Source organism: Pseudomonas arsenicoxydans, assembly GCF_006438915.1.
In the GTDB taxonomy this organism is placed as follows: Bacteria; Pseudomonadota; Gammaproteobacteria; order Pseudomonadales; family Pseudomonadaceae; genus Aquipseudomonas; species Aquipseudomonas arsenicoxydans_A.
The window spans coordinates 115,344-173,014 of the sequence record NZ_RCZE01000008.1 but is presented as its reverse complement, the minus strand read 5'-3'; the positions used below and the strand labels follow the sequence as shown (position 1 = coordinate 173,014).

50 protein-coding genes and 1 pseudogene (1 of these 51 only partly in view) are annotated in these 57,671 nt (G+C 55.7%); 18 read left to right on the top strand and 33 right to left on the bottom strand.

Translation table 11 applies throughout. The features are described 5' to 3' along the window. Positions 1-480 precede the first annotated feature (480 nt). A complete protein-coding gene (locus tag EAH78_RS18175) occupies positions 481-1,428 on the bottom strand; it encodes a DUF4760 domain-containing protein (RefSeq protein WP_140668733.1) in 948 nt (315 codons plus the stop codon). A 418-nt stretch (positions 1,429-1,846) separates the two neighbouring features. Beyond that, positions 1,847-2,257: a hypothetical protein gene (locus EAH78_RS18170; protein ID WP_140668732.1), complete on the bottom strand. Its 411-nt coding sequence runs from the start codon at positions 2,255-2,257 to the stop codon at positions 1,847-1,849. 706 nt (positions 2,258-2,963) lie between these two features. Here EAH78_RS18170 and EAH78_RS18160 point away from each other — a divergent pair. The 3 genes from EAH78_RS18160 (at position 2,964) to EAH78_RS18150 (ending at position 4,633) form a co-directional block, all read left to right on the top strand. Beyond that, positions 2,964-3,164 carry a hypothetical protein gene (locus tag EAH78_RS18160; protein WP_140668730.1) on the top strand — a complete coding sequence of 67 codons (201 nt, stop codon included), beginning with the start codon at positions 2,964-2,966 and terminating at the stop codon, positions 3,162-3,164. A gap of 2 nt (positions 3,165-3,166) precedes the next feature. Further along, positions 3,167-3,655 (top strand): type II toxin-antitoxin system YhaV family toxin, encoded by a 489-nt coding sequence (locus EAH78_RS18155; RefSeq protein WP_140668729.1) that lies wholly within the window; start codon positions 3,167-3,169, stop codon positions 3,653-3,655. A gap of 222 nt (positions 3,656-3,877) precedes the next feature. After that, positions 3,878-4,633, top strand: a complete 756-nt coding sequence (locus EAH78_RS18150; RefSeq protein WP_140668728.1) for a TerC family protein — start codon at positions 3,878-3,880, stop codon at positions 4,631-4,633. A gap of 518 nt (positions 4,634-5,151) precedes the next feature. Here the strand turns inward: EAH78_RS18150 and EAH78_RS18145 are convergent. The 5 genes from EAH78_RS18145 to EAH78_RS18125 all read right to left on the bottom strand — a co-directional run bounded on the left by EAH78_RS18145 (position 5,152) and on the right by EAH78_RS18125 (position 10,303). Then, positions 5,152-5,952: a transporter gene (locus EAH78_RS18145; protein ID WP_430539943.1), complete on the bottom strand. Its 801-nt coding sequence runs from the start codon at positions 5,950-5,952 to the stop codon at positions 5,152-5,154. A gap of 87 nt (positions 5,953-6,039) precedes the next feature. After that, a complete protein-coding gene (locus EAH78_RS18140) occupies positions 6,040-7,662 on the bottom strand; it encodes a DUF1254 domain-containing protein (RefSeq protein ID WP_140668726.1) in 1,623 nt (540 codons plus the stop codon). Between the two features lie 422 nt (positions 7,663-8,084). Continuing rightward, positions 8,085-8,783, bottom strand: coding sequence for a CatB-related O-acetyltransferase (locus EAH78_RS18135; protein ID WP_153269294.1), 699 nt, complete (start codon positions 8,781-8,783; stop codon positions 8,085-8,087). Positions 8,784-9,320: 537 nt separating this feature from the next. After that, positions 9,321-9,533, bottom strand: coding sequence for a carbon storage regulator CsrA (gene csrA / locus EAH78_RS18130; RefSeq protein ID WP_140668725.1), 213 nt, complete (start codon positions 9,531-9,533; stop codon positions 9,321-9,323). A gap of 167 nt (positions 9,534-9,700) precedes the next feature. Then, positions 9,701-10,303 carry a phage antirepressor N-terminal domain-containing protein gene (locus EAH78_RS18125; RefSeq protein WP_140668724.1) on the bottom strand — a complete coding sequence of 201 codons (603 nt, stop codon included), beginning with the start codon at positions 10,301-10,303 and terminating at the stop codon, positions 9,701-9,703. 550 nt (positions 10,304-10,853) lie between these two features. Here EAH78_RS18125 and EAH78_RS18120 point away from each other — a divergent pair. After that, the gene (locus EAH78_RS18120) at positions 10,854-12,962 is read left to right on the top strand and encodes a flavin monoamine oxidase family protein (RefSeq protein WP_140668723.1); all 2,109 of its coding nucleotides are present in this window, start codon (positions 10,854-10,856) and stop codon (positions 12,960-12,962) included. A 163-nt stretch (positions 12,963-13,125) separates the two neighbouring features. Here EAH78_RS18120 and EAH78_RS18115 read toward each other — a convergent pair whose 3' ends face one another. Further along, positions 13,126-13,587: a hypothetical protein gene (locus EAH78_RS18115; RefSeq protein ID WP_140668722.1), complete on the bottom strand. Its 462-nt coding sequence runs from the start codon at positions 13,585-13,587 to the stop codon at positions 13,126-13,128. A gap of 549 nt (positions 13,588-14,136) precedes the next feature. Here EAH78_RS18115 and lpxO point away from each other — a divergent pair. After that, positions 14,137-15,036, top strand: a complete 900-nt coding sequence (gene lpxO / locus EAH78_RS18110) for a lipid A hydroxylase LpxO (protein ID WP_140668721.1) — start codon at positions 14,137-14,139, stop codon at positions 15,034-15,036. Between the two features lie 131 nt (positions 15,037-15,167). Here the strand turns inward: lpxO and EAH78_RS18105 are convergent, their stop codons facing one another. Beyond that, positions 15,168-16,016, bottom strand: a complete 849-nt coding sequence (locus tag EAH78_RS18105) for a Ku protein (RefSeq protein WP_140668720.1) — start codon at positions 16,014-16,016, stop codon at positions 15,168-15,170. A 189-nt stretch (positions 16,017-16,205) separates the two neighbouring features. On the opposite strand from EAH78_RS18105, the gene EAH78_RS18100 reads away from it, so the two are divergent. Together EAH78_RS18100 and EAH78_RS18095 are read left to right on the top strand one after the other, a co-directional pair. After that, positions 16,206-16,544 carry a hypothetical protein gene (locus tag EAH78_RS18100; protein WP_140668719.1) on the top strand — a complete coding sequence of 113 codons (339 nt, stop codon included), beginning with the start codon at positions 16,206-16,208 and terminating at the stop codon, positions 16,542-16,544. Positions 16,545-16,569: 25 nt separating this feature from the next. Further along, complete coding sequence (locus EAH78_RS18095; RefSeq protein ID WP_140668718.1) at positions 16,570-17,718, top strand: PQQ-dependent sugar dehydrogenase; 1,149 nt, start codon at positions 16,570-16,572, stop codon at positions 17,716-17,718. 175 nt (positions 17,719-17,893) lie between these two features. On the opposite strand, the gene rimI is transcribed toward EAH78_RS18095, so the two are convergent. Further along, positions 17,894-18,994 carry a ribosomal protein S18-alanine N-acetyltransferase gene (rimI, locus tag EAH78_RS18090; protein WP_140668717.1) on the bottom strand — a complete coding sequence of 367 codons (1,101 nt, stop codon included), beginning with the start codon at positions 18,992-18,994 and terminating at the stop codon, positions 17,894-17,896. Positions 18,995-19,086: 92 nt separating this feature from the next. Here rimI and EAH78_RS18085 point away from each other — a divergent pair, with 92 nt between their 5' ends. Both EAH78_RS18085 and EAH78_RS18080 read left to right on the top strand, forming a co-directional pair. Further along, positions 19,087-20,661 (top strand): RimK family protein, encoded by a 1,575-nt coding sequence (locus EAH78_RS18085; protein ID WP_140668716.1) that lies wholly within the window; start codon positions 19,087-19,089, stop codon positions 20,659-20,661. Positions 20,662-20,668: 7 nt separating this feature from the next. Next, entirely contained in the window at positions 20,669-21,592 is a 924-nt protein-coding gene (locus EAH78_RS18080; protein WP_140668715.1) for a magnesium transporter CorA family protein, read from the top strand. 112 nt (positions 21,593-21,704) lie between these two features. Here EAH78_RS18080 and EAH78_RS18075 read toward each other — a convergent pair whose 3' ends face one another. Next, positions 21,705-22,022: a DUF2834 domain-containing protein gene (locus tag EAH78_RS18075; protein WP_140668714.1), complete on the bottom strand. Its 318-nt coding sequence runs from the start codon at positions 22,020-22,022 to the stop codon at positions 21,705-21,707. Positions 22,023-22,269: 247 nt separating this feature from the next. Here EAH78_RS18075 and ilvA point away from each other — a divergent pair. Next, positions 22,270-23,265 (top strand): annotated as a pseudogene (gene ilvA / locus EAH78_RS18070) (threonine ammonia-lyase, biosynthetic); the annotation flags it as partial. 30 nt (positions 23,266-23,295) lie between these two features. Here ilvA and eco read toward each other — a convergent pair. Then, on the bottom strand, positions 23,296-23,778 hold the full coding sequence (gene eco / locus EAH78_RS18065) for a serine protease inhibitor ecotin (RefSeq protein ID WP_140668712.1): 483 nt from the start codon (positions 23,776-23,778) through the stop codon (positions 23,296-23,298). Between the two features lie 284 nt (positions 23,779-24,062). On the opposite strand from eco, the gene EAH78_RS18060 reads away from it, so the two are divergent. Beyond that, positions 24,063-24,323: a DUF1652 domain-containing protein gene (locus EAH78_RS18060; protein ID WP_140668711.1), complete on the top strand. Its 261-nt coding sequence runs from the start codon at positions 24,063-24,065 to the stop codon at positions 24,321-24,323. On the opposite strand, the gene EAH78_RS18055 is transcribed toward EAH78_RS18060, so the two are convergent. Further along, positions 24,320-24,715 (bottom strand): hypothetical protein, encoded by a 396-nt coding sequence (locus EAH78_RS18055; RefSeq protein WP_140668710.1) that lies wholly within the window; start codon positions 24,713-24,715, stop codon positions 24,320-24,322. The two genes, EAH78_RS18060 and EAH78_RS18055, sit on opposite strands and share 4 nt — an antisense overlap. Before the next feature lie 90 nt (positions 24,716-24,805). Further along, complete coding sequence (locus EAH78_RS18050; protein ID WP_140668709.1) at positions 24,806-25,072, bottom strand: DUF2790 domain-containing protein; 267 nt, start codon at positions 25,070-25,072, stop codon at positions 24,806-24,808. Positions 25,073-25,576: 504 nt separating this feature from the next. On the opposite strand from EAH78_RS18050, the gene EAH78_RS18045 reads away from it, so the two are divergent. Beyond that, positions 25,577-25,873: a hypothetical protein gene (locus EAH78_RS18045; protein ID WP_140668708.1), complete on the top strand. Its 297-nt coding sequence runs from the start codon at positions 25,577-25,579 to the stop codon at positions 25,871-25,873. A 61-nt stretch (positions 25,874-25,934) separates the two neighbouring features. On the opposite strand, the gene EAH78_RS18040 is transcribed toward EAH78_RS18045, so the two are convergent. The 16 genes from EAH78_RS18040 to EAH78_RS17965 all read right to left on the bottom strand — a co-directional run bounded on the left by EAH78_RS18040 (position 25,935) and on the right by EAH78_RS17965 (position 45,334). Continuing rightward, the gene (locus tag EAH78_RS18040) at positions 25,935-26,585 is read right to left on the bottom strand and encodes a DUF2931 family protein (protein ID WP_140668707.1); all 651 of its coding nucleotides are present in this window, start codon (positions 26,583-26,585) and stop codon (positions 25,935-25,937) included. Positions 26,586-26,606: 21 nt separating this feature from the next. Then, positions 26,607-27,257, bottom strand: coding sequence for a DUF2931 family protein (locus EAH78_RS18035; protein WP_140668706.1), 651 nt, complete (start codon positions 27,255-27,257; stop codon positions 26,607-26,609). An 18-nt stretch (positions 27,258-27,275) separates the two neighbouring features. Then, positions 27,276-27,929: a DUF2931 family protein gene (locus EAH78_RS18030; protein WP_140668705.1), complete on the bottom strand. Its 654-nt coding sequence runs from the start codon at positions 27,927-27,929 to the stop codon at positions 27,276-27,278. Then, positions 27,922-31,416, bottom strand: coding sequence for a type VI secretion system tip protein TssI/VgrG (gene tssI, locus EAH78_RS18025; RefSeq protein ID WP_140668704.1), 3,495 nt, complete (start codon positions 31,414-31,416; stop codon positions 27,922-27,924). The genes EAH78_RS18030 and tssI overlap by 8 nt, the downstream gene beginning before the upstream one ends. Before the next feature lie 319 nt (positions 31,417-31,735). Continuing rightward, positions 31,736-32,680, bottom strand: a complete 945-nt coding sequence (locus EAH78_RS18020) for a carbohydrate kinase family protein (protein WP_140668703.1) — start codon at positions 32,678-32,680, stop codon at positions 31,736-31,738. A gap of 13 nt (positions 32,681-32,693) precedes the next feature. Beyond that, positions 32,694-34,190, bottom strand: a complete 1,497-nt coding sequence (xylB, locus tag EAH78_RS18015; protein WP_140668702.1) for a xylulokinase — start codon at positions 34,188-34,190, stop codon at positions 32,694-32,696. A 158-nt stretch (positions 34,191-34,348) separates the two neighbouring features. Continuing rightward, on the bottom strand, positions 34,349-35,821 hold the full coding sequence (locus tag EAH78_RS18010) for a mannitol dehydrogenase family protein (protein WP_140668701.1): 1,473 nt from the start codon (positions 35,819-35,821) through the stop codon (positions 34,349-34,351). Between the two features lie 15 nt (positions 35,822-35,836). Further along, on the bottom strand, positions 35,837-36,940 hold the full coding sequence (locus EAH78_RS18005; RefSeq protein ID WP_140668700.1) for an ABC transporter ATP-binding protein: 1,104 nt from the start codon (positions 36,938-36,940) through the stop codon (positions 35,837-35,839). A 166-nt stretch (positions 36,941-37,106) separates the two neighbouring features. Beyond that, positions 37,107-37,937, bottom strand: coding sequence for a carbohydrate ABC transporter permease (locus EAH78_RS18000; protein ID WP_140668699.1), 831 nt, complete (start codon positions 37,935-37,937; stop codon positions 37,107-37,109). Positions 37,938-37,947: 10 nt separating this feature from the next. Further along, entirely contained in the window at positions 37,948-38,874 is a 927-nt protein-coding gene (locus EAH78_RS17995; RefSeq protein WP_140668698.1) for a carbohydrate ABC transporter permease, read from the bottom strand. Positions 38,875-39,053: 179 nt separating this feature from the next. Then, positions 39,054-40,364 carry an ABC transporter substrate-binding protein gene (locus EAH78_RS17990; RefSeq protein ID WP_140668697.1) on the bottom strand — a complete coding sequence of 437 codons (1,311 nt, stop codon included), beginning with the start codon at positions 40,362-40,364 and terminating at the stop codon, positions 39,054-39,056. 248 nt (positions 40,365-40,612) lie between these two features. Next, positions 40,613-41,518: an AraC family transcriptional regulator gene (locus tag EAH78_RS17985; RefSeq protein ID WP_140668696.1), complete on the bottom strand. Its 906-nt coding sequence runs from the start codon at positions 41,516-41,518 to the stop codon at positions 40,613-40,615. Positions 41,519-41,597: 79 nt separating this feature from the next. After that, positions 41,598-42,479 (bottom strand): phospholipase, encoded by an 882-nt coding sequence (locus tag EAH78_RS17980; protein WP_140668695.1) that lies wholly within the window; start codon positions 42,477-42,479, stop codon positions 41,598-41,600. 127 nt (positions 42,480-42,606) lie between these two features. Beyond that, a complete protein-coding gene (locus EAH78_RS17975; protein WP_140668694.1) occupies positions 42,607-43,473 on the bottom strand; it encodes a phospholipase in 867 nt (288 codons plus the stop codon). 146 nt (positions 43,474-43,619) lie between these two features. After that, positions 43,620-44,915: a glycosyltransferase gene (locus EAH78_RS17970; RefSeq protein ID WP_140668693.1), complete on the bottom strand. Its 1,296-nt coding sequence runs from the start codon at positions 44,913-44,915 to the stop codon at positions 43,620-43,622. Positions 44,916-44,965: 50 nt separating this feature from the next. After that, positions 44,966-45,334, bottom strand: coding sequence for a response regulator (locus EAH78_RS17965; protein ID WP_140668692.1), 369 nt, complete (start codon positions 45,332-45,334; stop codon positions 44,966-44,968). Positions 45,335-45,591: 257 nt separating this feature from the next. Between EAH78_RS17965 and EAH78_RS17960 the strand changes: the two genes are divergently transcribed. The 5 genes from EAH78_RS17960 to EAH78_RS17940 all read left to right on the top strand — a co-directional run bounded on the left by EAH78_RS17960 (position 45,592) and on the right by EAH78_RS17940 (position 52,136). Next, a complete protein-coding gene (locus EAH78_RS17960; RefSeq protein WP_140668691.1) occupies positions 45,592-49,083 on the top strand; it encodes a response regulator in 3,492 nt (1,163 codons plus the stop codon). Then, positions 49,083-49,916, top strand: a complete 834-nt coding sequence (locus tag EAH78_RS17955) for a CheR family methyltransferase (RefSeq protein WP_140668690.1) — start codon at positions 49,083-49,085, stop codon at positions 49,914-49,916. The genes EAH78_RS17960 and EAH78_RS17955 overlap by 1 nt, the downstream gene beginning before the upstream one ends. Beyond that, the gene (locus tag EAH78_RS17950; protein ID WP_140668689.1) at positions 49,913-50,506 is read left to right on the top strand and encodes a chemotaxis protein CheB; all 594 of its coding nucleotides are present in this window, start codon (positions 49,913-49,915) and stop codon (positions 50,504-50,506) included. The genes EAH78_RS17955 and EAH78_RS17950 overlap by 4 nt, the downstream gene beginning before the upstream one ends. Then, on the top strand, positions 50,500-51,681 hold the full coding sequence (locus EAH78_RS17945) for a hybrid sensor histidine kinase/response regulator (protein ID WP_140668688.1): 1,182 nt from the start codon (positions 50,500-50,502) through the stop codon (positions 51,679-51,681). Before EAH78_RS17950 ends, EAH78_RS17945 begins: the two co-directional genes overlap by 7 nt. 77 nt (positions 51,682-51,758) lie before the next feature. Then, positions 51,759-52,136, top strand: coding sequence for a response regulator (locus EAH78_RS17940; protein WP_140668687.1), 378 nt, complete (start codon positions 51,759-51,761; stop codon positions 52,134-52,136). 27 nt (positions 52,137-52,163) lie between these two features. On the opposite strand, the gene EAH78_RS17935 is transcribed toward EAH78_RS17940, so the two are convergent. The 3 genes from EAH78_RS17935 to EAH78_RS17925 form a co-directional block, all read right to left on the bottom strand. Next, positions 52,164-53,819, bottom strand: a complete 1,656-nt coding sequence (locus EAH78_RS17935) for an ATP-binding protein (protein ID WP_430539942.1) — start codon at positions 53,817-53,819, stop codon at positions 52,164-52,166. Positions 53,820-53,833: 14 nt separating this feature from the next. After that, complete coding sequence (locus EAH78_RS17930; RefSeq protein WP_140668685.1) at positions 53,834-55,336, bottom strand: ATPase domain-containing protein; 1,503 nt, start codon at positions 55,334-55,336, stop codon at positions 53,834-53,836. A gap of 114 nt (positions 55,337-55,450) precedes the next feature. After that, entirely contained in the window at positions 55,451-56,506 is a 1,056-nt protein-coding gene (locus EAH78_RS17925; protein ID WP_140668684.1) for a HEAT repeat domain-containing protein, read from the bottom strand. A gap of 184 nt (positions 56,507-56,690) precedes the next feature. Here EAH78_RS17925 and EAH78_RS17920 point away from each other — a divergent pair, with 184 nt between their 5' ends. Then, on the top strand, positions 56,691-57,671 hold the 5' portion of the coding sequence (locus tag EAH78_RS17920; protein ID WP_140668683.1) for an FUSC family protein. The gene runs 1,155 nt beyond the window's last position; only the first 981 of its 2,136 coding nucleotides appear in the window; it begins with the start codon at positions 56,691-56,693; its stop codon lies off the right edge, out of view.

Genomic DNA, 57,671 nt, shown 5'->3' with positions numbered 1-57,671 from the left:
ATCGTGCCGCCCAGGCGCCCACGGTCAGATCTGGCTTTCGACCTGGTTGTGGTCGATAGGCACAAGTCCGTAGTCTAGGTAGCGCGCCAGCTCGGCTTTGGGGAAGTCGTAAACCACGGATTTGAGCGACGAAAACGGCGTGGTGTTTTAGGCCCAGACATATGCTCGGTGGATTCGCCTCTCACTCGAAGCAAGCATTTTCAGGTGACTCCGCCGTGCAGGCCGAATTTCAGCGCCAAGCATCATCACAGGTGTTCAACTTCATTTGTGATGAGGAGAGGGAGTTGTTCGACCTGCACCAGGCCAAGGTGCAAGCGTTCCTTGGTTCGCCTGATGGGGCGGACGTGTGGGGATTTGTGGTTGAGGCATTCCGAGCTTTTCTGGAGCCGCCAGCCGTGTCAGGAGTGGCGGAGTAGATAGAAGAAGAGTAGGCCATAGAGTCATCACATCGCAGATCGCGATATCACTTTATCTCCGATGCTATGGTGGTGCGCTCCCTACAGGAACGCCGTCCGCGGTTGCCAGGGATGGGCCACTCGCATCCGCAGGTTGATCAGTCGTCTGCGGCTTTTTTGCAAACAAAATATTCTGTAGTTCCTCACCAGCAGGGTATCTTGTTCCCAGCGCTGAATTATCAGGGTTAGTCCTATACCGCTCTACCGTTGATTCACCATTCCACTCTTTGTTTAGGGCTATCAGGCCCTCATAGTTTCGCTGGTCGGATTTCTGAGCCTCAATAATAAGGTGGAAGCCACGGCGTTCAAGTCCAGCCAGAATCCCCGAAAAACATTCTCGTAGCAGACAAGCATCCAGATCCCTGTACTTGATACCTTGGGCTAGAAATTCGAAGTAGTTTAGGACGTAAACCGTTCCGTTCATCGCATCGATGATATCTGTCGGGACGTCCGTGTACCTGTATTCATCTTTTTGTGGACAGGTACGCCACTCAGCCAATTCAGGTGGAATTACCTGAGTTAAATAGAGCTTTGAGCTAGCACGAGTCTGCTGCTGGTACTCAGTGCTCGTTCGAGAGGCCATGATAATGTTCAAGGTGTGAGATCGTCTTGAATTGGCAGCTGTATTGATGGCTTGAATCCACCATCCCATGCCAATGAAAACCCCAGTTGAAAGAATAGAAAGTGAGGTTTGATACGCAGGCAGATAGCGCAGGATGAGGTAGCTGGATACGATCACCGTCCAGATCACAGCGCTGAACATCGGAAGCAATTCAGCTGTGTCGCGGTAACGTACCAAGATGAATTCGTAAGCTGAAAAAACAGCAACCATCGCACCGGTCAGCACGATGAACGCATCGACGATGTCAATCGGAAATGGTAGCGGAGGAGGAATGAGGTAGGTAAAAATCAAGCGTGCGGTGATGCCTAAAATGAATGCTGCAGCTGCAGCGCCGATTCTGAAGTTATTCATGTCGTCCTCATTATTATAGGTATTAAAAAAGGCCCCTAAGGGCCTTTTTTGGGTTGGCGGTTAGCCTGCCCCGGTTCCAATTTTCATCATCATGGTCGCCCCTCGCTCTCCGTTTTTGGATCCGTGCCAGCTAGTTTTTCGCTTGGCTTGGAAGGCTAAACATCATCCTAGCCTCACCCTTAAGACTGCTTTTAACCAGTATGGTTCTGGTTTGGCCTTCACCTGACGTTAGGATTAGGTCAGTGGAGGATAATCGTCAAGCACCGATTTAAAAAAAATGTGCCAAAACGTCAATTAGTGAGAAATACAGAGTAGTAGCGTTTTGGCAGTTCTACAGGCGCGGGACTCTATCAAATCAACAACACCTTGGCCACTGATTTTTTATGCAGTCATTTGAGATTCGTTGTCAGCACAGACGCTACGCCATGTATGCTAGTACCGGAAGCACGTCTTGAGGGGCGCGGCCAGTCATGACTAAAAACGTTCGCCATACCCCATAGGGCACTGCACGTCGCCCTTGTTTAAACTCCCTAATGCGTCGATCGCTGGACAGGCCAAGCAATATAGCCAGCTTACCGTCGCTGTGGTACCCGCTGAAATTCGCTTGGAAATGCCTAAAATACGCGCCAACAAGATCCGGATGGGGGGGCTCCCATCCTTCCTGTTCACGCAGGAGGTGCGTGCGCGGATATGCGCCCTCATCGACCTCTGTCTGTGGCGCGAGCTTCGGCGCCTGCAAGTTCGCCTGTAGCTGGGCAATGGCCTCTTTGGTGGCCTGCTCAAAGATACAAGTCTGCTGATCGTCGATGCCTGGTAAATCGATTTTCATAATCCGTCCATTGTGGATTGAGAGTAGGGGGCCTTTCGGCCCCCTGCTTCACCGTGGCGACAGCTCGATACGACGAACGTCTGAAACACGGATGTTGACCAGACTCAGCGTCCCGGTGGCTATCCTCTGCCAGTGACCGCTCTGATGTACATGCTTCAGAGCGTAGAAGAGGTAGTCAGGGAGGAGGATGTCAATTCGGTTTACCCGGATTCCGATGTGATCTGAATTGAACACCCTGACCGGTTCACCACATCGCTCCTCTGAGCCCCGGCGGACAATCCAGAAATGTGCATCTGGATAATCCGTCCGGATGGTCGCAACATCTGAAAGTCTCATCTCGTTCCCCGTGGCGGCAACGACTAGCCCCCTCAAGGTCGAGTGGCTCTCTGCGTGCCACCAACAGAACGAATATTAGGCGTATTGCGCCTAGGTGTAAAGTATTATATAGGCTCTTTGCGCCTAGTAAAAACAGGGCATGACTGGTAAATAAAAATAATCCTGCTACCCTCACCGCCGTTGGCTAACGGCGGTGAGGGTAGCAGGATTATTTTTTGAGGGCCCTCGGGTGGATGCCGCGCGGAACCTGGTGCATAATCTGATAACGTTATGAAATCAAGATAACGGTATGGATCTGATTCCAAGGGCGACTGACTGATTCATTGACCTTGAGACTCCTTTTTCAACATCACACAGATAGGCACAGGCTATGGCGAATGACAACGTCATTCCATTCGCGATAAAAAAAGAAGAGGCTAAGCAGAAAGCTGCTTTCCTTGAGCTGCTCGAAGCGGACATCTTGTCGCAACCGGAATGTGTGGCACCTATTCCAAAAAGCCTTTTTGATCGAATGGATGCTATTAAAGCTAAGGCCGAAGCTAACCGCCGGCAAGATTTGCTGGAGGGATAATTTTGACCGAAGTCGAAACAAGAATTGAGAATGGGTGGGCGTTATACGGCCACCCATTTTTTATTTCTAGGCTTGAAGAATTAGTAGATGAGATTGAGGGGCTGGTCGCCTCTGATCCGGATGGTTTCCATACGCATCCGCACTACAGGCTGCATGAGTGCGTTCAACGCCAGATGACCGAGATTGTTCCTGCTAATCCCGGTGCCAAGATATTCGACCAAGGGAATACCTTAGGGGCAAAAAATAGACATTGGCGCAGAGTCAAAAAAGGCTTGCCGCAGCGCTACAGGCTCTTTTTTCAATATCGATCAGCAGCGCCGCAATCGATCATATACGCTTGGCTCAACGATGAGCGCACGCTTAGAAAGGATGGGGCTCGGACTGACGTATATGCGGTCTTTCAGCAAATGCTTGGCTCTGGAAAAATGCCGAGTTCATTTGCTGAGCTGTTGGCCGCTGCCAACCCGATGGCCAATCAAAACCCTGCATAGCAGGGTTTTTTATTGGGGTTTAATCGTCCGATTAAATCGGCGGAGCACCAGGGGCGCCACAAACCTCAAAATTGACAACCCTAAAAATACAGCAATGATAGATGATCAGGTCTTTACTGGTACTAACCGGTTGCGACCAGGCCGAGAAATGGGCGAAGCAACTGCGGGCAAGTTGTTGGAATCGCGAAGACACGATAAAAATGTGGCGGATAAGGCTGAACCATGGAATACCTTTTAGAACTTGCTGCAAGCCCCACCGCCTGGGTCGCCCTGGCCACGTTGATGGTGATGGAAATCGTGCTCGGCATCGATAACCTGATTTTCATCTCGATCCTGACCAACAAATTGCCTGAGCAACACCGGCAAAAGGCGCGGCGAATTGGTATCGGCATGGCGCTTATCTTGCGATTGGGCTTGTTGAGCACCATCGCGTTCATCGTCCAGTTGACTGATCCTGTGGTCGAGGTTTTCGGACAGGCCTTCTCGTGGAAGGACATGATCCTGATCGCCGGCGGCCTGTTTCTGTTGTGGAAAGCCACCACCGAGATCCATCACAGCATGGACCCGGCACCGGATGATCCGAAGTCGGCGACGTCGACCGTAACCTTGGGCTTTGTCGCTGCAATCGGTCAGATCCTAGTGCTGGACATGGTGTTCTCCATTGACAGCATCATCACCGCGGTCGGCATGACCGAGCATTTGCCGATCATGATCATTGCGGTGGTGGTGTCGGTACTGGTGATGTTGCTGGCGGCTGATCCGTTGGCCAGGTTCATCAACGACAACCCGTCGGTGGTGATGCTGGCGCTGGGCTTCCTGATCATGATCGGCATGACGCTGATCGCCGAAGGCTTCGGTGCTCACGTACCGAAAGGCTACGTTTATGCCGCCATGGCGTTCTCGGCAACGATCGAGTGCTTGAATATGATGTCGCGACGGGCAAAACAGAAGCTGTCGGCGAGAGAGAGTAAAATTTAAGGAAAAAAATCCCCGCGACCACTTGTGAGTGGTGCGGGGCAAAACCCGCGTTGTGTATCGCCGTAAATAGAGCGTGACCGACTTCAACAGAGCTTAGCCAGCCTGGTGAGTCATCTAGCTGAAGCGAGCAACGCTCTGGCTAATTGAAGCTCGGGGTCCCATTAGATGCATGTAGGGGGATCCTGAAAGCTAGATTGGTTCAGCATGGGCAGGGCGTATATAGAAGTACGGGCAAAAAAATCCCCGCATCATGCGGAATGGCGCGGGGAAAAGTCCGATTTCAGAGTGTAACCGTGGTAGAGCGCGGACCTATTTGCTGAAAAGTCGTCTGCCTAAGGACCAAATCCAGCGGTGTGAGCGTCTGCGTTCGAAGCGTATTCAAGCGCAGTTCGGTGATTATTTCATGTAGGTAAAACCTGATATGAATATTGGGTGGGTGTGGCGTGCTCAGAGAGAGGCAGTTATAGACCAATGGCCTGTCAGTTACGCCTAGTAAATCACAAACGTTTATCTATCCATCAACGTGGAAAAAGTAACGTCACCGCCACGCGAAAGCCCCAGCCTTGTTCGCCATCTACGGGGCTGTCGAGCCAGTACCGCGGACCCGCTTGCACCGTTAGCGGTTGACCGCCGATTTTCAACAGCTGGGTGACCGTCAGGTTGACCGGTACCGACCACTCCCGGGATTGCCAGTTATAGGTCGACTCGGTGTTCACCCCGTAAGTGGTGTAGGTCGCGGTGGTGTACGAGAGAAACGGTTGCAGGAAGGTCTGGTTGACCTTTTCTTTGTCATCCGGTGGGCTGTTCTCCAACCCCCAGATATGGTTAGCGAGAATGCCCCGAGTCCAGCCGTTTGACTGTTTGAGCGCGACGGCGGTCGGGCCCAGCCCCCATTGTTTGCTGCTCAGTAACTTATCGCTGCCGGTAGGTATCAGCAGGGCCGGGCCGACACCGAGGATCCAGCCGCTGTCGGTGGGTTTTACCGGAGAGAAGAATAAGCTCTGGGTCACATCGCCGATGCCGGATGCATCCGCCGCGCCATCCGGTGCTAGGCCGTGTTGGTCGATAACGGGGAGTATGGTGCGTGAGATCAGGTTCCAGTCGTCGGTCAAATGAAAGGGCAATACAGGCTGGATATTCGTGACGCTGTGCATGCCGTCACCCGTTGGCCCCATCTTCTGATCCCAGTTGTACTGCACCGGAAGGCTGTACATCGCGGCCACCGGGTTGAGTGCCTTTTTGGCCAGTTCCGCAGAATCCTCGGCCCGTGCCAAGCCATTTTGAATCACGATAACCGTGGCCGGGAGCAGCGTTAGCAGTCGTTGTACTCGCACAGGGTTCTCTCCTTTTTGGCGGGAGGCATCACACGGTCAGCCCCCAAGTGTTGTGCTGACCGTGCCGTTTTCTCACCGAACCAGTTCGAGCTCGCTCGGCCGCCACGCTTTGGTGAAGAACGACTCCAGTGGACTGTAGAGGCGCAGGATCGTGAACCAGCCCTTGTCCGGCGTGGTCTGGATCCAGTTGCCTGCCTTGGCTTCGGCTGGCTTGGTCGGACCGAAGTAAATGGTCGTGGACCCGTCCGCATTCTCGACGGCGGCCGGGGAAGGGTAGGTCTGGCTGCCGGCGCGCGGGTAGCGCTGCGGCGTCTGGAGCATGGACCGCGTCTGGTTGTCGTAGACGGTAAACGACCAGAACCTGGCCGCTGGAATTTTCGGTGGCAAGGTCACCTTGTACGTTTTGCCGCCATCGAAAGGATTCTTTTGCGCATCCGAGAAGCCCATGAGGTACTGCGAGCCCACGTTGGGCAGGCGCATGATCATGCCCGGCGAATCCATGGTGTAACCGTAGTAGAAGGCCGTGCGCGAATCGAGTGTCCGCGCCCCCGTCGGTGGCAAGGGTTTGAAGTAGCCTTCCTTGGTGATCATGGGCGGTGGCGTCTGAAAGTCAAAACCACCCTGCCATAGCATGTTGGCCCACATCGAATTCGGGTAGTAAGCCCAGCCGGGGTAATCGGCGCCACGAAAGTTCAGTGATCGTCCCGCCGCATTGCCCACGGCCGCCGCGTCGGTGAGGATCTTCTTCATCCGCTCGTCCGGCGCAAACGGCTTGCCCTTGACGATCCCGATGGCCGCCAGTTGGCCCAGGAGTTCCGGGTCGAACGAGGTGGCCGGTTCCAGTTGCACCAGCTTGTCGAGCATCTCGTAATAGGCAAAGTCATTAGGGGGAATGGTGTTGAAAGACTTGCCGCTGCCCTCCACGAATTTTGTCGGCGGTATCGGCGGATTGGGCTCCAGCCTGAGCTGGCCGGCGAGTGCCGTAGCAATACTGGTGCCATAGCCGCCTGGTGTGTAGGGATAAATCTTCAGCTTGTCCTTGATCAGATCGACAGCGGGTTTCGGATCATTGTTCTCCATGAAGGCGCGAACGGCATACAGAACATGATTGGTTTTTGCTCGGCCTACGAAGAAGCCACTGTCTGGAAGCGGACCGTTGTAGTCCGGCGGAACGATCAGGTATTTGCCGCCTTCACCCCTATCAGGGCCAGGGGCGCCAAGATCGATAATCCAGCCGAACCACATGTCATTGAGCGTGCCGAGCGATTTGGGTGGCACCTCAACCACCAAGGGGCCCTTAGTCAGATCGAGGATCGAGAGCGTATAGATGGTGTCGGCGTTGGCGGTGAGAAACAGCGATTGGGAGTCCATCAAATCAGAGAAGATGATCACCGAATTATCTTCAGCCCCAATACTGTGGAAACCCTCGCGAATCGCATAGGCAGATGCGCCCGAAAAACTGTTCATGAACGCGTCGATGCCGCGAGTGAACGCCAGGGTGTCGTAGACGTCCTGTGTGGTTTTTACGCTTGGCGCGCCGTCCTTGAACTCCAGTGTGCCGATACGGGTTTCGAGGCGATCGGGGGTAATGAGTCCCGGGGGGATTTCGGTGGCTGCCTGCGTCGCCGCCATTGCAGGGAAGGTCAGCGCGATAGAGGCCGCCAAAACGGCTATGGATTTGAGCGTTTGCGTCATAGAGTTCTCCTTGAAGGATGCCAAATGCATGGACTACCCAAACTGGGGAACTAAGGCGCAGGGACATTTCTCTGGGCGCTGTCACTCACTTAGCGCTCTGGTCATCCATGAGGGGTACTGGCATTGAATCGCTCGGATGACCTGTTACGAATGTTGCGCACCCTTGTTTGAGCAGTACAGTCACCTTGATCAGTTTTCCAGCAAAACCAAGCATAGGTGCACATTTGCCATTGCTCCAGCCACCCTCTGCTTTTGGCCGTCTCCTGCCGGTCGTCACTACGGCATCTGCTGGTCAATTCGAATGCAAACGCTTGGTCAGCATGAATGCAATTGACTGGTCAGTGGCAATGTAAATGGCTGGTCAACTCCATGCAAATACGGAGGCAGGTCATTTGGCTGGACGGAGCAACATCAAAATAAAATCAATGCAAAACAACAAATTTATTTCGTGTTAGCTCGATTTTTTTATAGCGGGCAGGGTTTTCTTTATGTGAGTCGCCCAACATGGATAATGCATTTTTCGGATCGTTTAGTGGAAGATTTTTGAGAAGCTTAATATCGCAATTCCACCATTTGCTATTTACCAGCATTACAATAATATCTGCGGCGTGTCGAAATCTTACTATATTCGCTGGAGCCCCAGCGACAATAGCGTATGGTGGCACGTCACGAGTGACTAATGCGCGGGTTGCGATAATAGCACCTGTACCTATGCTTACTCCTTCAAGAATCATCGCGTCATGACCAATCCATACATCATTTCCAATCGTTACATTTGCAGCTTCCGGGGTAAAAGATAGTCCGGTATTTGTGTACTGAAAGGGGTGCGAGCTTAGCCAGTCTGTAGGATGCCCCCTCTTTCCTTGGCCGATGATGCACCCTTTTCCAATAGAGCAGAACCTCCCTATAGACGAAACGTCCGAAAGCACACAGCCACTTCGAATGTAGGTGTGCGCACCGATTTCTAATTTTTTGGATTCAATTAAAATATGCCCGAGCGAGACCTCCTCTTCCAATATAAGCGTAGCCCTTTTGTGCAGTGATGATATCCCTCCTGCTACTTTACATTTGTATTGACGAATTTGCTTTTTCCAAAAATAATTCCGGATTCTATTTAACAATTTTTTTCCTGAGGTTTAATTATCTGTTAAGTGTTTATAGATAAAATTCGCTTCGTTTTATATGATTTTAGTGGGTGGCGATTCTGTTCAACTTAATTTGGGCTTTTAGCAAGAGGCTATGAATAATAAGTTAGCGGGTAAAGCCCCGCACATGGCGTGGCTTTATTCGGGCGATATATTTTGGTTATTTAATGACGCAGTCCTCGGTCAGGACACAGTCTGGTGGATTTTTAAGGTCATTAGTATCGGAGTCAAAGAGAAATCGCCATACAAAGCCGGCATAGATTAGCCTGATGCCGCCGCAATTTTGACACGCCATTTGAAACGACCAATCTGCTAAAGGATGGTTCTCTAGGCAGTCACTCGGGTGGAGAGCAGGCTTGCCCAGTTTCTCTGGGAACGTCCAGTTTCTATCGCCGCAACCTGCGCAAGGACCTTCACATTTATGGGATGCGTAAGACTTCAGTTGTGCGGTTGTGATGGATTGAGTCTGGGAAATAAGCAACGGCCCTCTGCTAGCCTTTTCAGGTTGCCCCGTCATGACGTGCACCCGACGTCTCCAGGGAGCGAACTCAAAAGAGGCTTTTTATCTTTCGGTATGCGCCGGTAGATTTCTTCGCGATGTATTTCTATACGCTTTGGCGCCACGAGTCCAATCCGCACGCTGTCTCCGCGGATGCTAATAACTCTCACTATAATTTCTTCGTTGATGATGATGGCTTTATGATTTTTTCTATTGAGCACTAGCATCTACTTTCCTTAAGTCTACATATTGCGTCCATATCCACGCGCACAGATAATTTGCTGAGAGCACCCGTTAACCTAATTTTGCTTGCGAAATATTTCATGTAGGTAAATCCTGAAAAATCTTCAGGCGCCGGATTGCCCGGGCCGAGGCGCGGGCATTTCAGCATGAATTACGAAAGTATCTTTCTGATTTGGGCCATGCAAGCATCAACCAAGTCAGGCAGGAGTTCTCCTGGTACCGACTCCATCAGCACATGTCTCAATTGCTCAGGATCGCTTGGATCGAGCACGATAGCTTCAAATCCTACAGGGGTTGCGCGAGGGACTCCGTCCCTATCGTAGGAGACGAGAAAGCGTTGATTCGCGATATAGCTGACAGGATCGAGTTGATGAGGGGTTGGCGGTTGGGTGCGCTGCAATCGTTGATTATTCCAATATGACCATAGAGCATCATCGCACTCGCTCTGGTAGGCCATTATGCCTGCGCGCAGTTCGGGTTTTACCTTGTTCGGATGGACTGACATAAGCCATCCAGTGAGCTTGCGAAGCGGGAGGCAGGTCATAGACCGTTGCTTGCCATCCGCAGCAACCAAGGTCTTTTCAACCATGGTTGAGATGAATCGACTAGAGCTGAGCTTTCTATGTTGGGTTTTCCAGTCCAGTCCCATTCCCTCGACAACGGGTTTCATTGGGACAAAAGGTTGATCGTCGTGATCGACCAGCAGGAGTTCAGAGTTTCGAAATGGTACAGCTAGGATTTGTGCTGCTTGCATGTAAGAGCTCCTTGTTGTTATTTATGGTTACTGCAAGCGCCACGTTTTTGTGGGTGGTCTATGTTGGGTGGCGTTAAACACCCGCCTTGTGCCAGAAAGATTATTTAAGTTGCATGCTCCAGTGCCGAACGCCCTGTTTCTACTACGCCGCCGTTGCGACCGGGTTCAGAAAAGCTGATTATTCACTGCGGAGTTATCTAACGAGCTTGAGTTGGCGAAAGTATGTAGGTAAATCCTTAAATTTCGTATTTGGTATGTCGAAACTTAATGCTTGGCATTTTGAAATAAAGGATATACCGTTATGTGGTCTGCTCTTGGCTAGAGTGTTCTTTCGTAAGTTGTTGTTTTAAATTCTTCGAAAGAGTATTTCAGCAACATCTCTTATGCTGTTGTAGGTCATTTGCACTTGTCATTGGATTGCTGGAATCAGCTAATAACAGTTTGATTGCAGGGTGGGGTTCTCTCGCCTTGTAATGGTGTTTGTTTTCGGCTTCTAGTTGTTAATGGACTATCTGCAAGTTCTCCACTCTATGAAAAAGGAAGATAATTTATGCCGTTTCCTCCATATGATGCGTTTGGTGGTTTTGTAAACTCTGTAGCTCCAATGAGCAAACGACGACGCGTTTTGTCGGCTCCAATTGATTTGGATACGCTAAATACTGGGGTGACTCGCATCGTCGATGTGTTTGCTGCTGACTACGCCACAACAGTACGGGACAACGCCGCTCCATTCGCGACTTTAAATGCTGCACAGCAACAGACAGAAGTCGCGATCATTGGTGCCGGGATGGCTGGGCTCTGCGCGCTCTATGAGCTGACGCGGTGCGGGCTACGCCCGACGATTTTTGAAGCGTCAGGTCGTATTGGTGGGAGATGTTTCACCGAGAATTTTAGTGGTCAGGCAGAAGACGCAGACCCCGCTGAAATGGGGGCAATGCGGTTCCCTGACACTGCAAAACTGATGTGGCATTACTTTAAAAAGACTGTTGAAAACACTGATAATCCCAACCCCACATTTCAGCCGTTCCCTAATCCAGGCATCGTAGCAACCGCTCTAAACGTTGAGGGCAATACTGCGTATTGGATTTCCGATCCTGCTTCAGAGGATTTCGGATTGCCTGCGCGTGTCGATAAGCTAGGAGCTGATTTTGACGAAGTGTTTTTGGCGGACACGACAGTTGAAGTGGCACCTCAAGTATTCTGGGGGCTGACCGAGGCAGCTACAACTCTTAAAAAATTAACCCTCACCAGCGAAGAGGAGGGATACCTATTTGCATATTGGACTGCCATTATCGATAAATTCGACAAGGTAAGTCTGGAGATGTTTGTGCGGACAAGGCTTCAAGGGCCAGACACTCTCGCCAATTGGACCGAAAGCGATGTGAGGTTGTTTAAGGCCGTAGGGTTTGGCACCGGTGGAATGGGGCAAGACTTCCCGACGTCAATGGTTGATTTCATTCGCTACGACCTCTGGGACTACGAGGCACTTTATCGGTGGGGGCCTGAGTTCACCTCTTCAGGTTTCGCCGAGTCCTTCTTCCAGTTGAGCGTCGATGCCGGGCTTCCAGCTGAAAATCTAATCATGAGCGCAGCTTTCGATATCAGCCGGCCGGTAAGTGCGGCGGATAAGGTGACTCTCAGCTATGTAGATCCAAGCACGGGTGAAGTCACGTCGAGGGTATTTGATTATGTCATCGTTGCAACGAGTAACCCTGCAATGATGCAGCCGACGTTGCTAGATGGTGGTGATACTAATCTGTTCCCAGCTCCGCAAAGTCGTCGTCCGTTTGCCAATGTTGGGGTGGACCTGAGTAATCCATTGACGCTTTACACGAAGCAGATCCGGGAATCAATTCGAAACGTAGAGTTTTATCCGTCAACCAAAATTTGGGCTGCAACTGAAGGCTCTTATCTGGAAAGCCCAGAGTGGCCGAAAGTAACTGACATTAATGGTGTTGACCAACCTGTTAAATGGATCGTCACTGACCGTCATCTTGGTCAAACAGCAATATTTCCAAACTCGGATGGTTCCAAGTGTTCAGTACTGTTGACTTACCAAAATGGCTTTGACGCGCTGCGTTATCACCCATTGCCATTACCGATTCCGAAAAAGCCCAGTACCATTGACGACGCTCAATATGAGTTGGCCACAAATCAGCTAACTCTTAGTTATGTTGGGATGTCTTCAAACACCCCAGGCACCACCAACTCGAACGATTTTGGTGACGTGCTGAATAATAAAATGCTTGCTTCTGGCATAGGGGGTGACAATACATTCAAGATTGAATGGCATAATGAAGCATATTTCCAGGGCGCCTTCAGGCTCTTGCTGGCAGGGCAATATAACTACAATGCGATTCTTGCATTTCAATACACGATCGCCAGCCCGGCGCGGTACCTGGAAGGTGGCGTGGAGGCTATTCCTGCGCAGTACCGTAGAGTTTTCCTTGCCGGCGAGTCAGCTTTCTTCCTCGATGGCTGGATCGAAGGGCCACTGTATTCGGGCGTAAACGCTGCATCCGCAGTGCTTCATTCTATTCAAGGTGGGGTGGGCGATCTACGAACCGCAGATTTTGTAAATCCAGACATAATTTGGAAATTCCGTACCAATGCTCAAACGGCAGCGGTTAATTTCTGGAATGACTCCATGGAGCTTTAACGGCCTATTCGCAAGCCATATTAAAACCTGTCACTAAAATTCAACTGTAAACATAAGGCTGCTAGCAGGAACTCTGCTAGCAGTCTTTACCTAGTCGCCTTGCGCGGCTATTTAGAGCGGACTTGCGGTTTGTTGGTTGCATTTTATTAAAAATTAGCGTCTTTCATTTTCCGTTTAAGATTGCCCATAAAGCGAAAGCAACAGTAGAAAATGAAGCGGCGGCTATAAAAATTATGTATGCGTCAAAAAACCTACTTTCGGTAAGTAGGAGTAAAGAGATGAAGAGTCCTAGTACCGGACTACCTAGAATTATAGTGGGTGCGGTAAAATTTTTTAGGCGAATGGCTAAGCTTTTCATTTTTCTGGAAAGCACTTTTTTATTTTTCGGTCTAGTATTGAGCTCTAAAGACATCGAACCACGTTCGATGCTCAGGTTAAGCTCGGTACATAAATCTAACCCTTGCCGGGCTTGATTGTGATGTAGGTGAATCCTTAAAAGAATATTTTGAGCGGCAGAACGCCGAATGGCGGGACACGGCTGATACCAGATTTGATACCAACCGGTGTTTTTTTGCGTTGTTTGATGCGTGATAGCGAGGCGTGAAGCCCTTGTTTTACGGCGCACCGCGTATCATCAGAGCGCCGTTAAGACTGCATCGTGATGTTAGCTGTAGAGATCAAAGGTTTTTCCTGCGAAGCATTCAGAGTAGCTAGGGTTGCGGCAGTACCGATTCAGTACCCGTTTCCGGTATTCAAACCACGGGAAATGCATCCCGGTCAGAAGCGGAAGGTCCATCTGGCAATAAGTGGACAGCAGCATATGGAGCGCTTGGCCCGAGTCGAAGTGCGCTGAGACGGGGTTCATTCCCGTCATCAACCAAGGGGGGCGCGTAATGTTTGGCGGCGATTGTACTGGTCTGGCTCTCTAAACGATAGGGCGTTGAGACCGCTCGGGCGCATTGACGGTATCAGCGGACGGATTTTCACATCTGGAGGCTAATTATTTGTTACAGAGAGCGGCTAAAATGCGATTTTACAACCGATGCCGAGAGCCGGCGCAGGCTCAAGGGCGCGCTATCGGGACCGCTGTTTATTTTCAGACGCTGCACAAGACCCTTGGCGGATGGGTTGGCCGGGAAGGCAGTTTGTTCACTTCTGACGTGTGACGACTTCTGTGAAACTGACCATTGCCCTTATTTACATTGCCTCCATTGCGTACGTCCACCTGCGCGGTCGCGTGCGCCACAAGCTGGGCCGCCAAATGAGTGACCACTCTTCGTTTCTGGCGCCGCTCAATTGCTTCCTTTATATGTTCTCGAAAATCCCCGGCAAGCCTTATCTCAATCCGGCAGATTTCCCTGACCTGAGCCCATTGCAGACACATTGGGAAGACATCCGCGCCGAAGGCCAGAACTTGCTGAAGGCCGGGGAGATCAAGCGCTCGAAACAATACAACGACGTCGGCTTCAACTCGTTCTTCAAGACGGGCTGGAAGCGTTTTTACCTGAAGTGGTACGGCGACAGCCATCCTTCAGCGATGAAACTCTGCCCGCGCACCACTGAACTGGTCCAGGGGATCGGTTCGATCAAGGCCGCGATGTTCGCCGAACTGCCGCCGGGCTCGAAACTGGTTCGTCACCGTGACCCTTATGCCGGTTCTTACCGTTATCACTTGGGTCTGGAGACGCCGAACGATGCCGGTTGCTACATCAACGTCGACGGCCAGAACTATCACTGGCGCGATGGTGAAGCGGTGATGTTCGACGAAACGTTCATTCATTACGCCCAGAACACCACGCAACAGAACCGGATTATTCTGTTCTGTGATGTCGAGCGTCCGATGAAGTACCGCTGGGCGGCGGCGTTTAATGGGTGGTTCAGCCGTCATGTGATGTCGGCGGCGGGTTCGCCGAATGACGAGGGTGACAGGACGGGGGGGATTAACCGTTTGTTCAACAAAATCTACAAGATTCGTTTGCGGGGCAAGGCGCTGAAGAAGCGTAATCGCAAACTTTATTACCTCGAAAAGTGGGCGATTTTTGGCGGGTTGCTGGCGGTGTTTGTGTTGATCTGAATTTAGTGCGATGGCGTCTGACGCCTTCGCGAGCAAGCCCGCTCCCACATTTGATTCGCGGCGAACACAAATCCCCTGTGGGAGCGGGCTTGCTCGCGAAGAGGCCCTGACAGCCACCACAAAACAATCAATCAGCCCCGCGAAGTCTTGGTCGCTTTTTTCTGCGCTGCCGGCTTGGCTTTCCCGGCACCTTTACTTCCCAGGCTACGTTTGAGCAACTCAGTCAAATCAATCACATCCGCCGTTTTGCGCTCCTCTTCACCCGTCGCCGTCTCGACATCCTCAATCTTGCCTTCATTGGCCTTTTTCTCGACCAGCGCCATGATCTTGTCTTCGAAACTGTCGCGGTAGTCTTCAGGTTTCCAGTCAGCACTCATGTCCTGCACCAGACGCTTGGCCATATCCAGTTCACCCTTGGCCAGTTCGGGCTTGGTCACTTCGCTGCCCAATTCAAGGGTATCGAGGCTTCGGACTTCCGCCGGCCAACGCAACATCACCAACACCATCGCCGATTCCAGCGGCATCAACGCCGCCAAGTGCTGGCGTGTGTGCAGCACCACATGGGCGAGGGCAACTTTATTGGTTTTGCTCAGTGTTTCACGCAACAACGCGTACACCTTGCCGCCACGTTTATCCGGCGCGAGGTAGTAGGGCGTGTCGATGTTTTGCAAGGGAATCTGCTCGCTGTCGACAAAGGAAAATATATCAATGGTTTGCGTGGATAACGGATGCGCCGACTTGATTTCCTCTTCGCTCAGGACCACGTACCGACCCTTTTCGTACTGCACCCCTTTGACGATGTGTTCCTTGGTGACTTCCTTGCCCGTGACCTTGTTCACGCGTTTGTACCCGACCGGCTCCATGCTGCGGCTGTCGAGCCAGTCGAAATCCACCCCTTGGGACGACGTCGCCGAGACCAGCGCCACAGGGATATGCACCAGCCCGAAACTGATTGCGCCTTTCCAGATTGCCCGTGCCATGGTCGTCTTCTCGCGAGTGATGTTCAGGTGACCTGTGGTCTGGCGCAAAAGTTTCAGCGGGTTGCAGAGCCCGGCCTGGCGGGGTGGTCGTCTCGTGTTACATCTTGTGAAGGAGGTTTTAGTTAACAAATCCGAACCCTGGGCGTAGCGTGATATCGAAGACCCTAACCACGTCGAGAGGCTCACCTCATGAACAGATATGTGCTCGGCTGCATCGCATTGCTAGCGCTGAGCGGTGTTACCCAGGCATCACCCTCGTCATCCTTGATCCTGGCCCAAAGCCCGACGGGGGTTTCGAGCAATCCTTACAACAGCCCGATTCGCCGCGCCAACCCGAACAGCATGCAAGGCTCTCAATCCAGCGCTCCGGCCATTCGCGGGCCCAACACCATGCCGGTGCCGCGTCCACCGACACTGGAAAACGGCGGCATCGGCAATCGTTATCCCCAAAGCCAACCGGCCCCCGCCAGCCCACCGAAATTCATTCCCAATCCACCTCAGCGAGATGCAGACACCAGCAACCGTTGAGCCGGAACGACAAAAGGAATCGTGAATGTTGCGTAAAACCCTCCTGGCCACGCTGTGTGCCAGCGCATTGATCACCTCTGCGCTCGTTTTCGCGGAACCGGTTCAGAATCTGCAAAGCGAACAGGGCACCCTCGAAGTCACCACGGTCACCAAGGGTTTGGAACACCCGTGGTCGCTCGCGTTCCTGCCGGATCGCAAGGGCATGCTGGTCACCGAACGGCCCGGTAACCTGCGCGTCGTCAGCGTTGACGGCAAACACTCCGACCCGATTGATGGCGTACCTAAAGTTTGGGCCAAAGGGCAGGGTGGCTTGCTGGATGTGGTGCTGTCACCCGACTTCCGGCAGGACCGCACCGTTTATCTGTCATATGCCGAGGGCGGCGGCGCGGGTGACAAGGCGGGTACGGCGGTAGGCCGGGGGCAATTGTCCGAAGACCTGAAAACCCTGAAGGACTTCAAAGTGATCTTCCGCCAGGAGCCGAAGCTCTCTGTCGGCAACCACTTCGGTTCGCGTCTGGTGTTCGATCGTGACGGCTATCTGTTCATCACCCTCGGCGAAAACAATGTCCGGCCAACCGCTCAGGACCTCGACAAGCTGCAAGGCAAAGTCGTGCGGATCTACCCGGACGGCAAGGTGCCGGACGACAACCCCTTTGTCGGTCAATCCGGCGTGCGCCCGGAAATCTGGTCCTATGGCCAGCGTAACCCGCAGGGTGCAGCGCTCAACCCTTGGACCGGGGTTCTCTGGGAGAACGAACACGGGCCACAAGGCGGAGACGAACTGAACATCATCGAGCGCGGCAAAAACTACGGCTGGCCGCTGGCAACCAATGGCATCAACTATTCCGGCGATCCGATCCCGGAAGCCAAGGGCAAGACCGTCGAAGGCACCATTGCGCCGCACCATGTCTGGGAAAAGTCCCCGGGGTTGAGCGGGATGGCGTTCTATGACGGGGATCGCTTCAAGGCCTGGCAGCACAATGTGTTTATCGGTGCGCTGGTGAGCCAGGAGTTGATCCGTTTGCAGTTTGATGGCGATAAGGTGGTTCACGAAGAACGCTTGCTCGGTGAACTCAAGGCGCGAATTCGCGATGTACGGCAAGGTCCGGATGGGTATTTGTATGTATTGACCGATGAAGACGACGGCGCGTTGTACAGGGTTGGCCTGAAGTAACCCGTATTTGTGGCGAGGGGGCTTGTCGGAACGCCGCATCGCCCCGTTGGACTGCGAAGCAGCCCTTTGTATTCTTCCAGACGTAAGTTGCTGTCAGGTCTTGCGACGGCTTCGCCGCCGAACGGGGCGATGCAGCGTTCCGACAAGCCCCCTCGCCACAGTTCGGCAGCGCTGCTTAGCTATCTCGCTTGTAGATGATCACCGCCGCCCGCAGTTTGCCCCGGCCAAAGCTGCTCATCTTCTCGAATTCCCCGTGGCTCACCGGCAGATGCTGGCAATCCATGGGCTGGCGATGTTGGCTGTGGTCGACGTCCGGGTCATGCAGGTAAACAAACTCCTCATCGCGATCGGTGACGATGACCCAATGCGGTGATTTGGAGCGCGTCAGCCGATAGCTGCTGATCAACACCAGCGGCTGGCCGCCGTCGTTCAGCAGGCGCGGCAAGTCCAACGGGCCGCCGATCACCTGTTCCATATCTGTAGCCTGCAACTGCGCAGTGAATTCTTCGTGCACCAGACGCATGACGTCTTTTTTATGCTCATCACGTACCCCATCGAGAAATAATGGCCCCGTCATGCTCAGTTGCAAACGCACGCCAAATCCGCGATTCCATGCGGCCAACGCCAAACCTTGCGGGCTGCAACCGCCGTGACCTGACGTCATGAACACGGTCGTCGCCTCGCGCCAGATTTGCAGCTCTTCGCGGCGCTCCAGTTTTCGGTTTTTTTGCAGCGCGCCCATGGCCATCATCAAGCAGGCCGGGCCGCAGGTGAAATCAGTGGTCTGCGGGTAATACGGCACTTTGATGTTTCTTGAATCATGGTGCTGGAGAATGCGCTTCTCCAGCCGCAGCGCATCCGCATGATCCTGGTAATAGTCATGAATCAGCGCGAAACGCCGGTAACCGTTGCGCTCATAAAGGGCAATCGCCGCAGGATTGTCCGTGCGCACCTCCAGCCGCACGTAGGCACAGTCGTGTTCCAGCGCACAGGCCTCGATGCGTTGCAGCAACTGCTTGCCCAATCCGCTGCCCCGCGCTTCGGCGGCAATCGCAATCGAATAGAGACGCGCCAGCGACGTGCCCCGATGAAACAACACCACGACGTAACCGACCAGCTGCTCGTCGCGCGAAGCAACCAGCAATTGCCCGTGAGCCCGGGTGATCATCCATTGGAAGCTGCGACTGGTGAGCCGGTCAGTGGTGAAACATTGCTGTTCAAGTGCCAATAACGCAGGTAAGTCTTCAACTACTGCCAAGCGAAAGACAGGATTCATATGACCGCCGTAAAAGTTGCGTAACGAAACGGGACTTTCGAAAAAGTTCGTGCTTAATAGGAAAGGTCTTGTTCTCCAACGGATCAATCACTATGTCAGCGGTACAAGGTCATTGGCGCGAAGTATCCGAGCAAACTTCGCCGGCGGCAACTTTTTTAAATGAAGCAGTCAGCACTTCAAGCCAGTTGATTATCATCGTCGAACGCAAGGAAGACTGGGCCTCCTACTTTCCCAGTGAAGACATCGTCACCGCCCAGGAATACCTCGAAAAGGCTCACCACAACGGGCAAGGCAAACGGGTCCAGGTGATCAACCTGTGCCGCACCTACAAGTACCTGGGGCACGGTTATTACTGCTCGTTGCTGGCGGAAGCGCGGGGGCACAAGGTCATTCCGTCGGTGCGGACCATCAGTGAACTGACCAAAAAATCTTTGTATGGGTTGTCGCTCGATGATCTGGAAAAGCCTCTGGAAAAGGCCCTTACGCATCATCTCTACAGCGACACCGAAGGTTTTACCCTGACCCTGTATTTCGGCAAAACCAATATTGAGCCATTGCAGGACTTGGCGCGGCAGTTGTTTGAAGTATTCCCATGTCCGATATTGTTAGTTGAGTTTCGTCGAACTAACGGTTGGCACATTGAAGGCGTGAAGTCCGGCGCCTTGCATAAGTTGCGAGAAGATCAGGAAGATCAATTCGCCCACTCGCTGGACAGTTTCAGTCGCAAGATCTGGCGCATGCCGCGCTCACGGCGTCTGGCCCGTTATGACTTGGCCATCCTCCACGATCCCCAAGAAGCATTACCCCCGTCCAACCCAAAGGCGCTGGATAATTTCATACGCGTCGGCAAGACCTTGGGCATCGATGTGGAACTGATCGAGCGCAAGGACTACGCGCGAATCGCCGAATACGACGGCTTGCTGATTCGCGAGACCACCAGCGTCGATAACCATACTTACCGTTTTGCCAAGAAAGCCGAGAGCGAAGGGCTGGTGGTGATGGATGACCCGGCTTCGATCCTGCGTTGCACCAACAAGGTGTACCTGACTGACCTGCTCAAAAGTCATCAGCTCGGCATGCCGGCCACCGAAATTCTCTACAAGGAGCGACCGGAAGATTTCGAGCGGGTCGGTGAACGTCTGGGTTTCCCATTGGTGCTGAAGATCCCTGACGGTTGTTTCTCGCGTGGCGTGATCAAGGTTGAAAGCCAGCAGGCGTTGCTCGAAGCCACCGCCGAACTTTTCGAGCACTCGGTGCTGTTGCTGGCGCAGGAATTCTTCTACACCGAGTACGACTGGCGCATTGGCGTACTCAACCGCAAACCGATCTTTGCCTGCCAGTACTTCATGTCTAAGGGCCACTGGCAAATCTACAACCACAAGGCCAAAGGTCAGGACATCAACGGCGAATGCCGCACCCTGGCAGTCCACGAAGCCCCGCGAGCGGTGGTGGAACTGGCTGTGAAAACCGCCAACCTGATTGGCGACGGACTGTACGGCGTTGACCTCAAACAGTCCGGCGACAAAGTGGTGGTGATTGAGGTCAACGACAACCCGAACATGGACGCCGGTATCGAGGACGCCTACCTGCAGGACGATTTGTATTCGTTGGTGCTGGAAGAGTTCGTCCGCCGGCTGGAGCTCAAGCGTCGCGGCCAGGCCTGGTGATCGCTCGATGATCAAGAGCTTTCAACTGACCCACGGCGCCCTGCAATCAGTCGAAAGGCTGGACGCCGAAGTGATGCTGTTCAGCAATCCGGATGCCGCTGAGCGCGACCTGTTGCACAGCCACTTCAAGCTCGATGAACACGCCTTGGCGTCGGCCCTCGACCCGGACGAGGTGTCGCGCATCGAGTTTCATCCCGACAATTTGTTCCTGATCTGGAAACGCCCGGAAAACTATTCCGGCGCCGACAGCCTGGCGTTTGAGGTGTCGTCCTGTGGCTTGTTGTTTTGTGAGCACCGGTTGTTGGTGATCGCCACTGACGACTCCCCGCTGCACGGGCTCGGCACCCGGCAGCGGTTGAACACGCCGCTGGATGTCTTGCTTGACCTGCTGTTCAACAACATCCATCACTATTTAGGTCACCTGAAAGTGATCAAGCTGGTTGCCCGGGAGTTGCAGCAAAAATTCAACGCCTCAATGGAGAATCAGCATCTGATCCAGATGTTCAACCTCAGCGAGAGCCTGATCTATTACATCAACGCGATTCACAGCAACGGTGCGGTCCTGACGCGGCTGCGCAATCACGCGGCCAAGGAACACTTCAGTGTCGAAGCCATCAGCCTGATCGACGACCTGATCATCGAAAACAACCAGTGCTACAAACAGGCGGAAATCTACTCCACGGTGTTCTCCGGGCTGATTGACGCCCGGGGCAACCTCATGAACAACAGCATGAACAACCTGCTGCGCAAACTGACGCTGATCAACGTGGTGTTTCTGCCGTTGAACCTGATCGCCAGCATTGGCGGCATGTCCGAGTTCAGCATGATGACCGCGGGCACGCCGTGGTGGGTGTCGTATCCGATGTTTCTGAGCGCGATGATACTGGGGGCGGGGGTGATGGTGTTGGGGCTCAGGCGCTTGGCTAAGTGAATAGGGTGGCAGGTCCGGCCTCTTCGCGAGCAAGCCCGCTCCCACATTCGACCGAGTTCCACCGGGAAATACTCGGTTAAATGTGGGAGCGGGCTTGCTCGCGAAGGCAATCTCAAGCACACACTTTCCGATCCTGCAGCCCCCGAACGACGAGATACAACAAAGGCCCGACCGACACAAAAATCGCCGTAATCAAAAGATAAGGAATCACCGCCCCAACCGACCGCCCACGTGTGCGCGCATCCTTGTACATCCAGACACCCGCCAGCGTCGCCAGCAGGTAAAGATCAATCACCACCTGCGCCGTGTCCGGCTGCGACATCAGGCTGAGCCCAAAATCAATCAACGACTGTTCAGCCTGGAGCATCACCGATACGGTGTACCCGGCAAAGGCGATCAAAGCAACGAGGGGCAGGGCGACAGACTTCATGTTTCCTTCCTTGGACAATGAGCAGAGCCAGCACCCTACACAAGCCAACCAAAATTGGCCATTGACTTGCCATCCCCCATAAGGCTAATTTCCAGCCATGACTTCCACCGTATTGCGCTGCCAGCCAAGCATTATTACCGCCATTCCTTATCTGGCGGGCTAGCTCACGACTGCAGCACCCAACCCGCCCTAGAGGCGGGTTTTTACTTTCTGTCTCCCGGGCCCCGAACACAGCCAGGAGACGACCATGACCAGCACGCTCGCCCAGCAGACCTTGCTTGAGCATTACGTAAAAAAGATCCTCGCCGCGCCGGTGTATGAGCTGGCGGTGCGCACGCCGTTGCAAGCGGCACCGGCGCTCTCCGAGGCGTTGGGTAATCAGGTGCTGCTCAAGCGCGAGGACTTGCAACCGACCTTTTCCTTCAAGATTCGCGGTGCCTACAACAAGTTGGTGCAACTCACTGACGAGCAAAAGGCACGCGGCGTGATCACTGCGTCAGCGGGCAATCATGCCCAAGGCGTGGCGCTGGCGGCGAAAACCTTGGGCATTGCCGCGACCATCGTCATGCCGCTGACCACGCCGGAGTTGAAAGTGCTGGGGGTTCGAAGTCGCGGGGCCGAGGCGGTGCTGCACGGCGAGAGTTTCCCGTTCGCCCTCGACTATGCGCTGAACCTGGCCGAACAAACCGGTCGCACCTTTGTTTCGCCCTTCGACGACCCGGACGTGATTGCCGGGCAGGGCACCGTGGCGATGGAAATCCTGCGCCAGCATCAAGGCCCGCTCGACGCGATCTTTGTGCCGGTGGGCGGTGGAGGTTTGATCGCCGGCATCGCCGCGTACGTCAAATACCTGCGACCTGAAGTGCGGATCATTGGTGTCGAGTCAGAGCATTCAGCGTGTCTGGCGGCAGCGCTACAGGCGCATGAGCGAGTTGTCCTGCCGCGCGTTGGCACCTTCGCTGATGGTGTGGCCGTAGCGCAGGTCGGCGCTTATGGCTTCGACGTTTGCCGGTTTTGTGTCGATGAGGTGTTGACGGTCAGCAATGACGAACTGTGCGCCGCGATCAAGAACATCTACGACGATACCCGCTCGATTACCGAACCGTCGGGCGCGCTGGCCGTGGCTGGAATAAAAAAATACGTCGCGCAAACCGGTGCCTGTGGCCAGACACTGGTGGCCATCGATTCAGGGGCCAACATTAACTTCGACAGTTTGCGCCACGTGGCCGAGCGCGCCGCCATCAGCGGCGTCCCGGCGTGAGGCACGAAGGTGTTACTCCTGAACGGCTTTCTCTATGGTGCTCGACGCCGACCAGATCCGGTAGCGCACTTCGATGTCTTTTGGCACATACAGCACGATCGGCAGCTTGCTGTTGTAACGCAGCAAGAAGCCGTCGCCGACCACCGGTACGAAGTCTTTTTTGCTCTTGCCATCCGGGCAGGCCATCAGCGTGCTCATTGGGCCGATGACTTTATCCAGTCGGTAGAACGGGTAGCCCCAACCCTCGAGGTTTTTCTCCTCAAGCATGCCGCCCAGACGTTGGCGATTGCAGTCCACGGTCAACGTTTTACCGGCAAGGATTTCGACCTGAAAGTCGTCTTCTTTCGTTTGCGGGGCAAGATGAATGACCTGGCGGGTAAAACCGCTTTCAGGCTTTGGGAAGGGGGCGACGGTTTCGAGTGCTGCAGCGTTGGCGATGGTCGACAGCCCGGTAACCATTAGTCCGACAGCCGTGGTAAAGGTCAAAGAACCCATGATGCCTCCTTGCTTGTATTCAATTTGTGGCGCCATTCTTACTGCGCTCAGGCCCCAATGCAAACCCGGCGCTATCAGACGGCAATTTGCAACGCCTTTCGCGGGTCTTCATGCAGATTGCACGGTAGTTTCATTAAGTCTTGCGGCTAAATCATTGATTTGCCGATGAACTGCACGGCGAAATTCAAGGCATGTTTTATGCTTCAGTTGTTCTTAATCTGGCCGGGACTGCACATGAGCCAGCGTCGACTGTTAATTGGCTGTCTCACAAAGGAGGGGTCGCCATGTTTCTTTCTGCCTTGGAACTTCGCAACATCATCGAAAACAGTTTTTTGCCCAAGCGTTGCCAGTGCACGCTCTCCCCGGATTTATTGATGACGATAAAAGTGTACGCGGACGGCAAGACCGATCTGCTGGATCTGCACGTGACCGGGATTGATGCAAAGGGGCTGAATGGCTGTCGGGAAATCAACGAATTGATCGCCGGGCTGCGCACCAAAAAACATGCTGAGCTCTTTTCTCCACATCGGGCGAGGGCTCTTTAACCGGCTGTTTCGAGTTCTACCGACAGGCGCCGGGTCTGAAGAAATCCCAGGCCTAGCGCCAGCTCCACCAATACCGCCAGCAAAATGCCCGGTCCGGTATGGCCGTTGAGCCATTCGCCGAAACCCAGTGCCGCCAGACCGAAACAGCCGACCATAAAACCGCTGCTTAATGCGCTGCGGATGACGGAGGGCGGCTCGTTTCGAACCCAATAAAAGATCAACCCCAACGCCACGAATACTACGGCGATGCGCCGCGAAACAACGCCTGTCGCTGAGGAATACTCGAGGCCCCAAATCGCCAGCAGCCAGTCCGGCATCAAACCCCAGACCAGCGCCAGCACCAGACACAGGGCGGCGGTGAACATCGATAACGTACGAAACGACAACTGCATAGCGAATCCTTGCGGCAGTGAGGGAGGCGCTAAAGCATAACGCCAGAACCCTCACAGTAAAACCGCCAGGTTTCGAATCAGACCTTTCCGTCAGTTTTGCAAACTGCACGCGTCGGAAAGTTTCTTGTAGCTGATTTCTTCGGGCTTGCCCGACGTGTCGATGTACTTCATGTCGGCAGTAATCACTTTGCATTCATTGGTCGTCGGCTCTGTCAGCGCCACGACTTTGCCGACATTGAGCGCCATGCCGTAGTGATAGGGCGTGGCTTTGGACGTGGATGTGTCGTTGGCCTGGGCAAGCCCGGCAAACGCGGTGCAGGCGAGGGCGGAGGCAAGGAGCAGCATGCGAGTGTTCATGTGACGATCTCCAGTGCAGACGGAAGTCAGTTCGACGATCAACATCAAACCTGCCGCACTGGGCATCAGGGGAGCCTGAGGGCGTGCGGTCCAGTAGAGTTTTGGACCGCAGCGTTAAGCGATGGTTAACCCACCTGAACGCCGCCTGTCGCGAGGGGCGGTGTCTGACGGATGTTTCGTTAGGAAAGGGGGTACGGAGTCTTCGGCCTGGTCCTACAGAGCCAGACGCCTTATCGACTTTCGCCTGATGGGAGGAGCGATTACTGTTTGGGCTCGCTGCAAAATCAGCGATCGGGTTTGGTCACCTGAAACAACGCACTTAAGTGTGCCATTATTCGCCCCGCGGACTTCTACGTCCTCATGTCGAGTAGTTATGGCGGCTGTGTGCCGGACGCTTTCGAGCGAGCCGATGGTTGTTTCGGTTGACCAAGCCTGTACACAGTCCGCCTCCCACCGTTTGGTCACGGTGTTAGCGGTTTTTTTACAAACAACCGAGTAATTACTATGCCAACGTTCAAACCGTTTCCAGATCGCTATCGTTCACTCAACAGCGGCGTTACCGATTCAAGTCCTTTGCTGATCGACACCGAAGCCAACCCCCAAGACATATTCGAAGCCGGGTTACAGCGCGTACGAGCCTCTACCCAGCTACTTGAAACGCTTCATTGCCTATGTTTCAGACACAGCGATGTTCAAGATATTCCGCACATTACTCACGCGCTTTACTTGCTGACACAGGATGGGTTTGACCTGTTAGCGGTTGCGCAACAGCGAATGATGGGGTGGAAGGCGCCGGTCTGACGACTGACCTATATAAAACAATCCAGCGCTCGCAGGCGCTGGATTTTGTATTGAGTCACGATTACCAAGAACCATATGGCACACCAAATTTTTCGATGTAGGCTTTTGATACAGCGGAGGGCGGGTCGTATTGCCCGCCAGATTTACCTTCATTCGGCCCACGTGGATCAACTTCGGCTTGTACCCGTGTGACCTCTATGGGTGGAAGGCAAGGACCGATTACCCATACTTTGGCGATGCCTCCAGGCGCAAGGCCTATGACCAATGCCTCGCGGTAATCTGTTATCCATTTACCATCAAAGGCGCAAAAAACCTTTTCTTCCTTGCGCATTATCTTTCTGGTTGACTCGGGAATATCAATGGTCATTTGGTACGTTTGGGGCTCGACCAATGACTGCCAACGAACATAGATTTGCTTTGGCAGGTCCGCTCGCAGAACATACTTGCCTTTCCCCCATCCAGGCTTTGCAGGCCAACCTTTAAGATCGCCAGTGCTGTTGGCAGGGCTCCGTATAGCGGCGTTACCGCTCATGGCACGGTCATAGACATTTCCCTGAATATCTATAACGTCTGCTGTTTCGATCCAGACCTCCATGTAGTCAGGCACGAAAAAGCCCAGTCGCCAAGCGTCATAAGGCAATGACCTGCTATAGGCAGATGTGCAACAACTGAGCAAAAATGCGCAAATTGTAGTTCTCAAATAGCTATTCATTGGACCGCTCAGGATCTATTGCTACCAAGAACCAAACGGAACACCAAATTTTTCAACATAAGCTTGTGATACCGCTGACAGAGGGCGGTGTTTTCCCCCAGATTCCCCTTCATATGGTCCACGTGGATCAACTTCGGCTTGTACTCTGGTCACTTCAATTGGTGTCAAGCAGGGACCGAGTACCCAAACTTTGGCGATGCCGCCAGGGGCCAGACCAACCACAATTGCCTCGCGGTAGCCCGTAATCCACTTCCCAGCGGCAGCACAGAAAGTCTTTTCACCCTTTCGCATGATCTCTCGGGTTGACTCGGGAATGTCGATAGCCATTTTGTATGTTTGGGGCTCAACCAGTGATTGCCAGCGAACATAGATTTTTTTCGGCAGATCTGCCCCCTTTACGTATTTACCTTTACCCCAGCCGGGCCTTGCGGGCCAACCTTTAGGATTTCCAGAATTATTGGGGGGCGTCTGCATGGCCGCGATGCCACTCATGGCACGTCTATAGACGTTGCCCTGGATATCTATTACATCAGCTGTTTCGATCCAGACCTCCATATAGTTAGGTGCGGAAAAGCCCAGTCGCCAAGCATCATAAGGTAATGGCCCGCTATAGGCAGATGTGCATCCAGTGAGCAAAAATGCGCAAATTGTAGTTCGCAAGAAACTACTCATATGACTGCTTTCGCGCTGTCACTTCCAAGAATCATAGGGCACACCAAATTTTTCGACGTAGGCTTTTGATTCATCGGAGATTGAGTCGTACTCACCGCCAGACTTACCTTCATAGGGACCACGTGGGTCAATCACCGCTTTTACCGTTGTGACCTCGATCGGCGTCATGCAAGGACCGCCTACCCAGACTCTGGCGATACCTCCAGGGACAAGTCTTATGGCTATTGCCTCACGATATCCGGTGATCCATTTTCCGTCGGCGGTGCAGAAAACGTTTTCGCCCTTGCGCATGATCTCCCTAGTCGCCTCGGGTATATTAATGACCATCTGATAAGTTTGCGGCTCAACCAGCGACTGCCAACGAACATAGATCTGTTTGGGCAAGTCTGCCCCTGTTACGTACTTACCTTTCCCCCAACCAGCTCTTTTTGGCCAGCCGCGGGGATCGCCGGAATTGTTGGGGGGAGTTAGTATTGAGGCGTTGCCGCTCATCGCACGTGGATATACCTGGCCCTGAATATCCACCACATCAGCCGACTCGATCCAGACCTCCATGTAGGCGGGGGCCGAGAATCCCAAACGCCAAGCTTTGTAAGGCATTGAATTGCTGTTAGCAGATGTACAGCCACTGATAAGTAAGGCGACAAGCGCAATACGTATAAAATTACTCATTTGGATGCACCGTGCGCACAGAGTTTTTGTCTGGCCGATTGATGAAAACGATATTCAGGTCACTATTATTTCGGCTTTTAGCAGCATTCCAGTTATCGGAGATATGAACATAGCGCTGGAAAAGCAGTTCCTCCTCCTGTGAGGTTAGCCCGGTCGTTTTTCTTTGCCCCTGGGCATAGGCCATTAATTTTTCGGAGATGGGGACCAGCTCCGCAGGTAACGCAAATCTTGGATTTTTCTCCGGGATATGTCCAAAAGGCACTCCATTTTCCACGGCCAGTTCGCGCATGATCCGTAAATAGATCAAAGACAAATCGCTACGGACTTCGCGCTGGCTGCTAACCGCGGCATAAACGTATTTCATGTTTTTGCTATTGTTTTTCTCAGTGGTACGAAATGGCACTTCCCACGTCCGGATTTCCAAAGAAAGGTTATATTGGGCCAGCTGATCTTGAAGTCGACGCAGGTCTTGTTGGGCACGTTTGTAACTGTTGGCTTCAACGAAAGATGTCCTCTCTTCGACCGCACTACTACGCGGTTTGCTGAGTAAAATCCGTTCGGATGCTTTAGGTAAGTAGCCACCACCCAAGTCCGAATGCACGCCAGGCAGGGAAATATCGGCCGCCCCAAGACTGTTGAGGGCAAAGTTATAGCGACGCTCATTTCGAGCGACCAATTGCACGACCTTTTTCGCTGCATCAGGTGCCAAAAATATATTGATTCCAGGGTTATAAGCGTTATTACCATTCCAGTCCCCTACAAGCGGATTGGCAATGGCTGCGACAGTGTCGTAAACCCCTATAAAATTTATGGAAACGCCGGAATGTGGTACCCAGGCAAAACTGTCAGCCAGTACCGGTGACCCCAAAGGCAATGCTTTGGCGAGGATACTTTGGTTGCCCTTTAATACTTCATTTGCAAAGTCCCTTGCCGCTGCTGAGCCGCGACTGAATCCGAAAATATCGAACTCGATTTTCGCTACGCGCTTATCGGGATTACTGTCCTGGAAGGCTTGGATAGCCTTAAGAATAAGTGGAGGTGTTTCTTCAACTCGTGTCCTTACGCCCTGCGGACCAATACCTGTGCCTTGCGAAAAAGTGGAGTCAGCTCCGGTGCTACTGGTACCAATACCGTCCACATAAACAGGCACACTCGCCGTTTTTGCATCGATAGGCAGAGTTTCATCCGTTTGGTCTATGTAAAGGTCATACAGCCTGGCCACGTTGCTGACGTCATTCCCGTAACTGTTATCCGGCGAACTCCCTTTGCCGTCATAACCATGTGCCGCGCAGAACTGACGAATATCCTCAGCCGATTCCTCCAGATTCACATCCGGCGCGAAGCAGCCAAACACTCGTTCACTGTTGCTGCGGTTATTCCCCGTACCATCAAAGAACATCCCAATCCGCAACGTAATCTCTTCCAGCTCAACCTCTTCTTCCTCTTCCTCCAGCTCTTCCTCCTCAGCCGGACGTACTTCCTTAGGCTCCGAATTCGCCACCGCATTAAACTTGCCAACCGGCGGAGCACTCAGCAGTTTCCCTGCTGCGGCAGCCGCTGCTGCACCCGGAACAATCGGCGGAAGAATCTGAATCCCACTCCCCGAACCCGGCGCACCACCCGAATTGGTCTTCACCTCAGCCCCACTAATCGTCACGCCCCCGGCATCCACCTTGACGAAACTCCCGCCAGCCTTGGCCGTCAGTTCCATCCCGCCTTCAACCACCACCTTGTCGCCAGCGTTGTAGTGAATCTCTTCACCTGCCTCGACAAACTGCGCCGTGCCGACCTTCACATGCTGGGTCGCCGCCACCGTCAGGTGATCATCGGCCCGCGCTTCTGTCTTGCGGTCCAGATGGGTAATGCGGTGTTCTTCAACCTTGAACTCGCTGAAGACATTGGCCTCGACCGTGTCGTGCCGCTCGTTGCCGACGAGGATTTTCTGGTCGTGTTCGATGTTTTCATCCCAGTCGCGCTGGGCGTGCAGATAAATCTGTTCGGCGCCTTTTTTGTCTTCGATGCGAAATTCGTTGTAGCCCTTGCCGCCTGGTGAGCTGAGGGTCTTGAAGGTGCTGCGGGTTTTGTTCGCCGGCAGGTCGTAGGGGACGACGTTTTCCTTGTGGTAGAGGCAGCCGGTGACCAGTGGTTGGTCGGGGTCGCCTTCAAGGAAGGTGACGAGCACTTCCATGCCGACGCGCGGGATGGCGATGCCGCCGTAGGCACTGCCGGCCCAACCGGTGGCGACGCGCAGCCAGCAGCTGGTTTTGTCGTTGGCCTGGCCGTCGCGGTCCCAGAAGAATTGCACTTTGACGCGACCGTATTCGTCGCAATGGATTTCTTCGCCCGGCGGGCCGGTGACGATGGCGGTCTGGCTGCCGAGGACTTGCGGTTTCGGGTGTTCGAGGGCAGGGCGGTAGTGCGCGTCCCACGGCGTGGCGAGGAAGCGGTTGCGGTAGCCCTGGTGGAAATCGTCTTTGTTGTGGGTGACGTCGCTGGTGATGTTCTCGCCGAGCACTTGCGGTTGTTTGCCTTCGTGAACCACTTCCAGCAACAGCCAGAGGTCGTTCCATTCGGCGCGTGGGTGTTCGCTGAGGGCCAGGAAGTGGCCGCTGGCCAACGTCGGTTCGTCACCTTTGCCTTCAGCGAGTTTGTAATCGCTGCGATGACGTTCCAGCGCGCGGGCCGCCAACTGTTTGCCGCGTTCGCGCGTGAGGAAGAGGCCGGGGTAATCGTAGTCTTCGAGGTCCGGGGCGACTCCGCTCTTGGCGGCGCCTTCGGGCAGGATGCGTGGCTTTTCAAAGTCGTAGTCGCGACGGCTGACGCGGCTGGTGCGGGTTTCCAGGCGCAGGTTGAAACGCTTGATTACGGGTTTCTCGGCGGCCATGCCGGAATCTTGCTGGTAGGCCACGGGCGCGAGTTTGCGGAACACGGTCTGATCATCGCCGAACACCAGTTTGTGGCCGCTGGCACTGTGCTGGAAGTGGAAGTGAATGCCTTCTTCTTCGCACAGACGCTGGATGAAATGCAGGTCGGATTCGTCGTACTGCACGCAGTAGTCGCGGTCCGGGTAAACCGCGCCGAGCTGAAAACTGTACGCGTCCGCAAGGATGCCGCGCGCTTCCAGGACCTGCGCGATGATCTTCGGCACGCTTAGATGCTGAAAGATCTGCTGGTCGTGGTTGTGGCGCAGGTAGGCCAGTTGCGGGCACAGGCTGATGCTGTAGCGGGTCAGTTTTTTGCCCGAATCGCCTTGCTCGATGCGATAGACCAGACCGTGGATGAGGCCTTTGCCGGTTGCGCCGAAGGTCAGGCAACCGGGTTTGTGCAGGATCTCTTCGAGTTTCAGGTCGGGGCGGGCGCTGACCAGTTCGATGTCGAAACAGAACGGCTGGTTGAGGGCTTCGCGACCGACGAAGCTGAGGACTTGCAGGTCGGCGGAAACGCCTTCCAGCGCGAGGGAAATATGGGTTGCATTAGCGTCCAGCATGCCTTGAATTCCGTCCTTTGGATAAGCTGGGGCGGATGGTGCAGGATTAAACGGCCTCGTTCAAGGCGCAAATGGCGTAGGTGTGGGGGGCTTAGGGTATCGGGAGAACCCTTAGTGGCACGGTTTTGGCCAGTGAATGCGGGGGAATACTCACTTGATGTGCCGCTCTTGAAGTGGTGAATAGCTGGGATTGGCGGTGTAAGTGATACCGCCTTCGCGAGCAAGCCCGCTCCCACGTTGGATCTCCAGCAAACACAGATATTGTGTTCGGTGATTATCAAATGTGGGAGCGGGCTTGCTCGCGAAGGGGCCATTAGCCTCAATGAAGATCCAGCTGATGCCGATACGGCAAATCCGGCCCGGTCTTGCTGCACGTCAACGCCGCCGCCTGCACGGCAAACTTCAACATGCCATCGATGTGCTCGCGGCTCAGGGATTGAACGCCCTCGACAGAATCCAGCTGCTGCTCCGTCAACCAGGTAATCAACGCCGCCTGAAACGTATCGCCAGCCCCCACTGTGTCGGCAATCTTCACCGAACTGGCCGGCACCGACCACGAACCATGAACCCGGCTAAACACCGTCGCGCCTTCGCCACCACGGGTCAGGAACACCAGCTGACAGCGATGTTGCAACCATCCTTCAATCACTCGTTGCGGATCCTGTTCGGGATACAACAGGCTCAAATCCTCATCGCTGACTTTAATCAGATCGGCATACTCGACCAGCGTCGCGATACGTTTACGCCACAGGTCTATATTCGGTTCAGGATTGAGCCGCACATTCGGGTCAAGGCTGATCAGGCGTGTACCGCTTTCTCGCTGCACCAGCGCCAGTAACGTGTCGGCAATCGGTTGCACCACCAGCGAGAACGAACCGATGTGCAGGCCGCGCACTTCAGGCCCCAGTTCCGGCAGGTGTTCCGGTTTCAACTGACGATCCGCGCAGCCCTCACCGCGAAAGCTGTAATGCGGTGAGCCGTTGGCGCCCACCGCAACCATCGCCAACGTCGTCGGTGCGGCGAAGTCCACGAGGAAGTCCGGGCGCACGCCTTCATCTTTGAGCACTTGCTGCAAACGCCGGCCGAGGTAGTCGGTGGACAGTCCGGCAAACAGTGCCGAGTCCACGCCCAAGCGACGCAAACCGACCGCGACATTGAACGGCGAGCCGCCGGCAATCGCCTTGAAATTCACTTTTGAAGCCAGGCCGCTGGCATCTTCTTCACTGAAGAAATCGAACAGCGCTTCGCCACACACCAGATACATAATTGTTCACTCTTTAAAGGGTTGCGACATGCTGTTGATAGCGTTCGTAGGCCTGCTGACAGGCCGCTACATTTTCTGCAATCGGCAAGGTTTCGCTGGCCAGGTCGAGTTTGACGCAGCGCTCGCACAGGTCCGCCAGACTGTGTTCCTGTCCGTTTGCCCAGGACCTGCACCACGCCGCCTGAATCGCCGCGCCGAGGGCGGCGGCTTCGCTTTGTTCGGTGCAGATCACGGGCGTATTCATGATGTCGGCGACAATCTGTCGCCACCCCGGACTCTTCGAGCCGCCGCCGATCAGGCAAATGCTGCGGCTTTGTAAGCCATTCTGGCGCAAGAGGTCCAGCCCATAACGCAAACCGAAGGTTGTGCCTTCCACCACTGCGCGGCACAGGTTGGCCTGCGTCAGGTTGGTCATCGTCAACCCCAGCAGGCTGCCGGTGGCGTGGGGCAGGGCGGGAACGCGTTCACCGTTGAGGAACGGCAGCATGCTCACGCCTTCGGCACCGATGGGGGCTTGCGCGACTAAAACGTTGAACTGTTGGATATCCAGGTCGAACAACTCGCGAATAACACCCGTCGCGTTGGTCAGGTTCATCGTGCAAATCAGCGGCAGCCAGCCACCGCTGGAGGAACAAAAAGTGGCGACTGAGGCATCGGCGCTGACTTTTGGTTGATCGGCATAGGCGTAAACGGTGCCCGACGAACCGAGGCTCATGGTGATCGCGCCGGGCTTGATGTTGCCGGTGCCGATCGCGCCCATCATGTTGTCGCCGCCGCCGCTTGAAACCAGCGCTTGCGGATTGATGCCCAAGTGTTCGGCGATGCTCGGCAGGATCGTGCCGACGGCTTGATGGGCGTCGATCAACTCCGGCAAGGCCGCTTGCAGGCGCCCGCTGGGGTCGATGTCGCGCAGCAGTTGTAAGTCCCACTGGCGGGTGCGCACGTTGAAATAACCGGTGCCGGAGGCGTCGCCGTACTCGCTGCAAGGGCGGCCGGTGAGCCAGTAGTTCAGGTAGTCGTGGGGCAGCAGGATGCGGGTGATTCGGGAAAAGACCTCGGGGTGCTGCTCTTTGGTCCAGAGCAGTTTGGACACGGTGTAGCCGGGTGCAATGACCACGCCGAGGCGCTCGAGTGAGCCCTTTTCACCGCCCAGATGCTCCAGCAGGCGGTCGTTTTCGGGTGTGGATTCGGTGTCGCACCAGAGCTTTGCGGGGCGCAGGACCTGGCCCTGATCGTCGAGCAGGACCAGACCGTGTTGCTGGCCGGAGACGCCGATGCCGAGGATCTGCTGGCCGTCGACGTTGGCGGCGAGCAGGGCGTTTCGGGTCGCGAGGGTGAAGGCTTCCAGCCACTGATCTGTGTCCTGCTCACGGCGGCCATTGGCGCCGCTGATCAGTGTGTGGGCGGCGGCGCCCTGGCCCAGCACTTGGCCGCTGACTGCGTCGAGGACAATGGCTTTGGTGCCTTGGGTGCCGCAGTCGATGCCCAGGAATAAGTGTTGGTTTGCCATGGTAGGTCCTTGGTGTGTCAGGTCGATCGCGGTGACGCCATTCGCGAGCAAGCCCGCTCCCACATTCGATCGTTGTCGAACACAAACTCTGTATCCACTGAGAATCTAGTGTGGGAGCGGGCTTGCTCGCGAAGACGGTAGTCCATTCACCGCAGTACTTAAGCCAATACCCGCTCCAACGTCCGCGTCACCCCAACCTCCCGCAAGCTGTTACAGCACCACTCAAACGCCGCCACAAACTCGGCCGAATGCGGGATCGCCGTGCCAAAGATCTCCTCGACCGCCAGCAACCGCTGCGTAATCAACACATCATCCGCCACCAACGCCTGACAAAAATCCGCCCGAGGGTCCGGAATCGAATAGGTATCACCGTTCTCATCCACCCCCTTCAAATACAGCGCCCACGCCGCCACCACCAGCGCCGCACGCTGGGTCTCGCGACCCTCGGCAATCAAGCGATTGATCGTCGGAATCGTGAACTTGGGAAACTTCGACGAACCGTCCGAACACACCCGCTCCAGTTGATCGGCAATCGCCTGATTGGAGAAGCGTTCAACAAGCATGTCTTTGTAGTCGGTCAGATCAATCCCCGGCACCGGCGCCAGTTGTGGCGTGACGTCCAGGTCCATGTAAGCCCGCATGTAGCGCACGAACAGAGGGTCGTTCATGGTCTCGTGAACGAAGCGGTAACCCTTCAGGAAACCGAGATACGTCAGCGCCAAATGGCTGCCATTGAGCAGTTTGATCTTCATCTCTTCGTAAGGCGTGACGTCGTCAGTGAATTGCACGCCGACCTTTTCCCAGGCCGGACGACCGTTGACGAATTTGTCTTCCAGCACCCATTGCACAAACGGCTCGCAGACCACCGGCCAGGCATCGTCGACCGCGTGTTTGTCGGCCAGTTGCAGACGATGCTCGGTGCTGGTCATCGGCGTGATGCGGTCGACCATGGCGTTGGGGAAGCTGACGTTGCGGTCGATCCAGTCGCACAGATCGGCATCGCGTAACGCGGCGAAGGCCAGCAGCGCTTTGCGGGTCACCGCGCCGTTGTGCGGCAGGTTATCGCAGGACATCAAGGTGAACGCCGGGGTGCCGGCAGCGCGCCGTTTGGCCAGCGCGGCGCAGAGGAAACCGAATACGGTTTTCGGCGCATCCGGGTGCGCAAGGTCATGCTGGATTTGCGGCAGGTGCGCCATGAATTCGCCGCTGCTGTCATCGATGCAATAACCGCCCTCGGTGATGGTTAGCGAGACGATGCGAATCTCGGGGCTGGCGAGTTTGTCGATCAACGCTGCCGCGCCGTCCTCAGCCAGCAGCATGTCGCGAATCGAGCCGATCACCCGGACTTCGGTGTCATCGGTATCGCCGAGCTCGAACAGGGTGAACAGGTAGTCCTGCTCCTTGAGATCGTCCCGGGCGCGGCGGTCTTCGGCGCGCAGGCCGACCCCGCAAATCGCCCAGTCCAGGCCTTCACCGGTGTTCATCAGCGCGTCGGTGTAATACGCCTGATGGGCGCGGTGGAAACCACCGACGCCAATGTGCGCGATGCCTTGGCGCGTATCGTTCAGAGCGTAGGCGGGCAGGAGCACCTCAGGCTTGAGGTGGTGGAGATTCTGTTTATTGAGTTTCATCACATAGTCTCGATATCAGGCCGCAACACGCAACGGACGGGTCAACGCCACGCCGTCGGCATCGAATAAATGGCAGTGTTCCGCGTCCAGGTGCAGGCTCAGCGTCTCGCCGTAACGGCTGGCGAGATCGCCGCGAACACGCATGGTCAGGGCCTCGCCGGAGGAGGTCACGACGTGGCAGAAGGTGTCGCTGCCCAAACGCTCGCTGACGTCGGCGGTGACTTTCAACGTGCAGTCGCCGGTTTGCGCCAGTTCCAGATGTTCCGGACGAATGCCCAAGGTCACGGCGCCACCAACGCTCAAGTTGGCGCCGGTCAACGGCAGGGTAATGCGGGCACCGGCGTCGAGCAGCACTTCACAGCTTTGGCTGTCAATACGGGTCACGTTGCCCTTGAGGAAGCCCATTTTCGGCGTGCCCAGGAATCCCGCGACAAACAGGTTGGCTGGCTGGTGGTACAGGTCCAGCGGCGAGCCGACCTGTTCGATTTTACCGCCGTTGAGCACCACCACCTTGTCGGCCATGGTCATGGCTTCGACCTGATCGTGGGTGACGTAGATCATCGTCGCTTGCAGTTCTTTGTGCAGTCGCAGCAGTTCCAGACGCATTTGCACGCGCAGGGCGGCGTCGAGGTTGGACAACGGTTCGTCAAACAGAAAGATTTTCGGGTTGCGCACAATCGCTCGCCCGATCGCCACGCGCTGACGCTGGCCGCCAGACAGTTGTTTCGGTTTGCGTTCCAGCATCGGCCCCAGTTCGAGGATGCGCGCCGCTTCGCCGACTTTCTTCTCGACTTCGGCTTTCGGCACGCCCGCCAGATCGAGGGCGAACGACATGTTCTTTTTCACGGTCATGTGCGGGTACAGGGCGTAGGTCTGGAACACCATCGCCAGGTCGCGCTTGGCCGGGCTGACTTCGGTGATGTCGCGGCCGTCGAGTTCAATGGTGCCGCCGCTGACTTCTTCCAGGCCGGCGATCAGGCGCAGCAGGGTGGATTTGCCGCACCCCGACGGGCCGACGAACACCACGAATTCCTTGTCGTTCACTTCCAGGTCGATGCCTTTGATGATGGAAAAGCCTTCGAAGCCTTTTTGCAGATTCTTGATTTTCAGGTTGGCCATGATGATGGGCCTCCACGTGTTGTTATTCAGTTGAGCCGGGCGCGCTTTATTTGTAGGAGTGAGCCTGCTCGCGATAGCGGTGTGTCATTCGATATTGATGTTGACTGACACTCCCTCATCGCGAGCAGGCTCACTCCTACAGGGGATCGCGTTGAGTCGGCGATCTTCACTTCACGGCGCCGAACGACAGGCCGCGGACCAATTGTTTCTGGCTGATCCAGCCGAAGATCAGGATCGGTGCGCAGGCCAGCGTCGACACGGCCGACAACTTGGCCCAGAACAGACCTTCAGGACTTGAGTAGGAGGCAATCAACGCGGTCAGCGGCGCGGCTTTGGATGAGGTCAGGTTCAAGGACCAGAACGCCTCGTTCCAGCACAGGATCAGCGACAGTAAAACGGTAGAAGCCAGGCCACCCTTGGCGATCGGCAACAGCACCCGGACCATTTCCTGCCACAGCGTGGCGCCGTCGAGGCGCGCGGCTTCGAGGATGTCTTTGGGGATGTCTTTGAAGTAGGTGTAAATCATCCAGACTACAATCGGCAGGTTGATCAGCGTGTAGATCACGATCAGCGCGATACGCGTGTCGAGCAGGCCAAAGCTCTTGGCCAGCAGGTAGATCGGCATCAGTACGCCCACCGGCGGCAGCATCTTGGTGGAGAGCATCCACAGCAACGTGCCCTTGGTGCGCTGGGTTTCGTAGAACGCCATCGAGTAGGCCGCCGGCACGGCGATCAGCAGGCACAACGCCGTGGCGCTGAAAGAAATCACCACCGAGTTCCAGGCGAAGCTGAAGTAATCGCTGCGTTCGTTGATGTGCAGGTAGTTCGCAAGCGTTGGCGTGAAGATGAACTGCGGCGGCGTGGCGAAGGCGTCGATTTCGGTTTTGAAACTGGTCAGCACCATCCAGAAGATCGGGAAGAAAATCAGGATGGCGATGGCCCAGGCCAGCGTGCCGAGCAGCAGGCTTTGCAGGCGACGGGATTGTTGAAGGGTCATGGCGCAGGCCTCAGGCTTTGTCTGTCAGGTTTTTGCCGATCATGCGCACCAGCACGATGGCCGCGATGTTGGCAATCACCACCGCGATCAAGCCGCCGGCGGATGCCATGCCGACGTCGAACTGCACCAGCGCCTGGTTGTAGATCAGGTACGCGAGGTTGGTCGAGGCGTAGCCGGGGCCGCCGTTGGTGGTGGTAAAGATTTCGGCGAACACCGAGAGCAGGAAGATGGTTTCGATCATCACCACCACCGCAATCGGCCGCGCCAGGTGCGGCAAGGTCAGGTGCCAGAAGATGGCGACCGGCCCGGCGCCGTCGAGGCGTGCGGCTTCTTTCTGTTCCTGGTCGAGGGACTGCATGGCGGTCATCAGGATCAGGATCGCGAAGGGCAGCCATTGCCAGGACACAATGATGATGATTGACAGCAGCGGGTAGTGCGCCAGCCAGTCCACCGGTTGCGCACCGAACAGTTTCCAGACGTAGGCGAGAATCCCCGACACCGGATGGAAAATCAGGTTCTTCCAGATCAGCGCACCGACGGTGGGCATGATGAAGAACGGCGAGATCAACATCACCCGCACGATGCCGCGCCCCATGAATTCACTGGCTTCAAGCAGTGCACTGATCAACACGCCGAACACCACGCTGATCAGCAGCACGCTGCCCACCAGCAACAGGGTGTTGGTCGCACCGGGCAGGAAGCCGGAATCCGTCAGGAAGTAAGTGAAGTTCTCCAGCCCGACGAATTCGTTTTCGCCGGGGTTGAGCAGGTTGTAGCGAATCGTCGAGAAGTAGACGGTCATGCCCAGCGGCACGATCATCCACAGCAGCAACAGGGCCACCGAGGGGCTGACCAGGAACCAGCCGGGGTTGGCCAACCGGCTTTTACGCACCGGTTGGGGAATGTCCATGTGAGCTTTGGCAGTTGAAATATTCATGGCATTAAACCGATTAGTAACAGACATACGAAGATCGACATGTGGGAGCGGGCTTGTGTGGCGAGGGAGCTTGCTCCCGCTGGGTCGCGAAGCGGCCCCAATAGCTTTGCGACTGCTGCGCAGCCGAGCGGGAGCAAGCTCCCTCGCCACAAAAGCCCACTATGGATCGGTTGCGAGAGTTACTTGGGATAACCAGCGCGCTTCATCTCACGCTCAGTCGTTTGCTGCGCAGCAATCAGCGCTTGATCGACCGTGGTCTGCCCAATCAGCGCCGCCGAGAACGACTTGCCCACCTGGGTGCCAATGCCCTGGAACTCAGGAGTGGTCACCAACTGAATGCCGATGTAAGGCACGGGCTTGAGCGTCGGCTTGCTCGGGTCCGCCGCTTTCAGCGATTCCAGCGTGACCTTGGCGAACGGCGCGGCATTCATATAGGCCTCGCTGTAGGTGGAGGCGCGAGTGCCGGGCGGCACGTTGGCGATACCGTCTTTTTCCGCGACCAGCGCGCCGTATTCCTTGGACGTAGCCCAGGCACTGAAGGTTTTGGCGGCGTCTTTGGCCTTGGAGCTGGTCGGGATCGCCAGCGCCCAGGAATAGAGCCACGCCGAACCCTTGTCGGTGGTTTCGTGCGGGGCGTAGGTGAAGCCAACGTGGTCGGCCACTTTGCTTTGTGTCTTGTCGGTGACGAAAGAGCCGGCGACGCTGGCATCGACCCAGATTGCGCACTTGCCGCTGTTGAACAGCGCCAGGTTCTCGTTGAAACCGTTGCTTGAAGCGCCCGGCGGGCCGGATTGCTTCATGGTGTCGACATAGAAGTTCAGGGCGTTTTTCCACTCGGGGCCGGTGAATTCCGGTTGCCACTTCTCATCAAACCAGCGCGCGCCATAAGCATTGGCGATGGTGGTGATGAGCGCCATGTTCTCGCCCCAGCCGGCCTTGCCGCGCAGGCAGATACCGTATTGTTCTTTGTCCTTGTTGGTGAGTTTGCTGGCGAATTCGCCGATCTGGGTCCAGGTCGGGCGCTCGGGCATGGTCAGCCCGGCCTCCTTGAACAGGTCGGTGCGGTAATAGGTGATCGAGCTTTCGGCGTAGAACGGCAGGGCATACAGCGAGCCTTTTACCGAGAGGCCTTCACGCACCGACGGGAAGACGTCATCGAGCGCGTAAGACGCCGGCAAATCCTTCATCGGCTCCAGCCAGCCCTTGGCGCCCCACAGTGCAGCTTCGTACATGCCGATGGTCAACACATCGAACTGTCCGCCCTGGGTTGCGATGTCGGTGGTCAGGCGCTGGCGCAGTACGTTTTCTTCCAGCACCACCCAATTGAGCTTGATCTCCGGGTGCTCGGCCTCGAAGGTTTTCGAGAGCTTTTGCATACGGATCATGTCGCTATTGTTGACGGTGGCGATGGTCAGCGTTTGAGCGCCGAGGCTGACGCTGCTGAGGGTCATGCAGGTGAGGGCAAGCAGAGCTTTTACAGAAGGTTGCATCGTGCACTCCTTTTCTGCACCCAAAGGGATACAGAAGGACAGTTATTGTTTTTGTGTCTTCCGAGGCAGGAAGAATGTGCACTGATTACAGCCTTCAATTGATGTCGTGACAAATCATCCATCGCACTTGAATTGATACTATTTTGCACTGGACTTTAAAGCGGTAGACGCAGGGAAGGGCTTTTCAGCGAGGGAGCGGTATCAGATACGTACAGGTTTTCGACTGCAAGACAGGTCCCCTGTGGGAGTCAGCTCAGATTCTGCTCAGTAAGGCGCTGCACCACCAGCCGCCGGTAGTGCGTCGGTGTCATGCCCTTGAGTTGCTGGAAACGGCGGTTGAAATTGGAAATATTGTTGAAGCCCGACTCGAAGCACACGTCGGTGACCGGTTTGTCGCCATCGGCCAGCAGCTCACACGATTTGCTGATGCGCAGACGATTGACGAATTCGATAAAGCAGCGCCCCGTAGCCTGCTTGAACACCCGGCTGAAGTAAGTCGGCTTCATGCCCAAATGCCCGGCGACTTCCTCAAGCGGCAGCTCCCGGGCGTAATGGGCAAAAATGTAGTCCACGGCGCGGTTGGTGCGATCGATATTGTGCTCATCGGCCAATTGCGGCGTCGTCGCGCCGGACAGCAATTGAAAGTCGTCGGAGGCCGCCAGCAGTTCCAGCAAAATAAAAAAATGCCCGAGGCGGGTTACCCCTTTGGTGTCGGCAATGCGCTGCATCATCGTCATGGCCTGGCGGATGGTGCGCTTGCAACGAAACTCGATGCCGTACTGCGCGCGCTCCAGCAGTGGTGCAAGGGTCTTGAGTTCGGCAAACACCTGATGGCCGCTTTCGAACAACTCGTCAGTGAAATTGACCAACATGTCGCGCTTGGGCACCACTTCATCTTCCGCGACCTGGCTGATCCAGTTGTGCGGCAGGTTGGGGCCCGTGAGGAAAAGCGTCTCTGGATAGAAATTGCCGATGTAGTCGCCGATGAACACCTTGCCTGAGCTGGCAACGATCAGGTGCAGCTCGTATTCCTTGTGAAAATGCCAGCGCACCAACGGGCAGGGGAACCCGTGCTGCCGGTAAATAATGGACAACCCGTTATGGTCATCCATCAGTTCATAGGAGGGGTCTGTCACGCGGGTTGTTCGGGTCATGTCAGGGCGCTTTTCTTGTTATCGCTACCGGATCATGCCCCTTTTGGCACCTGCGATGCCAGCCACCAACGACTTTCGCTTACGCCGGTTCATGCAACAGATGTCCGTAAACCGCCTTCATGCTGGTGGCACTCCAGCAATAGCGGACAATATCCGCCTCATCAAAGAAATCGGTGCTGATGATGCTGCATCGGGTCACCCAATCGCGGGTGGTGTGAAACCAGTCGTTGATTTGGCTTTTGATGTGTTGCGGTCCACCCAGCAGCGAATAGCAAGTCGCTGGCAACGACCAGAGAAAGGTCTCGTAAGGTGCTTCTGTGAGCGTGGTCTCGATGTGTGATTTCAGGACACTGGCATCGGTGAATGTCTTGCCGTTCCACTTATGAGGAATCAGCGGCCAGAAAAACTCACCGTCCAGCCCGGGTTTCCCATGCGCCGCCAAGACGATGCGGCGCTGCGAACCGTTGCGCTTGAGCTGTTCGACGGTGCTGAGTGAATCGGCGGTGCGAATCAGGCGAGCCCCCAGTCGTCGTATCAACACATCGTTGAGCTGTTGGTAATCGAAAGGCCTGGCCGCATCTCCCAACTGATGGAAGTCGAGGACGATGAACTCATCCGGATTCCGAGTGAGGAATGTCGTCACCGCGTCGATCAGTTCATCAAGAATACGGTGGGACTGATAGCCGTTGTGATGGAAGTAGTAGACCGGTAATTGCGGGCCGGCGGTATAGCCGAGCCGGATATCGAATGCCCGTGCACCGTTGGCCAATTGCCAGGCAAATGAATCGTTCTGGCACGTCGTCCAGTTACCGAATACCACCTCGTAGTTGGGTGCCTTCTTGTCCATCCCGGCGTTATGTACGCCAGGCCATACAATATCGGTCAGCTTCAACCGTCCAATATCCAGCACGGTGCTCATCCATCTCTGTTTGTCGAGTGTGATCGTTGTGCTGCGGGTCATGACAGTTTCCTTGTCGTTGATTCGCCCCATCCGTGGGGAGACTTTCATGACCCAGCGTAGAAGTGACTGGCAGAATTGCCAGTCACGGAAACACCTGCACAAAAATAGCCATTTAATGGCACCGAAACTAAGGGTTTCGCTGACTGGCTTTTGTCAGATTGACCGCTCGGCAATAAGAAACCAGTCGGGACTCGTCAATAAAGTCGACATTGATAATGCTGCACTTTTGCGCCCAGTTGCTCTTCTCAGGGTCAAACCAGGCGTCGAGTTTTTCGTGAATATCCACCGGGCCGCCGAGAGCGCTGTAACTGGTAGCGGAAAGCGACCAGAGTGCCCAGGTACCCGGTGGGTATTTCAGTACTTCAATAATGTGCTTTTCAAGTTCTGCAGTATCGGTCATGCCGCTGCCAGACCATTTGTGCTCTATCTGTTCGACAAATACGTTTCTGTCCAGTGCTCTGTGCCGAGGGGCCGCGACCAGAACTCGCTGCAATGGACTGAGCTTTTTCAGTTGGGTCAGGCTCATGTGCAGGTTTTGGGGAGGGATGATGCGTTCGCCGATAAACCGCACCATCATGTTGTTGAAGTAAACGAAATCAAACGTGTCGCCCTGCAAGTCATGAAAGTCCAGGATGATGAACTCGTTGGGGTTCTGTATAAGAAACTCCCTCACGTTATTGACAAGGCTCCCCAGGGTTCGATCGTTGCGGTAACCATTATGATGAATTCGGAATTTACCAAGCCCAGGAGCATCGGCGTCGTACATCAAACGAATGTCGAGCGCTCGAGCGCCGTGGTTCAACTGGGCATGAAAAGATTCATGTTGACAGGCCAGCCAGTGCGCCCCTGGAATGAGTGGCCATGAGGCCTTCCAGTCGCTGCCGGCATTATGGGTGCCTGGCAACGTTAATTGGTTGAGGGACAATGTATCAATCGCCGGCGTGGCGGACATCCAGTTATTAAGTGTGTAGCTATTTTGAACAATAGTGTCCATTCAATGCATCCTTGCATGAGTGAGTGGGTTGGATGAGTCGTGCCGAACATAAACCAATTAGATTAATGTTCGGCTGGGTGTTTATAGAGAGACTGTCTGGCGGGGTCAACAAGTCGGATTATGCAAAATGTTTATCGTCCGGAATTCTACGAAGGGCTGCGGTTCTTCGCTTCAATCCACTGGGCCATGTATTGCGTACTTTTATGGTGGTGATGTCGCAACATGCTGCCCGTAAAATTGTTCCGCCTAAGTTGTGCCAGGTGTTGTTGGCAATACAGAAACTTTTCAATCAGTGCCGGACCATGTTCCGACTGTCGATAACGATCGGCCAACAACGTCGTCCCCAGGGATTGGGCGTGCGTCCAAAGTGCTTCATCCTTGTACAGTCGAACCGCACTGTCGGCAAACGCCTGAGCTGTCTGGGTCACTGCGCCGGGCCACAGATGTTCGCCATGCATCGCTTCAGCTCCGATTGGCGTTGTGACTGTGGGCGTGCCACACAGCATTGCATCGACGATCTTGCCTTTGATACCCGCACCGAACCGCAGCGGTGCCAGGCACACCCGCGCCGCCGACATCACTTGCAAGGCATCCTCAGCCCAGTTCATCACATGAAAACCCTGCATTGGATTGTGCAATGCCGTGGCCTTGGGGGGTGTGTAAGCGCCGTAGATGTGTAACTGCGCCGTGGGCAGCTGTTCGCGAATCAGCGGCCAGATGGTCGTTTTCATCCAGAGCACCGCATCCCAGTTAGGCGCATGGCGGAAGTTACCGATACTCAAAAAGTGCGCGCGGTCTGTAAATGCAGTTGGCGGCGCACTCGGCAGATCAACCATCAACGGGCACCAGTGCAGCAGGTTGCGCGGCAGTTTGAATTGTTCGACCAGTAACTCGATCTCCACTTCGGAAATCATCAGGTTCAAGTCGCACCGATACAGCGCGGCGATCTCGCGTTTAGCCAGCTCGGTGTCGGCCATCAATTCGAATTCTTCACGCAATGCCGGCGCAAACAACTCGCGGAAATCATTGGCGTCGTCACGGTCCTTCAAACGCTCTTTAAGGCGTTGATGCCGGGCGTGCCGTAGGCTTTGCAAGTCGGAGGTTTCGAGTACACGCAACGCGTCGGGGCAGTGTTTTTCAACGCGCCAGCCGAACTGTTCTTCCATCATGAACTGATCGAACAGCACGATATCCGGTGCCAGTTCAGTGATGAACGCGTCGAAGCTGCTGTTGTTCAACTCGATGGCGACTTCACGGATACCCAGCGCTGTCAGGTCCGCCCGGTGTTCGCCGGTGCCGGCGGGGCTGCTGAAGGTGATGTCCCAGCCTTGCTGCAAGAACGTATCGAGTATTTGCATGACATGCCCGCTGGCCGCTGAAGAGCGGGGCTCGGGCCAGACGTAACCAATAACCAGAACTTTGGTTGCGCGGGGCTGACTCATTAACGGGTATTCCTTGGTGCGGGTAAGTGGTGGAGGGTAATACGAAGAACTCAGGCCTGGCTGCCGAGCATGGACTTGACCTTGTCCCGCAGCTGATCAATCGAGAATGGTTTGCCGATCACCTGCATGCCGGCAGGCACATCAATGCTTTCGGCATAACCGCTGGCGAACAGAATAGGTAACTCAGGGCGAAGCATCCGTGCCTGGGTGGCTAGCTCACGACCGTCCATCACGGGCAGACCGACATCGGTCATCATCAAATCGATGTACTGGTCTTCGTCGTTGAGAAATTCCAGCGCCTGTTCGCTGCCATCCGCTTCAAGAACTTTGAACTCCAGCTCCTCCAGCACGTCAACGATCAGCATGCGCACAATGGCATCGTCTTCGACTACTAATATGATGGATGCGTTGGCGGACATAGTGGGGCTCTCAAAGATTGAATTCAGGGTGCCGGTCGAGAAAGTCGCCGGGCTCTTGCATGAGTAAGTGGCGGATCCCGACAAGTTCCCAACGCTGTGCAAAAAAGAATAGCGGTCAATATGGCAAGGATAACCGCTCCCCTAGCGCACGCGCAGCTAAATGCTGGGATTTACCCTGAAACGCGGCAGAAAATTGGATCAACACGCCCTGTTTGGGGCAAACTCCATCATTTTGAACAGTTCGACAAGGCCTCCACATGACCACTGCGTCTTCGGTTGATGAACAACGATTCCGCAAACTCCTGAGCCGCAACGTCAGTCTGCCGTTGGGGGTTGGTGTCATCAGCGCGGTGTTTTTTGTCTCGCTGATTACCTATCTGCTGTCGGTGATCCAGTGGGTCGAACACACCGACCGGGTGATCAATAACACCAATGAAGCAGTCAAGCTCACCGTCGATCTGGAAACCGGCATGCGCGGTTACCTGCTGACGGGTGACGATCACTTTCTTGAACCGTACGAGACGGCCAAACCGAGAATAGCGGTCGCGCTCAACACCTTGCTCGAACTCACCGCCGACAACCCTTCACAGACTGATCGTTTGCGGCGCCTGCAAGCGTTGCAGACCGAGTGGGCGACTTATGCGCAGTCGATGATCGATTTGCAGCGCGCCAGCGGGGATTACCGCGGCGCAGTCAAGGCCGGCCGTGGCAAGCGGCTGACGGATGAAATTCGCAAGCAGTTCGAAGAAGTGATCGACATGGAGCAGCAGTTGCGCGCCACGCGTAACGACGACGTGCGCCGTACCACGATCTGGAGTATCGGCCTGTACCTGGTGTTCATCGCCGTTATCAGTGCCTTGCTGGCCTACATTGGCCGTCGCGACCTGCTCAACCTCTCGCAGAATTACAGTGCCAACCTGGCTGCGCAGCAAGCCAGCGCCCGGCGTCTTGAACAACAGGCCTGGCTGCGCAACGGCCAGACCGAGCTGGCCGAACAAGTATTGGGGCAATTGAGCCTCAATCTGTTGGGCCGCAACATTTTGCAGTTTTGCGCGCAGTACCTGGGCACCGTCGTCGCCGCCATTTATGTTCGCGAAGAACACGGAGGCCTCAAGCGCATTGCATCTTACGGTTTCTCCCGCGAGCAGGAAGAGCGCGATCAGCACATCTACAGCGATGAAGGGATTGTCGGCCAGGTCGCGAACCAGGCCCGCCTGATTCGTCTGGATGACGTTCCAAGCGATTACTTCAAGGTCAGTTCCGGCCTCGGCGAAGGCTTGCCGCACAGCGTGCTCGTGGTGCCGACCAGCGACGATGACCGGGTCAACGGTGTGATCGAACTGGGCTTCCTGCGCCCCTTGAATGATCGAGACATCGAATTGCTGGAGTTGATTGCCGGCAACATCGGCACCTCCATCGAAGCGGCGCGCTATCGTCAACGTTTGCAGGAAGTGCTGGGCGAAACCCAACAGCTCAACGAAGAACTGCAGGTACAGCAAGAAGAGCTCAAGACTGCCAACGAAGAATTGGAAGAACAGTCGCGTATTCTCAAGGAATCCCAAGCGCATCTGGAAACCCAGCAGGTGGAACTCGAGCAGACCAACGAGCAGCTCGCCGAGCAGGCGCAGATCCTCGCTGATCAACGCGATGCCATGGACCAGAAAAACACAGAGTTGAATCAGGTTCAGGTGCAGCTCGAGGATCGCGCCCTGGAGCTGCAGCGTTCCAGCAAGTACAAGTCCGAGTTTCTCGCCAACATGTCCCACGAACTGCGCACGCCGCTGAACAGTTCGTTGATCCTGGCCAAATTGCTCGCCGAAAACCCTCAGGAAAACCTCACCGCCGAGCAGGTGAAATTCGCCGAGTCGATTTATTCCGCCGGTAATGACTTGCTCAACCTGATCAACGACATCCTCGACATTTCCAAGGTCGAGGCCGGCAAGCTGGAGATACGCCCCGAGAACGTCAGTGTCGAGCGTCTGGTCGACGGCTTGCGCGGGATGTTCGAGCCCATGGCGGCTGACAAGCACCTCGCGTTTCACGTCGAACTGCAACCCGGTGCGCCGAAGATGCTCTTCACCGACCGCCAGCGTCTGGAGCAGGTGATCAAGAACCTGCTGTCGAACGCGGTGAAATTCACCGAGAAGGGCTCGGTCAGCTTCACTGTGGCATCGCAACCGAATAATGGCGTGGCCTTTGTCATTCGCGACTCGGGCATCGGTATCGCCGAAGACCAGCAGGAAAGCATTTTCGAGGCGTTCCGCCAGGCCGATGGCACCACCAATCGCCGCTACGGCGGCACCGGTCTGGGCTTGTCGATTTCCCGGGACCTGGCCGCGTTGCTCGGTGGTTCGATCAGCGTGACCAGTGAGCCGGGGCAGGGCAGTGTGTTCACGCTGGTGTTGCCTCAGCAATACGTCGAACCGGGCGACGAGCCTGTCGAGCCGATGCAGGCTTCACCCGTAGCTATCACCCCCCGTGCGGCACCGGCAGCGCTGGTCCCACTGGTTGCCCCGGTTGATATTCCTCGTTTCAACGACGACCGCACCCAGGCGCCGTTCAAGACGCGGTGCATTCTGATCGTGGAGGATGAGCCGAATTTTGCGAACATCCTTTTCGACCTCGCGCACGAACTGGGCTATCAGTGCCTGGTCGCCCACGGGGCCGACGAAGGGTATGACTTGGCCAAGGAGTTCATTCCCGACGCCATTTTGCTGGACATGCGCCTGCCGGATCATTCCGGGCTGACCGTGTTGCAGCGCCTGAAGGAACACGCTGAAACCCGGCACATCCCGGTTCACGTGATTTCCGTTGAAGACCGGGTCGAGGCTGCCATGCACATGGGCGCCATCGGTTACGCGGTCAAGCCGACGACTCGCGAAGAACTCAAGGATGTGTTCGCCCGCCTCGAAGCCAAGCTGACCCAGAAGGTCAAGCGCGTGCTGCTGGTGGAAGACGACGATCTGCAGCGCGACAGCATTGCCCGGCTGATCGGCGACGAAGACATCGAGATTACCGCTGTTGGCCTGGCGCAGGACGCGCTGGACCTGCTGCGCACGACGATTTTCGACTGCATGATTATCGACCTGAAATTGCCGGACATGCTCGGCAACGACTTGCTCAAGCGCATGTCTACGGAAGACATCTGCTCGTTCCCGCCGGTGATTGTCTACACCGGCCGTAACCTGACCCGCGATGAAGAGGCCGAACTGCGCAAGTATTCGCGCTCGATCATCATCAAGGGTGCGCGCTCGCCTGAGCGTTTGCTGGATGAGGTCACACTCTTTCTGCACAAAGTCGAATCGAAGTTGTCCCATGAACGACAGAGGATGCTCAAGACCGCGCGAAGCCGCGATAAGGTCTTTGAGGGTCGCAAGGTGTTGCTGGTGGACGACGATGTACGCAACATCTTTGCCCTCACCAGTGCACTGGAGCAAAAGGGCGCAGTCGTGGTCATTGGCCGAAACGGTCGTGAAGCGATTGAAAGGTTGAATGAAGTCGAGGACATCGATCTGGTGTTGATGGACGTGATGATGCCGGAGATGGATGGCTTCGAAGCCACTATCGAGATTCGCAAAGACCCGCGCTGGCGCAAGCTGCCGATCATTGCGGTGACGGCCAAGGCCATGAAGGACGATCAGGAGCGCTGCTTGCAGGCCGGCTCCAACGATTACCTGGCCAAGCCCATCGACCTGGATCGCCTGTTCTCGCTGATTCGCGTTTGGTTACCGAAGATGGAACGCATTTAGTGGAGCGCCAGTATCCAGTGGACCGAAATAGCGAAATCGAATTGCGCTTGTTGATCGAGGCGATTTACCTCAAATACAGCTATGACTTTCGAGACTACTCCGGCGCTTCGATCAAGCGCCGGGTGAATCATGCGCTGGTTCAATTCGAATGCAGCACGATCTCGGCCCTGCAAGAAAAGGTGCTGCATGATCCGACAGCGTTCATGCAGTTGCTGCAATTGCTGACGATTCCGGTCAGCGAGATGTTTCGCGACCCTTCGCACTTCCTCGCGATCCGCAAGGAAGTGGTGCCGCTGCTCAAGACCTATCCCTCGATCAAGATCTGGATTGCTGGCTGTAGCACCGGTGAAGAGGTCTACTCGATGGCGATTCTGCTGCGCGAAGAAGGCCTGCTGGACCGCACCATCATTTATGCCACCGACATCAACCCGCGCTCGCTGGACAAGGCCAAGCAAGGGATTTTCTCAATGGAAAATGTCCGGGCCTACACTGCGAATTACCAGCAGGCAGGTGGCCAGTGTTCATTCGCCGACTACTACACGGCGGCCTATGGCTACGCCATTTTTGACAAGAGCCTGTGTGAGAACGTGACTTTCGCCGATCACAGCCTGGCAACCGACAGCGTGTTTTCAGAGACTCAATTAGTTTCCTGTCGCAATGTATTGATTTATTTCAATAAAAAGCTTCAGGATCGTGCGTTCGGACTGTTTCATGAGTCCCTGTGTCATCGCGGGTTCCTGGTGTTGGGCAGTAAGGAAACCCCTGATTTTTCGGCTTTCGGCAGCCAGTTCGAGCCACTGGTCAAACAAGAACGGATCTACCGCAAATCATGAACGACGCTGCACAGTTTCCTTCAATTGAAGCTATCGTGATTGGCGCTTCGGCCGGCGGAGTGGAGGCGCTGCTTGCTCTTCTGAGCCCGCTGCGGGAAGGCTTCACACTGCCGATTATCGTCGTGCTGCACCTGCCCGACGAGCGCCGCAGCTTGCTGGCCGAAGTGTTTGCCCGCCGGGTGTTGATGCCGGTGCGCGAAGCGACCGATAAGATCCTGGTCGAAGCCGGAACATTGTATTTCGCCACGCCCGGATATCACTTGTCGGTGGAGCAGGACCGCAGCTTTTCGTTGAGCCTGGAAGATCGCGTCCACCACTCGCGTCCCGCCATCGATTACCTGTTCGAGTCCGCCGCCGATACTTACGGTTCAGCCTTGGCCGCCGTATTGCTGACCGGGGCCAATCGAGATGGAGCCCATGGCCTGTCCCACGTTAAACGGCGCGGTGGCCTGACCATCGTGCAAGACCCGAATGAGGCGCAGGTAGCGACCATGCCTCAGGCAGCGCTGGATATTCATGAGCCAGACCATATTCTCCCTATCTGCGGCATCGGCCGTCTGCTTGTCGAGCTGGAACGAATAGCATGCTAAGTAACATCCAAGCCAAACTGCTGATCGTCGACGATCTGCCGGAGAACCTGCTGGCGCTCGAAGCGCTGATCAAGCGAGAAGACCGCATGGTCTACAAAGCCTTGTCCGCGGATGAAGCCTTGTCGCTGCTGTTGCAGCACGAATTTGCCATTGCGATTCTCGATGTACAGATGCCCGGCATGAACGGCTTCGAGTTGGCCGAATTGATGCGCGGCACGGAAAAAACCAAAAACATTCCGATTGTGTTCGTCAGCGCTGCCGGCCGCGAGTTGAACTACGCGTTCAAAGGTTATGAAAGCGGCGCCGTCGACTTCCTGCACAAGCCGCTGGATATCCACGCGGTCAAGAGCAAGGTCAACGTGTTCGTGGATCTTTATCGCCAGAGCAAAGCGATGAAGCAGCAGGTTGAAGCGCTGGAGCAGAGTCGTCGCGAGCAGGAAGCATTGCTCAAACAACTACAGAGCACTCAGCTGGAGCTGGAGCAAGCGGTGCGTATGCGTGATGACTTCATGTCGATCGTCGCCCACGAAGTGCGCACACCGCTCAATGGCCTGATCCTTGAGACCCAGCTGCGCAAGATGCACCTGGCCCGGGATAACGCCTCGGCGTTCACCCTGGACAAGATGCACGCCATGGTCGACCGCGACGAGCGGCAGATCAAAAGCCTGATCCGCCTGATCGAAGACATGCTGGATGTGTCGCGCATTCGCACCGGCAAGCTGTCGATCCGGCCAACGAAGTTTGACTTGGTGCAATTGGTCGGCAATCTGCTGAATAACTTCAAACCGCAAGTCGAAGCGGCCGAGTGTTCCACCTGCTTTACTGCCGAGCAGCCAGTGGTCGGCAACTGGGATGAATTTCGCATCGAGCAAGTGATTTCAAATCTGCTCACCAACGCCTTGCGCTATGGTGGCAAAAGCCGGATTGATGTGCGGGTTTACGTACAGGACGGTCAGGCGCGGGTTGAGGTGCAGGATCAAGGGATCGGCATCAGTGAAGAAAACCAGAGGCGTATTTTTCAACAGTTCGAGCGTGTTTCCGCCAAGACCGTAGTCGCGGGGCTGGGTCTTGGACTGTTTATTTCCGAGCAAATCGTCGCCGCCCATGGCGGTTCCATCGCCGTCGAGAGCAAAATCAACGAAGGCGCTCTATTTCGCGTTTGTCTGCCGCTTTAGGAAATGAGCCAGATAAACGCAACCTCTGAGCGGCCCCACGGTCGTATCAGCAGCTATTGACCGGACAAAGGCTTCCCATGAGTGAAGATGCGCAAGATGTAGTACTCATTGTCGAGGATGACCCCTCGATTCTGATGGTGTTGTCCGCTTACTTGTCGGGTGAAGGTTATCGGGTGCTGCAAGCCGAAAACGGCGAGCAGGCCTTTGAAATTCTGGCGAGCAAGCCGCACCTGGACATGATGATTACCGACTTTCGCCTGCCCGGCGGGATTTCCGGCGTGCAGATCGCCGAGCCTGCAGTGAAACTGCGACCAGAACTCAAAGTGATTTTTATCAGCGGCTATGCGCAGGAAGTCCGCGAGACGGACAGCCCCATCACCAAAAAAGCGCCGATCCTGGACAAACCATTCGACCTGAATGAACTGCAAGAGCTCATGCAGCAAATGCTGTCCTGAGCTCGTTGCCAAGGTTATCGGCGCACATCAGATACTGATCATCTCCCGCACCTTGGCGGTCAGCAGGTCAAAGGTGAAGGGTTTGGTGATCATCTGCATGCCCGGGTCCAGGAACCCTCCGCGCACGGCCGCGTGTTCGGCATAGCCGGTGATGAACAAAACCTTCAGGTCAGGCCGATACTGCCGACCGATTTCCGCCAGTTGCCGGCCATTCATTCCCGGCAAGCCGACATCGCTTATCAGCAGATCAATCCTTTGTGCAGAATCGAGAATCGGCACTGCACTGTCGGCGTCACCCGCCTCCACGAAGGCGTAACCCAACTCACTCAGCACGGCGCAGACCAGCACGCGAACCGCCGGGTCGTCTTCGACGATAAGCACGGTTTCGCCATCTTGAGCGTATGGCGCCTGCTGGATGTCGATCAGGTTTTCTTCGGCCAGATCCCCGCCGCTGTAACGAGGCAAATACACACTGACTGATGTGCCAATACCGACTTCGCTGTTGATCGTGACGTGGCCGTGGGACTGTTTGCTGAACCCGTAAATCATCGACAACCCCAACCCGGTGCCCTGACCAATCGGCTTGGTCGTAAAGAACGGGTCAAAGGCGCGGTTGATCGTGCTTTCGGGCATGCCACAACCGGTGTCGGTCACCCGCAGCACCACGTAATCACCGGGCAGGAGATTGCCGTGGGCCGCCACGAAAGCCGAATCGAGCTTTTGATTGGACGTGTTGACGACCAGCGTGCCGCCTTCGGGCATGGCATCGCGGGCGTTCAGCACAAGATTGAGCAGGGCGCTTTCGAGTTGATTGGGATCGGCTTCGGCCACCCACAGGTCATCGCTCAACTGCATGTCCAGATCAATGCTTTCATTGATGCTGCGTTGCAGCAGTTCGCCCATGGACACCACAAGCGTGTTCATTTCAACCGGCTTGGAATCCAGCGACTGACGGCGTGAGAACGCCAACAGGCGATGAGTCAACCCGGCAGCACGGTTGGCTGAAGTCACGCCAAGGTCGATCAACCCGTCGAGGTCCTCGGTGCGTCCTCTCGCGAGGCGCCGGCGCAGCAACTCAAGGCTGCCGATGATGCCGGTCAGCATGTTATTGAAGTCGTGGGCGATTCCGCCGGTGAGTTGGCCGACCGCTTCCATTTTCTGCGATTGTCGGAGGGCTTCTTCGTTATGACGCAATTGCGCAGTGCGTTCCTCGACCTGTTGTTCGAGGGTTTCCAGGGTGTTTTTCAGGCGCAGTTCACTTTGGCTCAGATCGATCAATCGGTCCCGGGCTTCGTACTGTCGTCGCCGCCCGCGCAATGCGGTGGTGACGAGGCTGATCAAGGTCACCGGGTGAAAAGGGCGCTCAAGGAAGGTCACGTTGCCTAATTGAGGGCCAAGGCGCGAAGCAGGGTTCTGCTCCGGGCCACCGTGGTGGGTCAGCAAGACAATCGGCAGGTCGGACCAGGCGGGTTGTTGATGGATCAGTCCCAGTAGTGGATCAAGATCGCACCCCAATAGCGCCTCCGAAGAAATCACCAGCAGGCCGGCACCTTCCAGCAGCTCACTGCACAGCGCCACCAGGTCACGAGTGACAACGCCCTCGAATCCAGCCTCCTTGAGCATCATCAGCGCAATCTGGCTGTCGCGTCCCAGTGGCGCGAGAATGATCGCGCGCTCGGACATCGCCTCGACAATACTCACCGGGCATCGTCCTGGAGTAGCGGCTGGCTGGCGCCCAGATAGGTCGGTACGCCACGCAATACGCCCTGGAATGCGTCCAGAGGTTCACCAATCGTCATGCCCCGGCTACCGATGCGGTATTCGCGAATGGTCGATTCGTGGCTGCCGGTGCGTTTCTTGATGATCGAGATCGCGCGACGGACCTTGCCCAGGGCTTCGAAGTAGCGCAACAGAATCACCGTGTCAGCCAGGTACGTAATGTCGACCGGCGCTTGCATGTCACCGACCAGTCCATGCTGGGCGACCGTCATGAACGTCGCGGCGCCTCGGCGATTGAGGTACAGCAGCAACTCGTGCATGTGCAGCACCAGTGCGTTTTCCTCGGGCATTGCGGCTTGATAGCCGTTGATGCTGTCGATCACCACGGTTTTGATTTCACGCTCATCGACACACCGGCGCACCCGGTGGGAGAACTCGCCGGGGGACAGTTCGGCGGCATCGACTTGCTCGATCAGCAGGTTGCCGGTGTCTTGCAGGGCCTGCAGGTCGATGCCCATGTTTTTCATGCGCTCGAACAGCAGTCCCAGCTCTTCATCGAAGATGAACAACGCGGCTTTTTCGCCACGGGCCACGGCGGCAGCGGCGAAGATCATCGAGATCAGCGATTTACCGGTACCGGCCGGCCCCAGAATCAACGTGCTAGACCCCGTCTCGATACCGCCCCCGAGCAGGGCGTCCATTTCCTTGATACCGCTGGTCAACTGGCGGCGAACATACCCGCCGCGGTGTTCGGCCGCGACCAGCCGCGGGAATACGTGCACACCGTCGCCCATGATGGTGAAGTCGTGAAAGCCGCCGCGGTATTTCTGGCCGCGGTATTTCACCACGCGGATGCGTCGGCGTTCGGCGCCATAGTTGGGCGTCAGTTCTTCGAGACGAATCACGCCGTGGGCGACGCTGTGTACGGTTTTATCGAGGGATTCGGTTGTCAGGTCATCCAGCAACAGCACCGTGGCGTCGTACCGCACAAAGTAGTGTTTGATCGCCAGAATCTGCCGGCGATAGCGCAGAGAACTCTGGGCCAGCAGGCGGATTTCAGACAGGCTGTCGAGCACTACGCGCGTCGGTTTGACCCGTTCAACCACTTCGAAAATCTGCTTGGTGGCTTCGCCCAGTTCAAGGTCTGAGGAGTACAGCAGACTTTGCTGGTGATCGGCATTGAGCAGGCTTTCCGGCGGGGTCAGTTCGAAGATGTGGATGTTCTCATCCAGCTCCCAGCCGTGGGACAGGGCGCCTTGACGCAGTTCACGCTCGGTTTCTGACAAGGTGATGTACAACGAGCGTTCGCCGGCTCGGGCGCCGGCCAACAGAAAATGCAAAGCAACGGTGGTTTTGCCGGTACCGGGTTCGCCCTCCAGCAAAAATACGTGTCCACGGGACAAGCCTCCGGCCAGGATGTCATCCAGACCTTCGATGCCGGTGGCGGCTTTTGCACTGAACAGCTCGGTTGATGTAGACAAGAAAAACCCTCTCATGACCAGGGGAAGCGAGGCAGCAGGCTTGAGGTGCCTGTTTGGACTGCCTGTTCACTTGACCTTTGGCCGTGACGACGGTTCAACGAAATTTCGTGGTGATTAAAGCCCTTGCTGCAACGCGGGGTCATCCGGGTTGAGCTGTTCCAGCTGCGCCAACAGGATCTGCACGTTCTGCAACTGTCCGCTTTCTTTCCAGTAATTGATCAGCAGCACGCGCGCCTTACGGTCGGAAGGGTGGCGCTGGACGATCTCTTGCAGCTGTTTCTGTGCGGCTTCCAGCTCCTGTTCAAGGTGCAGGGTGGTCGCCAGGTCGTAGCGATACTCCTTGTTGTCGGGCTCCAGCTCCACGGCTTTCGAAAGGCCGAGCAGGGCAAACTCGCTTTGCCCGTGGTGCAGCAACCACAGCCCCAGGGCATGTTGCAGGTAGGCCGAGTCGGGTTGCGCTTTCAGCTGTTCCGCCAACAACTGGCGGGCGGCATCGCTTTGCCCCTGCCGGTCGAGCACATCGATCTGCATCACCAGCGCCGGCAGATTGCCGGGGTCCAGCTGCAATGTACGCTCCAGCGCCTCTTGGGCTTCTTTCAATTCGGCGTTGTGCAAGTGCAGGCGCGCCAATTGGTACTGGTTTTGCGCACTCGCCGGCTGACTTTTCAGCGCCAGCTCCCACGCGTCGATGGCTTGCTCCAGCGGCGCGAAATACAGCCCCAGGTCATCCGGCGACAACCCCAACAGCGCATTGACGGCGACAAATCGTACGCTTTCATCGCTGTCATCGAGCAACGGCCCAATTAACAGGCTACGTTGCCCGGGGGCGACCAGGCCGCTAATGCTTTTGATCGCGGCGATCCGCACGTCTGCACTGGGATGTTGCAGGTCCGCATCAGCAAGTTTCAAGGCCTGCGGGCTTGGATAGTTGGGGAGTTCGGCATGCAGCCAGACGCGCCGCTTGGGCGACAGGTCAGGGCGGCCCAGTTGCTGGTAAAGCACCCGTGCAGCCCCCGGTTGACCGGAGCGTGCCTGGGTCAACGCTTCGCTGTAACCACGTTTGATCGCCTCGGGCACCGCAGGCGTTGTGCTGCGCAGGAATAACCAGGCAATAACGATGGCCAACACAGCACAGAGACTGATGAGCAAGTAGCGGCGGGACTGGGGCATGCAGGAATCCAGGAGCTGGCAAGCTTGTGCAAAGGCCGTCAGCTTCGGTCAGGCAAGGCTGTGAGTCAAACTCTGAGGTGGCTCAATGTCGGGGATTTTGCCTACAGGTTCTGTCGACATCGAAACCTGTCGAGGCCTCTGAGCAGTGTCTACGCTTGCTGAAGGTGAATCGAAGAGTGCTCCCATGCAACCGCTGCTTCAATACTTCAAGGCAATCCTCAACCCTGGGCCCGGCGTGCTGTTGTTTGCCTTGAGAACCATTGTGGCTGGGCTGCTGACCCTGTACCTGGCATTCCTGTTCGACCTCGATCAACCCAAGTGGTCGATCATGGCGGTGGTCATCGTCAGCCAGCCATTGGGCGGCATGGCACTGGCCCGCAGTCTCGGCCAGGTCATCGGTACCACACTGGGCGCTGTCGCGGCGGTCGTGATCATGGCTATCTTTCCCCAGGCGCCGCTGCCTTTCATTATCACTTTGGCGCTGTGGCTGGCGTTGTGCACCGCCGGCGGCACGCTGTTGCGCTACACCAGCTCTCAGGCCTTTGTTCTCAGCGGTTACACGGCCGTGGTGGTGGCGCTGTTGTCCGTGCCTGACCAGGACGGCACCTTCCTGCTGGCCGTCACGCGCTTGACCGAGACGCTGTTGGCGGTGGCGTGCGTCTGCGTTGTCAGCCTTCTGACCGCGCGCCCCGAGACCGTTGCCCGCAGCTACTTCGCCAAGATTGATCAGGTGATCAAGTTACTGGCGACTCACGCCGCTGCGGTCATCCGAACCGAAGAAAGCGAAGCCGATTTCCATCGCCGGCAGATGCAGCTGCTAGGCGAAATCAGCGTTCTTGAAGGGTTGCGCCGACATCTTTATTACGATGCTCCACGACTACGCAGCGCCGATAGCCTGGTGCAGCTGCTCGCAAACCAATTGGTATTGCTGACATCGCGGCTGACGGCGCTGCGCCACCAGCGTGAGCTGCTGGCCGCACGCTGGAAGGGTGATTTGCCCTTGGAAATCCAGCATTTGCGCGCCGAAGAACTGGCGTTTCTCGATGAACTGGCGCAAAAGGGGCGTTCGCTGTCGGCCGATGCTCGCCATCATTTTTCGGCGTTGCAGCAGCGATTCGATGATCAGGCGTACAAGGCTGAACAGCTGACCGAGACGATGCCGGCC

Excerpts from the sequence above, each read along its gene's own strand:
- EAH78_RS18175 (WP_140668733.1), bottom strand. The coding sequence starts at position 1,428 with ATGAATAACTTCAGAATCGGCGCTGCAGCTGCAGCATTCATTTTAGGC.
- EAH78_RS18170 (WP_140668732.1), bottom strand. The coding sequence starts at position 2,257 with ATGAAAATCGATTTACCAGGCATCGACGATCAGCAGACTTGTATCTTT.
- EAH78_RS18160 (WP_140668730.1), top strand. The coding sequence starts at position 2,964 with ATGGCGAATGACAACGTCATTCCATTCGCGATAAAAAAAGAAGAGGCT.
- EAH78_RS18150 (WP_140668728.1), top strand. The coding sequence starts at position 3,878 with ATGGAATACCTTTTAGAACTTGCTGCAAGCCCCACCGCCTGGGTCGCC.
- EAH78_RS18140 (WP_140668726.1), bottom strand. The coding sequence starts at position 7,662 with ATGACGCAAACGCTCAAATCCATAGCCGTTTTGGCGGCCTCTATCGCG.
- csrA (WP_140668725.1), bottom strand. The coding sequence starts at position 9,533 with ATGCTAGTGCTCAATAGAAAAAATCATAAAGCCATCATCATCAACGAA.
- EAH78_RS18125 (WP_140668724.1), bottom strand. The coding sequence starts at position 10,303 with ATGCAAGCAGCACAAATCCTAGCTGTACCATTTCGAAACTCTGAACTC.
- EAH78_RS18120 (WP_140668723.1), top strand. The coding sequence starts at position 10,854 with ATGCCGTTTCCTCCATATGATGCGTTTGGTGGTTTTGTAAACTCTGTA.
- EAH78_RS18105 (WP_140668720.1), bottom strand. The coding sequence starts at position 16,016 with ATGGCACGGGCAATCTGGAAAGGCGCAATCAGTTTCGGGCTGGTGCAT.
- EAH78_RS18100 (WP_140668719.1), top strand. The coding sequence starts at position 16,206 with ATGAACAGATATGTGCTCGGCTGCATCGCATTGCTAGCGCTGAGCGGT.
- EAH78_RS18095 (WP_140668718.1), top strand. The coding sequence starts at position 16,570 with ATGTTGCGTAAAACCCTCCTGGCCACGCTGTGTGCCAGCGCATTGATC.
- rimI (WP_140668717.1), bottom strand. The coding sequence starts at position 18,994 with ATGAATCCTGTCTTTCGCTTGGCAGTAGTTGAAGACTTACCTGCGTTA.
- EAH78_RS18085 (WP_140668716.1), top strand. The coding sequence starts at position 19,087 with ATGTCAGCGGTACAAGGTCATTGGCGCGAAGTATCCGAGCAAACTTCG.
- EAH78_RS18080 (WP_140668715.1), top strand. The coding sequence starts at position 20,669 with ATGATCAAGAGCTTTCAACTGACCCACGGCGCCCTGCAATCAGTCGAA.
- EAH78_RS18075 (WP_140668714.1), bottom strand. The coding sequence starts at position 22,022 with ATGAAGTCTGTCGCCCTGCCCCTCGTTGCTTTGATCGCCTTTGCCGGG.
- eco (WP_140668712.1), bottom strand. The coding sequence starts at position 23,778 with ATGGGTTCTTTGACCTTTACCACGGCTGTCGGACTAATGGTTACCGGG.
- EAH78_RS18060 (WP_140668711.1), top strand. The coding sequence starts at position 24,063 with ATGTTTCTTTCTGCCTTGGAACTTCGCAACATCATCGAAAACAGTTTT.
- EAH78_RS18055 (WP_140668710.1), bottom strand. The coding sequence starts at position 24,715 with ATGCAGTTGTCGTTTCGTACGTTATCGATGTTCACCGCCGCCCTGTGT.
- EAH78_RS18050 (WP_140668709.1), bottom strand. The coding sequence starts at position 25,072 with ATGAACACTCGCATGCTGCTCCTTGCCTCCGCCCTCGCCTGCACCGCG.
- EAH78_RS18045 (WP_140668708.1), top strand. The coding sequence starts at position 25,577 with ATGCCAACGTTCAAACCGTTTCCAGATCGCTATCGTTCACTCAACAGC.
- EAH78_RS18040 (WP_140668707.1), bottom strand. The coding sequence starts at position 26,585 with ATGAATAGCTATTTGAGAACTACAATTTGCGCATTTTTGCTCAGTTGT.
- EAH78_RS18035 (WP_140668706.1), bottom strand. The coding sequence starts at position 27,257 with ATGAGTAGTTTCTTGCGAACTACAATTTGCGCATTTTTGCTCACTGGA.
- EAH78_RS18030 (WP_140668705.1), bottom strand. The coding sequence starts at position 27,929 with ATGAGTAATTTTATACGTATTGCGCTTGTCGCCTTACTTATCAGTGGC.
- tssI (WP_140668704.1), bottom strand. The coding sequence starts at position 31,416 with ATGCTGGACGCTAATGCAACCCATATTTCCCTCGCGCTGGAAGGCGTT.
- EAH78_RS18020 (WP_140668703.1), bottom strand. The coding sequence starts at position 32,680 with ATGTATCTGGTGTGTGGCGAAGCGCTGTTCGATTTCTTCAGTGAAGAA.
- xylB (WP_140668702.1), bottom strand. The coding sequence starts at position 34,190 with ATGGCAAACCAACACTTATTCCTGGGCATCGACTGCGGCACCCAAGGC.
- EAH78_RS18010 (WP_140668701.1), bottom strand. The coding sequence starts at position 35,821 with ATGAAACTCAATAAACAGAATCTCCACCACCTCAAGCCTGAGGTGCTC.
- EAH78_RS18005 (WP_140668700.1), bottom strand. The coding sequence starts at position 36,940 with ATGGCCAACCTGAAAATCAAGAATCTGCAAAAAGGCTTCGAAGGCTTT.
- EAH78_RS18000 (WP_140668699.1), bottom strand. The coding sequence starts at position 37,937 with ATGACCCTTCAACAATCCCGTCGCCTGCAAAGCCTGCTGCTCGGCACG.
- EAH78_RS17995 (WP_140668698.1), bottom strand. The coding sequence starts at position 38,874 with ATGAATATTTCAACTGCCAAAGCTCACATGGACATTCCCCAACCGGTG.
- EAH78_RS17990 (WP_140668697.1), bottom strand. The coding sequence starts at position 40,364 with ATGCAACCTTCTGTAAAAGCTCTGCTTGCCCTCACCTGCATGACCCTC.
- EAH78_RS17985 (WP_140668696.1), bottom strand. The coding sequence starts at position 41,518 with ATGACCCGAACAACCCGCGTGACAGACCCCTCCTATGAACTGATGGAT.
- EAH78_RS17980 (WP_140668695.1), bottom strand. The coding sequence starts at position 42,479 with ATGACCCGCAGCACAACGATCACACTCGACAAACAGAGATGGATGAGC.
- EAH78_RS17975 (WP_140668694.1), bottom strand. The coding sequence starts at position 43,473 with ATGGACACTATTGTTCAAAATAGCTACACACTTAATAACTGGATGTCC.
- EAH78_RS17970 (WP_140668693.1), bottom strand. The coding sequence starts at position 44,915 with ATGAGTCAGCCCCGCGCAACCAAAGTTCTGGTTATTGGTTACGTCTGG.
- EAH78_RS17965 (WP_140668692.1), bottom strand. The coding sequence starts at position 45,334 with ATGTCCGCCAACGCATCCATCATATTAGTAGTCGAAGACGATGCCATT.
- EAH78_RS17960 (WP_140668691.1), top strand. The coding sequence starts at position 45,592 with ATGACCACTGCGTCTTCGGTTGATGAACAACGATTCCGCAAACTCCTG.
- EAH78_RS17950 (WP_140668689.1), top strand. The coding sequence starts at position 49,913 with ATGAACGACGCTGCACAGTTTCCTTCAATTGAAGCTATCGTGATTGGC.
- EAH78_RS17945 (WP_140668688.1), top strand. The coding sequence starts at position 50,500 with ATGCTAAGTAACATCCAAGCCAAACTGCTGATCGTCGACGATCTGCCG.
- EAH78_RS17940 (WP_140668687.1), top strand. The coding sequence starts at position 51,759 with ATGAGTGAAGATGCGCAAGATGTAGTACTCATTGTCGAGGATGACCCC.
- EAH78_RS17935 (WP_430539942.1), bottom strand. The coding sequence starts at position 53,819 with ATGTCCGAGCGCGCGATCATTCTCGCGCCACTGGGACGCGACAGCCAG.
- EAH78_RS17925 (WP_140668684.1), bottom strand. The coding sequence starts at position 56,506 with ATGCCCCAGTCCCGCCGCTACTTGCTCATCAGTCTCTGTGCTGTGTTG.